The sequence below is a fragment of the Streptosporangium subroseum genome, assembly GCF_900188345.1.
Taxonomy (GTDB): domain Bacteria; phylum Actinomycetota; class Actinomycetes; order Streptosporangiales; family Streptosporangiaceae; genus Streptosporangium; species Streptosporangium subroseum.
Genome location: NZ_FZOD01000079.1, coordinates 1 through 41111, shown reverse-complemented (window position 1 = coordinate 41111; position 41111 = coordinate 1). Strand labels below are relative to the sequence as shown.

34 protein-coding genes and 1 pseudogene are annotated in these 41111 nt (G+C 66.8%); 19 read left to right on the top strand and 16 right to left on the bottom strand.

All coding sequences use genetic code 11. The annotated features are described in order from the left end of the window. From CHC08_RS42125 to CHC08_RS42110, 4 genes are all read right to left on the bottom strand, one after another. The coding region (locus tag CHC08_RS42125) for an ATP-binding cassette domain-containing protein (RefSeq protein ID WP_218825748.1) at nt 1-356 on the bottom strand (356 nt) is incomplete at its 3' end. Then, the gene (locus tag CHC08_RS42120; RefSeq protein ID WP_089212995.1) at nt 353-1534 is read right to left on the bottom strand and encodes an ROK family transcriptional regulator; all 1182 of its coding nucleotides are present in this window, start codon (nt 1532-1534) and stop codon (nt 353-355) included. The genes CHC08_RS42120 and CHC08_RS42125, both read right to left, overlap by 4 nt. A 377-nt stretch (nt 1535-1911) precedes the next feature. Beyond that, nucleotides 1912-5409, bottom strand: coding sequence for a ThuA domain-containing protein (locus CHC08_RS42115; RefSeq protein ID WP_089212994.1), 3498 nt, complete (start codon nt 5407-5409; stop codon nt 1912-1914). A 312-nt stretch (nt 5410-5721) separates the two neighbouring features. Then, nucleotides 5722-6618, bottom strand: coding sequence for an SDR family oxidoreductase (locus tag CHC08_RS42110; protein WP_089212993.1), 897 nt, complete (start codon nt 6616-6618; stop codon nt 5722-5724). Nucleotides 6619-6917: 299 nt separating this feature from the next. Here CHC08_RS42110 and CHC08_RS42105 point away from each other — a divergent pair, with 299 nt between their 5' ends. From CHC08_RS42105 to CHC08_RS42095, 3 genes are all read left to right on the top strand, one after another. After that, entirely contained in the window at nt 6918-7904 is a 987-nt protein-coding gene (locus CHC08_RS42105; RefSeq protein ID WP_245878906.1) for an NAD(P)H-dependent amine dehydrogenase family protein, read from the top strand. Nucleotides 7905-8474: 570 nt separating this feature from the next. Then, complete coding sequence (locus CHC08_RS42100; RefSeq protein WP_218825747.1) at nt 8475-9713, top strand: ice-binding family protein; 1239 nt, start codon at nt 8475-8477, stop codon at nt 9711-9713. A gap of 496 nt (nt 9714-10209) precedes the next feature. After that, a complete protein-coding gene (locus tag CHC08_RS42095; RefSeq protein WP_143653589.1) occupies nt 10210-11343 on the top strand; it encodes an ice-binding family protein in 1134 nt (377 codons plus the stop codon). A gap of 195 nt (nt 11344-11538) precedes the next feature. On the opposite strand, the gene CHC08_RS42090 is transcribed toward CHC08_RS42095, so the two are convergent. The 6 genes from CHC08_RS42090 to CHC08_RS42065 all read right to left on the bottom strand — a co-directional run bounded on the left by CHC08_RS42090 (nt 11539) and on the right by CHC08_RS42065 (nt 16832). Continuing rightward, a complete protein-coding gene (locus tag CHC08_RS42090; protein ID WP_089212989.1) occupies nt 11539-12045 on the bottom strand; it encodes a flavin reductase family protein in 507 nt (168 codons plus the stop codon). Between the two features lie 124 nt (nt 12046-12169). Further along, a complete protein-coding gene (locus tag CHC08_RS42085) occupies nt 12170-12691 on the bottom strand; it encodes an NADPH-dependent FMN reductase (RefSeq protein WP_089212988.1) in 522 nt (173 codons plus the stop codon). Next, a complete protein-coding gene (locus CHC08_RS42080; RefSeq protein ID WP_089212999.1) occupies nt 12688-14025 on the bottom strand; it encodes an LLM class flavin-dependent oxidoreductase in 1338 nt (445 codons plus the stop codon). The genes CHC08_RS42085 and CHC08_RS42080 overlap by 4 nt, the downstream gene beginning before the upstream one ends. Continuing rightward, nucleotides 14025-15068, bottom strand: coding sequence for an ABC transporter permease (locus CHC08_RS42075; RefSeq protein WP_245878905.1), 1044 nt, complete (start codon nt 15066-15068; stop codon nt 14025-14027). Before CHC08_RS42075 ends, CHC08_RS42080 begins: the two co-directional genes overlap by 1 nt. Continuing rightward, a complete protein-coding gene (locus tag CHC08_RS42070) occupies nt 15061-15855 on the bottom strand; it encodes an ABC transporter ATP-binding protein (protein WP_089212987.1) in 795 nt (264 codons plus the stop codon). Before CHC08_RS42070 ends, CHC08_RS42075 begins: the two co-directional genes overlap by 8 nt. Continuing rightward, nucleotides 15852-16832 carry an ABC transporter substrate-binding protein gene (locus CHC08_RS42065; protein WP_089212986.1) on the bottom strand — a complete coding sequence of 327 codons (981 nt, stop codon included), beginning with the start codon at nt 16830-16832 and terminating at the stop codon, nt 15852-15854. Before CHC08_RS42065 ends, CHC08_RS42070 begins: the two co-directional genes overlap by 4 nt. A gap of 280 nt (nt 16833-17112) precedes the next feature. Between CHC08_RS42065 and CHC08_RS42060 the strand changes: the two genes are divergently transcribed. Next, entirely contained in the window at nt 17113-18006 is an 894-nt protein-coding gene (locus CHC08_RS42060; protein ID WP_089212985.1) for a glutathione S-transferase family protein, read from the top strand. Nucleotides 18007-18146: 140 nt separating this feature from the next. Here the strand turns inward: CHC08_RS42060 and CHC08_RS42055 are convergent, their stop codons facing one another. Together CHC08_RS42055 and CHC08_RS42050 are read right to left on the bottom strand one after the other, a co-directional pair. Next, nucleotides 18147-19151, bottom strand: coding sequence for a hypothetical protein (locus CHC08_RS42055; RefSeq protein WP_089212984.1), 1005 nt, complete (start codon nt 19149-19151; stop codon nt 18147-18149). Further along, entirely contained in the window at nt 19148-19696 is a 549-nt protein-coding gene (locus CHC08_RS42050) for an RNA polymerase sigma factor (RefSeq protein WP_089212983.1), read from the bottom strand. The genes CHC08_RS42055 and CHC08_RS42050 overlap by 4 nt, the downstream gene beginning before the upstream one ends. Nucleotides 19697-20129: 433 nt before the next feature. Here CHC08_RS42050 and CHC08_RS42045 point away from each other — a divergent pair, with 433 nt between their 5' ends. Continuing rightward, nucleotides 20130-22667, top strand: coding sequence for a glycoside hydrolase family 9 protein (locus CHC08_RS42045; protein ID WP_275937247.1), 2538 nt, complete (start codon nt 20130-20132; stop codon nt 22665-22667). Between the two features lie 42 nt (nt 22668-22709). Here CHC08_RS42045 and CHC08_RS42040 read toward each other — a convergent pair whose 3' ends face one another. Then, a complete protein-coding gene (locus tag CHC08_RS42040; RefSeq protein ID WP_089212981.1) occupies nt 22710-22955 on the bottom strand; it encodes a hypothetical protein in 246 nt (81 codons plus the stop codon). A 132-nt stretch (nt 22956-23087) separates the two neighbouring features. Here CHC08_RS42040 and CHC08_RS42035 point away from each other — a divergent pair, with 132 nt between their 5' ends. The 10 genes and pseudogenes from CHC08_RS42035 to CHC08_RS53170 form a co-directional block, all read left to right on the top strand. Continuing rightward, on the top strand, nt 23088-23630 hold the full coding sequence (locus CHC08_RS42035) for a hypothetical protein (RefSeq protein ID WP_143653588.1): 543 nt from the start codon (nt 23088-23090) through the stop codon (nt 23628-23630). A 104-nt stretch (nt 23631-23734) separates the two neighbouring features. Then, nucleotides 23735-24100 carry a type II toxin-antitoxin system RelE/ParE family toxin gene (locus CHC08_RS42030; RefSeq protein ID WP_245878904.1) on the top strand — a complete coding sequence of 122 codons (366 nt, stop codon included), beginning with the start codon at nt 23735-23737 and terminating at the stop codon, nt 24098-24100. Then, complete coding sequence (locus tag CHC08_RS52650; RefSeq protein ID WP_338055731.1) at nt 24100-24387, top strand: helix-turn-helix domain-containing protein; 288 nt, start codon at nt 24100-24102, stop codon at nt 24385-24387. Before CHC08_RS42030 ends, CHC08_RS52650 begins: the two co-directional genes overlap by 1 nt. Before the next feature lie 85 nt (nt 24388-24472). After that, nucleotides 24473-25138, top strand: coding sequence for a B3/B4 domain-containing protein (locus CHC08_RS42020; RefSeq protein ID WP_089212978.1), 666 nt, complete (start codon nt 24473-24475; stop codon nt 25136-25138). A 170-nt stretch (nt 25139-25308) separates the two neighbouring features. Beyond that, on the top strand, nt 25309-28974 hold the full coding sequence (locus CHC08_RS42015) for a multifunctional oxoglutarate decarboxylase/oxoglutarate dehydrogenase thiamine pyrophosphate-binding subunit/dihydrolipoyllysine-residue succinyltransferase subunit (RefSeq protein WP_089212977.1): 3666 nt from the start codon (nt 25309-25311) through the stop codon (nt 28972-28974). A gap of 108 nt (nt 28975-29082) precedes the next feature. Continuing rightward, complete coding sequence (locus tag CHC08_RS42010) at nt 29083-29268, top strand: DUF6104 family protein (RefSeq protein WP_089212976.1); 186 nt, start codon at nt 29083-29085, stop codon at nt 29266-29268. A gap of 217 nt (nt 29269-29485) precedes the next feature. Next, the gene (locus CHC08_RS42005) at nt 29486-30271 is read left to right on the top strand and encodes a DUF4097 family beta strand repeat-containing protein (protein WP_089212975.1); all 786 of its coding nucleotides are present in this window, start codon (nt 29486-29488) and stop codon (nt 30269-30271) included. Next, a complete protein-coding gene (locus CHC08_RS42000) occupies nt 30268-31032 on the top strand; it encodes a PadR family transcriptional regulator (protein ID WP_089212974.1) in 765 nt (254 codons plus the stop codon). The genes CHC08_RS42005 and CHC08_RS42000 overlap by 4 nt, the downstream gene beginning before the upstream one ends. A 209-nt stretch (nt 31033-31241) precedes the next feature. After that, nucleotides 31242-31904, top strand: coding sequence for a potassium channel family protein (locus tag CHC08_RS41995; protein ID WP_179282524.1), 663 nt, complete (start codon nt 31242-31244; stop codon nt 31902-31904). 18 nt (nt 31905-31922) lie between these two features. Further along, nucleotides 31923-32186: pseudogene (locus CHC08_RS53170) on the top strand (golvesin C-terminal-like domain-containing protein); the annotation flags it as partial. Nucleotides 32187-32489: 303 nt separating this feature from the next. Here CHC08_RS53170 and CHC08_RS41985 read toward each other — a convergent pair. Both CHC08_RS41985 and CHC08_RS50185 read right to left on the bottom strand, forming a co-directional pair. Next, on the bottom strand, nt 32490-33449 hold the full coding sequence (locus CHC08_RS41985; protein WP_089212973.1) for a zinc-binding dehydrogenase: 960 nt from the start codon (nt 33447-33449) through the stop codon (nt 32490-32492). Between the two features lie 9 nt (nt 33450-33458). Further along, complete coding sequence (locus tag CHC08_RS50185; RefSeq protein WP_089212972.1) at nt 33459-34346, bottom strand: hypothetical protein; 888 nt, start codon at nt 34344-34346, stop codon at nt 33459-33461. 439 nt (nt 34347-34785) lie between these two features. Between CHC08_RS50185 and CHC08_RS41975 the strand changes: the two genes are divergently transcribed. Next, entirely contained in the window at nt 34786-35901 is a 1116-nt protein-coding gene (locus tag CHC08_RS41975; RefSeq protein ID WP_089212971.1) for a trypsin-like serine peptidase, read from the top strand. A gap of 90 nt (nt 35902-35991) precedes the next feature. Here CHC08_RS41975 and CHC08_RS41970 read toward each other — a convergent pair whose 3' ends face one another. Next, on the bottom strand, nt 35992-36456 hold the full coding sequence (locus tag CHC08_RS41970) for an SSI family serine proteinase inhibitor (RefSeq protein ID WP_179282523.1): 465 nt from the start codon (nt 36454-36456) through the stop codon (nt 35992-35994). Between the two features lie 517 nt (nt 36457-36973). Between CHC08_RS41970 and CHC08_RS41965 the strand changes: the two genes are divergently transcribed. From CHC08_RS41965 to CHC08_RS41955, 3 genes are all read left to right on the top strand, one after another. After that, complete coding sequence (locus tag CHC08_RS41965) at nt 36974-38530, top strand: trypsin-like serine peptidase (RefSeq protein WP_245878901.1); 1557 nt, start codon at nt 36974-36976, stop codon at nt 38528-38530. 207 nt (nt 38531-38737) lie between these two features. After that, complete coding sequence (locus tag CHC08_RS41960) at nt 38738-39874, top strand: trypsin-like serine peptidase (protein WP_089212968.1); 1137 nt, start codon at nt 38738-38740, stop codon at nt 39872-39874. A 462-nt stretch (nt 39875-40336) separates the two neighbouring features. Next, nucleotides 40337-41111: trypsin-like serine peptidase (locus tag CHC08_RS41955; RefSeq protein WP_420823611.1), on the top strand; the 775-nt coding region annotated here is incomplete at its 3' end.

Genomic DNA, 41111 nt, shown 5'->3' with positions numbered 1-41111 from the left:
AGCCGGGAGATCTCATGGCCCAAGAAGATGTTCTCGGCCACGCTCAACCCGTCGACCAGGTCCAGCTCCTGGTAGATGGTGGAGATGCCCAGTTTGATCGCCGCGGTGGGTGAGGTCAGCCGGACCTGTTGGCCGCCGAGTTCGATGGTGCCCTCGTCGGGTTGGTGGGCGCCGGCCAGCACCTTGATCAGGGTGGATTTTCCGGCGCCGTTCTGGCCGAGCAGGCAGTGTACCTCTCCGGGTAATACCTCCAGGTCAACGCCGTCGAGTGCGCGAACGCCGGGGAATTGCTTGACGATCCCCCGCATCAACAGCAGGGGGGTGTCATCGGACATGGAGCCTCGCTGATCGTTCATGGGGCCGAGAAAACGTGGTCGCTGCTGAGCCGGGCCGCACCGATCACACCGGCGTCGGCTCCGAGCTCTGAAAGCACGATGGGGAGATTGCCCGTCGCCAGGGGCAGCGACCGGCGGTAGACGACACTTCTGATCTCCGCCAGCAGCACGTGGCCCAGCTTGGCCACGCCTCCCGCGATGATCACAAGTCCCGGGTTGAAGAAGCTGACGAGCCCGGCGAGCACCATGCCGACTCGGCGCCCGCCGTCGCGGATCAGTCGCACCGCCTCGGCGTCACCCATCTCGGCCGCCGCGGCGACGTCTTCTCCGGTGAGCGTGCCCGTCCGCCGGAGCCTTTCGCCGAGATACGGCGAGCGCCCGGCGATGGCCGTGGCCTCCCTGGCCAGGGCGGCCCCTCCGAAGTAGGCCTCAAGACAGCCGACGTTGCCGCAGGCGCAGGTGGGACCCTGGTCGTCGACGCGGATGTGGCCGATGTCGCCGGCACTACCGGAGACACCCCGGTAGATCTTGCCGTCCACCACGATCCCGCAGCCGATCCCGGTGCCGATCTTGACGAACAGGAAGTCGTCCACCTGCTTGGCCAGCCCCGCGTGGAGCTCGCCCAGAGCCATGATGTTGACGTCGTTGTCGACCGCGGCGGGACAGCCGAGCTCCTGGCCGACCGTCTCCCTGACGGGGTAACGATCCCAGCCGGGCATGAGCGGCGGGGCGACCGGCATTCCCTCCCGGAAACTGACCGGCCCGGGGACGCCGATTCCGGCCCCGTGCAGTTGGGTGAAGTACCCCTGGTCGCGCAGCTTGCCGACCATCTCCATGGCCTGGTTGAGCACGATCACCGGCCCGTCGCGCACGTCGCACGGCTCGCTCACATGGCCGAGGATCTTCAACTCTCCGTCGGTGACGGCCACATCGATCGAGGTGGCGCCGATGTCGATGCCGGTGAAGCGCAGGCTTCCGGCCAGCCGTACCATGCCGGACCTACGTCCACCGCGTGAAGCCGCCAGGCCCGCCTGCTCGGCCAGGTTCAGCTCGATCAGCCGGTCGATCTCGAAGTTGAGTTTGGAACGAGACAAATCGACCACATCACCGAGCTCGGCGCGTGACCAGGCTCTATCGCGCAGCAGCCGGAGCAGCGCAGCCTGATGGGCGGTTTCCGGCCGGGCGGTAATCCGCTTCACAACACCTCCGCGTTCGGAGTTGGATGAGCAGAAGTTAACCCACTTCTGCTCATCTTGTGAAGAGACTTTTAGTTGCGATTCGCCGACTTTTGCAGATTTCTGCAAAAGTCGGTTGACTCGGTGCTGCTCACGCTACTCGCACCTGCCGGCCCATTCGATGGTCCTCGGCGCTGTTCGTCGTCCGATCCGCTCGGTGATGCTCGGCGCCACCCGGTACGGCCGATCCGCTCGGTGAGTCTCAGCGATGCTCGATGCCACGGCGTACGGCCGAGCTGCTCGATGATCTCAAGCCGCTCGGCCGTACCCGTCTGTGCCCGTGGCGCTCAGCGCCGCTTGATGCTCAGCGCCACTTGGTGCTCAGCGCCACTTGGTGCCGTTCAGCTCACGCGGGTGAGCTTCCACTGCTGGTTGGTAGAGCTCCCGCAGGTGGCCTGGGTGAGTTGCGTGCCATCGGCGGTCGAGGCGCCAGGCACCTCAAGGCAGAGACCGCTGGCGGCCGAGGCGATCCTCCAGTTGCCGTTGGACCCGGCGGTGAACCTCCACTGCTGGTTGGCGGCGCTGTGACAGGTCCACTGGATGATCAGCGCCCCCGACGAGGTGGAGGCGCCGTTCACGTCCAGGCACTTGCCGCTCTGGACTCCGGTGAGGGTGAAGCCGCCGCTGGACACGGCGGCGAACCTCCACTGCTGGTTCGTGCCGCTGCCGGCCGTCCACTGGACCACCCTGGCCCCGTCCGCCGTGGACTGACCCTCGACGTCGGCCGCCTTGGAGCTGTGCGCGGCGACAAGCGTGTAGACGCCGCCGGCCACCGGCCCGCTCGAACCCCCTGAGGCGTTCAGCGTGAAGGAGTCGAGGTCGAACTGGTTGGCCCCGGAGGGCTTGAACACCAGGAACAGCGGGTGGCTGCCGGACAGCGACGACACGGATGTGGCGGCCGTCTGCTGGTAGGTGTCCCAGCCTCCGGTGCTCGGCACGGTCGTGGTGGACAGCAGCTGCCCGGTGGGCGAGTCGGCACGCAGCTCGATGGAGCCGCCGCCCGACGGCGAGGACAGCCGGTAGGACACCGACGCGACCCCCTGGACGCTCATCGGCGAGAAGGAGATCCAGTCGTTGCTGGAGATGTCGCCGATGCGCTTGCCGTTCTGCGCGCCGGACTGCTCGATGACCCGGATCCCGGACGAGCCGGTGAAGTACTCGGCCTGCTTCTGCCGTGGCTGCAGGATCAGGTTGGCGGTGTTGGACAGGCCGCCCGCGTCGGTGTAGGTCGCGGTGAGGACGTAGAAGGTGTTGGCGTCGGCGTCGTGTCCGGAGTTCGTGGTCACCACGGTCCCCGAGCACCCGGTGAACTGGCCCGTGTCATGGCTGTGGGTGTCGTGGCCGAGTGCCGTGATCACGGTGACCTTGGAGCAGTCGATCGTGCCGTCCTCGGGGTCGGTGACGGTCACCGTGTATTGGACCGAGTCGCCGAAGTTGATGGCCGTACCGTCGGGCGGCGAGCCGAACTTCACGACCGGCGCCGTGTTGCCGACCGTGATGGGCACCGTCGCCGAGCCGCTCTTGCCCGACGGGTCGGTGATCGTGAGCCTGGCGGTGTAGGTGCCGTTGGCGGTGTAGGTGAACGAGGGGTTCGCCGAGGTGGAATCGGTCGAGCCGTTGCTGGTGAAGTCCCACGCGTAGGTGAACGTGTCGCCGTCGGGGTCCGCCGAGCCCGCCGAGGAGAACTGGACGGTGAGCGGTGCCTGGCCGGAGGTCGGCGTCCCGCTCGCCTTGGCGACCGGGGAGCGCGAACCGTTGATGTAGTCGATGCGGTAGACGCCGTCGTCGGGGTTGGTGCCGCCGTAGCCGGCGCCCCACTCGACCAGGTACATCGCGCCGTCGGGGCCGAACTTCATGTCTATCGGCGACCGGAACCCGAGGTTGGACAGGAAGCGGTTGGTCTTCAGGACGTTGCCGCTGCCGTCCAGCCGCATCTCCATCAGGTAGTTGCGGCTCCACTCGTAGAAGAACGGGGTGTCGTCGAAGTACGCGGGGAACTTCGTGTCCGAGGAGCTGGCCGCGTCGTAGTGGTAGAACGGCCCGCCCATCGGAGCCGCGCCGCCGCCGGTGCCCATCTCCGGCCACTCGGGCACGAGGTGGTAGTTGTACCAGACGGTGGCGGACTTGACCGCGGGCAGGTTCGTCAGGCCCGTGTTGTTGGGCGAGTTGTTCACCGGCGCCGAGCAGTTGAACTTCGACCCCGAGGTGGACGTGGCGAAGTTGTAGTCGTTGAACGGGATGTTGTTGCCGACGCAGTACGGCCAGCCGTAGAAGCCGGGCGACTTGATCAGGTTCCACTCGACGGTGCCCTCGGGACCGCGGTTGGAGTTGGCCGATCCCGCGTCGGGACCGTAGTCGGCCATCGAGATCCAGCCGGTCTCGGAGTCCACCGAGAACCTGAACGGGTTGCGGAAGCCCATCGCGTAGATCTCCGGGCGGGTCAGCGCGGTGCCCGACGCGAACATGTTGCCCGAGGGGATCGTGTAGGTGCCGTTGCTCTCCGGGTGGATCCGCAGGATCTTGCCGCGCAGGTCGTTGGTGTTGGCGCTGGTCTTCTGCGCGTCGAAGTTGGCGCGACCCGAACGCTCGTCGATCGGCGCGTACCCGTCGGAGGAGAAGGGGTTGATGTCGTCGCCGACGCCGATGTAGAGGTTCCCGCCGGGCCCGAAGGTGAGATACCCGCCGGTGTGCCCCGGCTCGTCGGTCCTGGTGGCGGGGATGGCGAGAAGCTTCTTCTCACTGGACAGGTCGAGGGTGTCGCCGTTCAGGGTGAACCGGGAGACCTGGTTGATCGCCGTCGAACCGCTCGGCGAGTAGTTGAGGTAGACCCAGCGGTTGGTCGCGAAATTCGGGTCCAGGACGATGCCGATCAGCCCGTCCTCGCCGCCGGTGTAGACGCTCAGCGTGCCGGTGGTCACGATCTGGCCGTTGCTCTTGCGGACCAGCATGAGCTTGCCGGAGCGGGCGATGTAGTAGACGTCCCCGTTGGGGGCGATGTCCAGGCCCATCGGCTGGTCGGGCGCGCTGTCGAGCGTCACCTTCTGGAACCGGTTCCACATGGTGCCGCCGCAGTCGCCCGCGGCGTTGCCGGCCGCCCACTTGACGCCGCCGAGCACGTGCTGGCGGAAGTAGGTCTCGCTGTAGGAGCCGTTCTCGTGGCCCATCGCGGTCGCCCACACGCGGCCGCCCTCGGCGTTGCGGCACCAGGAGATCGGGTGGTCGGCGCCCATCTTGCTGCCGCCGGCGTCGTAGGTGGTCTCGTCGGCGGTGACCAGGACGTGGACGTCGCCGCGCATGTTCTTGTCGAAGTTGTACCACTCCTCCGTACGCGTCCAGCGGTCGGGCAGGCCCACGGTGGAGGGGTGCTTCTTGTCCAGGACCTTGGCGGTGCCCTGCACGATGCTGGAGTGCGCGGTCATGTGCGCGCCGCCCAGGACGAGCTGATCCCACCAGGGGAACTGGCTCTCGATGTTCATGTCGGTGGTGTTGTGGATCGCCACGATCCCACCGCCGTCGTTGACGAACTTCTGGGTGGCCTGACGCTGGGCGTCGTTGTCCCAGACCATGCCGGAGTTCTGCAGCATGATGATCGCGTCGAAGGTGGCCAGGTTCGAGTCGTTGAACACGCTCGAGTTCGAGGACTGGACGACCTCGAAGTTGTTGGCGGCGGCGAGTTGCTGGACCATCGTGACGCCGGACGCGATCGAGCCGTGCACGTAGTCGGCGGTCTCGGTGAACAGCAGCACGCGGAAGTCCGCCGCTGCCCGTACGGCTTGCGCGTTCGCCGTACTGATGGGTAACAGGAGCAGAGCCATAAGGGCGATGAGCAGGCGACGCATGGAATCTCCTGGGGGTGAGACCTGCGGAGCGGGCCGGGCGACTTCTGATCGGAGGCCCGAAGTGCCGGGAAAAATCGGAGGATGTTACTAACATTTGTCGATTTCCGACCGATTTCCTCCTTGTTTCCGGATAATAAAGACCAGTTATGCCGACGGTCAAGCAAAAGTTTGGCTGATTCAATCCGAACCCCACCGGAGGCGGTGAAGCGTCACGGCGCGAGGAATACCTCACGGCCTCGGACAGCGGATGGACAGCAGAAAGGGCGCCCTCACCTGAGAGGGCGCCCTTGAGCTCGGAAAAGTGTCAGATTCTCAGAGCATGGCCTTCATGGAGGCGGCCGCCTGCTGGCCGAGAACGATCGGGGACAGATAGGGCTGCTCAGCCATGATGGCCTCCCAGTTGTCCCGGATGTCCTCCACGGTGTGGTCGTCCTGACTCCAGCCGGGCCCCTCCGCCACGAACACCCGGGCGACCCGCCCGGCGCCGACGCTGAAAGTTTCACCGCTGGCTTCGCAGGACTCGTGCGCCAGAAACGTCACCAGGGAACTGACCGCCTCGGCGGTGAACTTGGCCTCGAACTCCGCGGGGAGGATCGACTCGGTCATCCGGGTCCAGGCGATCGGCGCGATCGCGTTGACCTTGATCCCGGCCCTGGCGCCCTCGATGCCGAGGGTCTTGGTCAGTCCGACCAGACCCATCTTGGCCGTGGAGTAGTTGGCCTGGCCGAAGCTGCCGAACAGGCCCGCGGGCGAGGAGGTGTTGATGATCCTGCCGTAGCCCTGCTCCTTGAGGTAGGGGAAGGCCTCGCGGCTGACCAGGAACGATCCGCGCACGTGAACGGCGAGAACCTGGTCGAACTCCTCGACGCTCATCTTGCCGAAGGATCTGTCGCGCAGGATGCCCGCGTTGTTGACGACGATGTCCAGCCGCCCGAAGGCGTCGATCGCGGCCTGCACGATCGCCTTCGCACCCTCGGGGGTCGCGACGTTGTCGGTGCTGGCGACCGCCTCGCCGCCGTTCTTTTTGATCAGCTCCACCACGTCGGCGGCCGGCCCGGCGGAGGCGCCGGTGCCGTCCAGCATCCCGCCCAGGTCGTTGACGACCACCTTGGCGCCACGCTCGGCCAGCGACAGCGCGTGCGAGCGTCCGAGACCGTGCCCGGAGCCGGTGATGACCGCGACCTTGCCGTCAAACCGCAACTCTGACATCCGCAACCCTCCCACGAGAATATAGTTCTAGTCTTCAGGAGAATAGCTCTCCCGGTGCCCCTTATGCCATCGAATGCAAGCCACATGTTGTCGGATCGTCGCGGATAGTCACCGAGCATATTAATTTCTGCTAAAGTTTTTGCCCCGCACCGGGCGAGGGTCAATGACGACACTCCTCACTTTCTCTCAGTACGCCCCCGCCCAAAAACCCGGGCTGGAGGCCCTGCATGCCCTCATCGCCGCCCCTTCGTGTGGTCCAATGGGCCACGGGCGCCGTCGGTCGATATTCCCTGCGCAATGTGATCACCCGGCCCGAGTTCGACCTGGCCGGAGTGCTCGTCTATGACCCTGACAAAGTCGGCCAGGACGCGGGGACACTCGTCGGCCTTCCCGAGGCCGGCATCGTCTGCACCGACGACGTCGACGAGATTCTCGCCCTGGACGCCGACTGCGTTCTTCACATGCCGCTGCCCGCCTCCTACTTCGGCGGTGACCAGCAGACCGACGTGGAAACGATCTGCGCCCTGCTCGCCGCGGGCAAGAACGTCATCACCACCACCGGATTCGTCTATCCCAAGTGCTACGGCCCGGGTGTGGTGGAGCGGCTGGAGGCCGCCTGCCGTACCGGCGGCTCATCCCTGCACGGCACCGGCATCAACCCCGGGTTCATGAGCGACCTACTCCCACTCGCCCTGACCGGCCTGTCCAGCCGGGTCGACCACATCTACGTCCGGGAGACCTCCGACTTCCGAGGTCACCCGTCCCGGCAGATCGTGGTGGACCTGTTCGGCTTCACCCGCTCGGCCAAGGACTACACCGCCGCGGTCCGCCCGTTCCGCGCCTTCCAGCGCTCGCTGTTCGCCGAGAGTGTCCAGTTCGTGGCCGAGAACCTCAACGTGGTCCTCGACGGGGTCGACGAGAGCGACGAGTTCGAGCTCGCCACCGAGGAGTTCGAGATCTCCGCGGGCCTGGTCAGGGTCGACACCGTGTGCGCGTCCCGCTGGACGTTCACCGGCCTGGTCCGCGGCCGTCCCTTCATGACGGTGGAGTGCGTCTACAAGGCCGACGCCACCAAGGTCCATCGCTGGTCCGAGCCCGGCTTCAGCATCCACATCGAGGGCATCCCCCAGATGACGCTCAGCGTCGGCGAGATCTCCCACGGCCTGGCCGGCGCCGCCGCGCACGCCGTCAACTCCGTGGCGGCGGTCTGCGCCGCGCCACCCGGCATCCACACCGCTCTCGATCTTCCTCTCGCCACCGGCCGGGGAACGGTTCGCATCGCCTGACGGCCGCGTAGCCCGGCGGCCCCGCCTCCGACCCCTCCCGGAGGCGTCCCGGCCTCTTCCGCGCCCATACATAAATTGTAATTGGTTTATCCTGTTTTAAAATGTAATTTCGCCATTCACATTGATTCTCATATCTTGCGCGCCATTTCATCTTAAGCAAGCCATTGGTCAACATAAATGACACGGCTTCACGACCGGCAAGAATATCCCGAGAAAGCCGACATCAACCTAAAATATCCTGATCAAGTCAAATGCACTTGTTGCGCGCACGTTTGTTTCGGCGCATCCTCGCCTGCCTTGGAAAATCCCCCCGCATCGGCGACAACAATCGGCCCTCAGGGGAAGCTAAATCACCTTTTATTGTGATATTTAGGCAGGATCAAAACTCGCGCATGTCGGAAAACGATGGCGGCGGCGGCGATTAGTAGACTCAAATGTCATGGCACATCATCAATAATGCGCCTTGACTGCGGAATACTAAAAGAAAAGGACGGCTTTATGTTAGACCTCATTCGTCCTCGCGCCGCGCGAAACACCCTTCGTTCCCAGCTGACAACGGCTCTCACCTGCATGCTGGCAACGGGAATCGTCGTCGCGGCACCGCAAACCGCGAGCGCGGTGGCAGCACCGGTGCCGCTCGGCGCCGCCGCCAACTTCGCGATCCTGGCCGGGACATCGGTCGCCAACACCGGTTTTACCATCGTCACCGGAGATGTCGGAGTGAGCCCGGGCACGGTGGTGAGCGGCTTTCCTCCCGGCGGCATAGCCGGGGCGGTCCACGCGAACGACGCCACCGCCATACAGGCCAAGACCGACCTGGCCACCGCCTACACCAACGCCGCGGGACAGCTTCCCGACGCCACCATCCCGGCGGCGCTCGGCGGGACCACCCGGACGCCGGGGGTTTACGCCTCCACCACGGGCGCCTTCGGGATCACGGGAACCCTGACCCTGAACGCGCAGGGAGACCCGAACGCGATCTTCATCTTCAAGACCACCGCCGCCGCCACCCCCTTTGTCGCCGCCGCGTCCAGCAGGGTGGTCCTCGCCGGGGGAGCCAGGGCCTGCAACGTCTTCTGGCAGGTCGCCGGTTCGGCCGCGGTGGGAGCCAACACCACCTTCACGGGGAACATCCTCGCGCTGAACTCGGCCACCCTCGGCACCAACTCGACCGTGAACGGCCGCGTCCTCGCGGGCTCCGGCACGGTGGTTCTGAGCACAAACGCCGTCGTACGGGCCGACTGCGGCCTGACCGCGGCTGCGGCTCCGGCAGCGGCTCCGGCAGCGGCTCCGGCAGCGGCTCCGGCTCCGGCTTCGGCTTCGGCTTCGGCTCCGGCTGCGGCTTCGGCTTCGGCTCCGGCAGCGGCCGCTGCTCCGGCCCCGGGGGCCACCAGGGTGACGCTGACCTCGTCGTGCGGCTCGGGAACGCGGGGCGGCCCGGTCGTCCTCACCGCGACGGTGAGAACGGATTCGAACCCGCCCATTCCCGTCGGTCAGGTCGTCTTCAGGAACGGGACGACCGTCATCGGCTCGGCTGCGCTCAACGCCTCCGGGCAGGCCGTCCTCACCCCGAACCTTCCTGCGGGCAGATGGCAGATCACCGCCGCCTTCCAGGGCGGCCCGGGGGTGGGTACCGGCACCTCGCGGGCGCTCAACCTGCGCGTCGGTGCCGGTAGCACATGCTGGGTGCGCGACCGAGGACGGAGGCACCACCACCACGGCGGTACCAACAACGGCAACAACAACAACAATGCGAGTGCCTTCGGAGGCGGAGGTGGGGGGCACCGCGGGGGGCACCGTCACTTCTGACCGCGTACACGCGGATGTGCCCGCGTCTCTCACGCGACCGGGGGTCCGGCCACACAGGTGAATCCGGACCGAAGCGATACGTCCTCGCGGGGGGCGTCCCATGACGGGGCGTCCCCCGCGGGAGTTTTTGGCGTGAGGGGTGAAACGGCCGAGGCGGCCCTGAAGGTAAAACCGCCGGGGCCGAGGTCGGTCTCGGTGACGAGGCCGGCGACCGGGATGTGATCCCCGATGTCAACGGTGGAGTGGGGAGCGCGGATCAGCCGGGCGCGGACGCCGCTCAGCAGGGAAGTGCCCTGGGGCGCCAGGCGATGGGGCGGCGAAGCGGTCGACTTCCGAAATAAAGCGATATCTCATTTTATTGCGAAATTTAAACGGTCCCAAAAATCGCGCATGTCGGAAAACGAGGCAGACGGCATTGGTTAGTAGGATCAAATGTCATGGCACATCATCAATAATGCGCCTTGACTGCGGAATACTAAAAGAAAAGGACGGCTTTATGATAAACGCCATTCGTCCTCGCGCCGGGCGACATCCCCTTCGTTTCCGGCTGGCAACGGCTCTCACCTGCATGCTGGCGACGGGGATCGTCGTCACGACGCCGCACACCGCGAGCGCGGTGGCGGCACCGGTGCCGCTCGGCGCGGCCACCAACTTCGCGGTTCTGGCCGCGTCGACGGTCACCAACACGGGCCCCTCCATCATCACCGGAGACCTGGGAGTGAGCCCGGGCACGGCGGTGACCGGCTTTCCGCCCGGCGTTGTCATCGGCGGAACCGTCCACTCGAACGACGCCGCCGCCATCGCTGCCCAGGCTGCCCTGACCACCGCGTACAACAACGCCGCGGGGCAGCCCGCCGACGCCACCATCCCGACGGAGCTCGGCGGGACCACCCGGACGCCGGGAGTCTACAACTCCGCCGCAGGCACCTTCGGGATCACGGGAAACCTGACCCTGAACGCGCAGGGAAACCCGAACGCGATCTTCATCTTCAAGGCCGCGTCCACCCTCATCACCGCCTCGGGCAGCACGGTGACCCTCATCGGGGGCGCCCAGGCGTGCAACGTCTTCTGGCAGGTCGGCAGCTCGGCCACGCTGGGAACCAACTCCAGCTTCGTCGGAACCATCCTCGCGCAGGCCTCGATCACCGCGACCACCGGCGTGACCGTGAACGGCCGTCTCCTTGCCCGCACCGCCGCGGTGACCCTGGACACGAACACCGTCACGCGGCCCCTCTGCCAGGTCCCGCCGCCGGGGACGACCACGATGACACTGATCTCATCCTGCCCTGTGAGACGAGGGGGGCCGATCGTCTTGGTCGCGACGGTGAGATCTTCGAACGGGACCGTTCCCACGGGTACGGTCTTCTTCAGGGATCGCGGAGTCGTGGTGGGTTCGGCTCCGCTCGTCGCATCCGGGGTCGGAACCGCGAGGGCCACGATAGCCCCCAACCTCCCCAGGGACAGGACCGCTCGCATCACCGCCACCTACACGGGCACACTCCTGGTGGGTCCCAGCACCTCAAACGTGCTCATCCAGAGGGTCGGCGAAGACGGCCGCTGCCCAAGCCCGAGGAAGCACAGGCCCGTGAACAACACCAACAACAACAACAATGCGGGACCTCGCGCATGAGGAGGGATCACCGTCCTCACAAAAGGCGTCATCACGTCTGATCACTCGCACTCGGACCGGTCCACCCTGTCATCCACGCCCACGGGCTCGGTCGCGGCGATGGGACCGGGCCTGTGAGCCGGAGCCGGTGAGTCCGGGCCGGAGCGCTGTGACCTCGCGGGGAACGCCTCAATGACGGGGTGTCCCCGCGGGGACTCAGGCGTGAGGGGTGAAACGGCCGAAGCGGCCCTGATGGTAGAGGAGCGGGCGACCGCCGGGACCGAGGTTGGTCTCGGTGACGAGGCCGACGACCAGGATGTGGTCCCCGATGTCGACGGTGGAGTGGGGGGCGCAGATCAGCTGGGCGGAGACCCCGCTCAGCAGGGGGATGCCCTGGGGGCCGGGGTTCCAGTCCGTGGGGGCGGCGAAGCGGTCGACGCCCTTCCTCGCGAAGCGTGAGGCCAGCTCGGCCTGGTCGCTGGCCAGGACGTTCACCGCGAAGTGGCCCGCCTGGCGGAGCGAGGGCCAGGTGGTCGACGACTGGTCCACGTAGAAGGAGACCAGGGGAGGCGCGAGGCTGACCGAGGAGAACGAGGTGGCCGTCAGACCGACCGGGACCTCCTCGCACTGAGCGGTGACCACGACGACCCCGGCCGCGTGAACGGCCAGTGCCTGCCGAAACCGCTCAGCGTCGATTGCCCGGCCGGACAGGGTCTCCGTCATGATCCCTCGCTCAACAGTTCGTCTGGTGCGACCAAGGCTCTTCGCTCGGTCACCTTTTCCTCCTTGGCGGCATTAACCACACTTAAGGTCGGTAACCCATTCACAACATCTTTTCTTCCCGATATCACGTGGAAACACCTTCCCTGAGTGCAGCGGCTACCTGAGGGGCGACCTTGGCGGCCCAGCGATCGAGGACGGGCTCCAGCTCCTGAAGCTCGGACTCCAGCAGCGCCAGGCCGGGGGTGGGAACCGTCGCGCCCAGCTCGACCAGGAGGGGCCGGAAGTGGACCTCCACCGCCAGGGCATGCCGCGCGTCCCCCATCACCAGCAGCGGGAGCGCGACGGTCGACGCCAGCGCGCCGCCCGGCAGCCGGTCGAGGAAGGCCTTGAGCAGGCCGGTGTAGGTGCCCTTGTAGGTCGGGCTCGCCACCACCAGCACGTCCGCCCCGGCGACCAGCTCCAGCGCGGCCTCCACAGTCCCCGACGCCTCCGGGGCGAACAATCGCGGCGCCAGGGCCGCCAGGTCGACGACCTCGGGGGTCGTACGGTCTCCGATTCGGCGGGCGACGGTCTCGGCGGCCCGGACGGCCACCCCGTACGTGCGCGACCCGGGCCGCGGGTTTCCCACCACGATCACGATGCTCATGAGGCCACCGGTACTTTCTGGTCGAAAATGGAGCCCGGACGCGCCAGGCCATAGTTCTGCCGCAGGGTACGGCCCTCGTAGTCGGTGCGGAACAGTCCGCGGAGTCGTAGTTCGGGGACGACGTGGTCGACGAAGTCCTCCAGACCGCCGGGAAGGACCGGCGGCATGATGTTGAAGCCGTCGGCGGCTCCGTTGACGAACCACTCCTCGATCTGGTCGGCGATCTGCTCGGGAGTGCCGGTGACCACGCGGTGGCCCCTGCCTCCGGCCAGACGGCCGATCAGCTGCCGGAGGGTCAGCTGCTCGCGCTCGGCGAGATCGGTGACGAGCTTGACCCGGCTCTGCTGGCCGTCGGTCGCCGGGGGCACCTCCGGGAGGCGCGCGTCCAGCGGATGGTCCGACAGGTCCACGCCGAGGATGTTGGACAGCTGGTGCACGCCGTACTCAGGGATGATCAGCTCTTCGAGCTCCCTCTCTAACTGAAGCGCCTCCCGTTCGGTGGAGCCGATGATCGGCGAGATGCCGGGGAGGATGAGCAGCTCGTCCTCGCTCCTGCCGTACCGGCCGAGGCGCGACTTGAGGTCGGCGTAGAAGTCCTGGCCGTCGGCGAGGGTCTGCTGGGCGGTGAAGACGGCCTCGGCGAAGCGGGCGGCGAACTCCTTGCCGTCCTCGGACGATCCGGCCTGGACCAGCAGGGGGTGGCCCTGCGGCGGGCGGGAGGTGTTGAGCGGGCCGCGAACCCGGAAGTGGGGGCCGATGTGGTCGAGGGTGTGGATCCTGTCGGTGTCGGCGTAGTTCCCGCTGTGGTGGTCGCCCAGGATCGCGCCGTCCTCCCAGCTGTCCCAGAGCTTGGTGACGACCTCCAGGAACTCGGTGGCGCGGGCGTAGCGGTCACTGTGCGTCGGGCGTTCGATGCCGAAGTTGTGCGCCTCGGCCTCGCTCGCGGAGGTGACGATGTTCCATCCGGCCCTGCCGCCGCTGATGTGGTCCAGCGAGGCGAACTTGCGGGCCACGTGGAAGGGCTCGTTGTAGGTGGTGGAGACGGTCGCGATCAGGCCGATGTGCTCGGTGACCGCGGCCAGCGCGGCCAGCAGGGTCAGGGGCTCCAGCCCGCCGAGCGCGTTGTGCCTGACGTTGCCCCGCAGGGCCAGCCCGTCGGCGAAGAAGACCGAGTCGAGCCTGCCCCGCTCGGCGACCTGGGCGAGACGCTGGTAGTGACGGACGTCGGTGACGTCGGCGGAGGAGGTGCGCGGGTGCCGCCAAGCCGCCTCGTGGTGCCCGACGCCCATCAGGAAGGCGTTCAGGTGCAGTTGCCGTGTTGGTCGCGTGGTCATCAGGTGGTCCTCCACGTCGAGAAACGGCGCTCCAGGCGCACGAGGAACTGGTTGAAGAGCAGCCCGAGAACGGAGATCGTGATGATTCCCGCATACATGTCGGGCACCCGGAAGTTGAACTGGGCGTAGTTGATCAGGTAGCCGAGGCCGGCCTTGGCGCCGACCATCTCGGCGGCGACCAGCACGAGGATCGAGTAGGCCCCGGCCATCCGGATGCCGGTGAAGATCGTGGGCACCGCGGCCGGGAGGATCACCTTCTGGAACAGCCGGATCGGGGGCAGCCCCATCGACCTGGCCGACTTGATCAGCAGCGGATCCACGCCCTTCACCCCGGCGATCGTGTTGAGCAGGATCGGCCACGCGCAGGCGTACAGGATGATCGAGATCTTGGAGGTCTCGCCGAGTCCGAGGATCAGCACGAACACCGGGAGCAGGGCGAGCGCCGCGGTGTTGCGGAACAGTTCGAGCACCGGGTTGAGCAGGTCGGCCACGGGCCTGTACCAGCCGATCAGCAGGCCGAGGGGAATGGCCACGATGATCGCCAGTGCGAGTCCCGACAGGGAGCGGATCAGGCTGGCCTGGGTGTGGTCGAGCAGCTCACCGGAGAGGAGCAGGTCCCACCAGGCCGCCAGGACCCCCGACAGCGGTGTCAGGAAGGTGGGGTCGACCACCTCCAGCCGGGGCAGGATCTCCCAGATCGCGGCGAGCGCGGCCACCGCGACCGTGCGCCGTCCCACCGATCCGGCCACCCGCACCGAGCCTCGCCACAGGCGCCGGCCCACGCTCGGGCCGGTGAGAGAGCTCTCCGAGGCTTCGGCGACCGCTTCCCGCAGGACGGCGGGGATCGGCGCCGAGGGGGCGCCCGCAACCGGGGCTCCGGCCGGGGAGGCGGTTGAGGCGTCGGTGGAGGGACGCGCCGGGAAAGCGGCCGAGGGGCCGGCAGGGGCGTCGGCGGAGAACCGGACCGGGGAAGCGGTCGGGGCGACGGCGGGAGCATCGGCCGGAGCGCTCACGGTGGGAGCACTGGTCGGGGTGCTAGCCAACGGAAACCGCCTCCTCGGCTCTGGCCGCCGCGACCTCGTCGCGGAGCAGCGTCCAGACCTCGTGCCGGTATTCGCCGAAGCGGGCGTCGGCCCGCAGATCGCCCTCGCGGGAGTCGAACTCCACGTCCACGACCCGCTTGATCCGGCCGGGGCGGGACGTCATGACCGCGACCCGCTGGCCGAGGTAGACGGCCTCGTCGATGCCGTGGGTGATGAACACGATTGTCTTGCCGGTCTTCTCCCAGATTCGCAGCAGCTCCTCCTGGAGCGACTCGCGGGTCTGCGCGTCCAGCGCGGCGAACGGCTCGTCCATCAACAGTACGTCCGGGTCGAACGCCAGGCTTCTGGCGATGGCCACACGCTGGCGCATACCCCCGGAGAGTTCGTGCGGATACCGGTTCTCGAACCCGCGCAGGCCCACCAGCTCCAGGTAGGTCCTGGCCCGCTCGGCGCGCTCCTTCTTCGACACGGCTTTCGCCTCGAGCCCGAACTCGATGTTGGACAGCGCCGTGCGCCAGGGGAACAGCGCGTACTGCTGGAAGACGATCCCCCGGTCGAGGCCGGGACCGTTCACGGGGGTCCCGTTCAGGAGGATCCGGCCGGTGGTCGGGGAGTCCAGCCCGGCGAGCAGGTCGAGGAGCGTGGACTTGCCGCAGCCACTGGGCCCGACCAGGGTGAGGAACTCCCCGGCCCGTACGTCGAGGGTGATGTCGTCGAGGGCGGTGAACAGCCGGTCCGCGTCGCGGACGCGGAACTTCTTGCCGACCCCCTGGATCTGGATCTTCACTGGGTGCCTCCGAACGGGTTGTACTCGTTGGTGAAGACGTCCTCTGCCTTGACCTGACCCGGTTTGATCTCGCCTTCGCGCTCCAGCCAGTCGATCCAGGTCTGGAACTCCTTGGCGTCGATCACTCCGCCCTTGTTGGCCACCCCGCTGCTCTTCCAGAACTCGATGGCGGTGGAGTCCTCGTTCCGCTTGCGCTTGGCAATGATCTCCTTCGATTTGGCGATGACCTCCTCACGAGAGTGGGTCTGCGTCCACTCGACGGCCTTGGCGAAGGCCTCCACGAACTTCTTGACGGTGGCCGGGTTCTGCTTGATGAACTTCTCGGTGAGCACGACGCTGCCGGCGGTGAAGGGGCCGAACAGGTCGATGTCCTTGAAGAGAGGGTGAATGCCGCCGCGCTTCAGCGCCTTGTCCCGGAGGATGCCGCTCAGCGCGGCCACGTCGATCTGACCCTGGCGGAGCGACTGCTCGGTGTTGACCGGCGGCACGACGACCAGCTCGACCTGCTTGATCTCCTCGGGGGTCAGGCCGCCGCGCTTGAGATACTCCTTGACCACGGCTTCCAGGTGGGCCCCGAGGGTGTTGACCCCGATCTTCTTTCCGATCAGGTCGCGCGGGCCCTTGATCGGTGAGCCGTCGGCCACGAAGTAGCCGACGTAGCTGTCCTTGTCGCTGCCGTAGTAGCCGATCACAGCCTTGATCGGGGCCTTGGCCGCGGCGAGCTTGACGATGGCGCCGTTGAACGCGCCGCCGAAGTCGGTCTGCCCGGTCGCGGCGGCCTGGATGTCCTGTGGACCGGAGATCGTGTTGCCGATCCACGCGAGTTTGAGGGGGCTCAGGTAGCCAAGCTCCTCGGCGAGCTCGGGAAAGGTGACGGCGCCGACGCTCCCCTGGTAGCGGAGCTCCAGGGTTTCGGGCTCACCGGGTTTCGCGGAGGTCTCCCCACCGCAGGCGGCGAGGGTGACGACGAGTGACATGGAGGTAAGGACATTTCTGATCGTGATCACGAGAGGCGTCCAGGAGAGTGGGAGGGGGGCGGTGGCGTCGGTTCGTGATCACGGACACTGAGCGCTGAACACGCGACAGAAGTCGACATGTGCGCACCTGGTCAGATAGAGGCCCATACCGGAAAAGCTACGCACGGATCCGCGCTAAGTCAATATTCCCTACCTGCTTTACATGAAATACCCCTTCTCCCACTATGATGGTGGCGTTAGACCCGAATCATGTTCTGTGCGGGTCCCGTACGGTTGACGCATGAAGCTGGGACGCGAGATTGCTGAGGGCGGACGCTTCGTCCGGCAGCCCAACCGGTTCACCGCACGGATCGAGGCGGACGGCGAATATCCGCCCGAGGCCGGCCGATATCAGCTCTATGCCTCCTACGCCTGCCCGTGGGCGCACCGATCGCTCATCGTCCGCGAACTCCTGGGTCTTCAGGACGTCGTCGGGGTGACGATCGTCGACCCGATCAGGGATGAGAAGGGCTGGCGCGTCCCCGGCGGCGATCCGGTCACCGGGATGGAATACCTCTCGGAGCTGTATCTGGCGACCGACCCCGACTATCAGGGCCGCTACACCGTGCCCTGCGTCTGGGACGTCACCACCAAGCGCCTGGTCACCAACGACTATCCGCAGATCACCCTCACCCTGGAGACCGCCTTCGCCCCGTGGCACGCCGAGGGTGCGCCCGACCTCTACCCGGCCGGGCTGCGCGAGGAGATCGACGCGTTGAACACGGTCATCTTCGACGGGTTCAACAACGGCGTCTACAAGGCCGGGTTCGCCACCTCCCAGGAGGCCTACGACGACGCGGTCACCACGGTCTTCGCCACGCTCGACCTGCTGGAGGAGAGGCTCGCGGGCCGGCCGTACCTGCACGGCGACGCGCTGACCGAGAGCGACGTACGGCTCTATCCGACGCTGGCCAGGTTCGACGCGGTCTACCACTCCCACTTCAAGTGCGCGATCCGCCGCCTGACCGACTATCCGGTGCTGTGGGCCTACGCCCGCCGGCTGTACGCGATCCCGGCGTTCCGCGACACCACCGACTTCGACCAGATCAAGCGCCACTACTTCATCACCCAGACGAACATCAATCCGAGCCAGATCGTGCCGCAGGGCCCGGAGATCGACTGGACGGCGGCCTGACGGCCTCGCCTCCCCCCACGGGGGAGGCGTCCTGACAGAGCAAAAGTCCCGTACGGCACGCCGTACGGGACCTGCCGGGGTGGACGGCGACCGCGACCCGCCGGGCGAGCAGGCCGCGGAGCCGCACGGAAGGTTCGCGGCTAGTCGGTGACGACGTCGTCGCGCGGGCCGCCGTAGACCGGGTTCCTGTCGTAACGCCTGTCGGTGACGAGCAGGCGGATCACCCCCGTGGGGGTCTCCTTCGCCCCTCGGACGACCTCCTCCGCCTCCCAGACGATCCAGTCGTCGCCGACGGGAGTGTCCTGTATGCGCAGTTCCCCGAAGCCCCCCGGGTTTCCCGGAGCGACGGCCATGATCAGATAAGTGACCTTCAACCCTCGCTTCCTGATCTCCGGCACCACCTCGCCCACGGTCTTCTCGTCCACCCGGAACCCCGCCAGCGAACGACCCTTGGTGGTCGCCAGGCGGGCGTCCGGGCGAACCGCCTTCGGCGCGGGGGTGTCGTCGGGTACGAGCACGCAGGGCGCCACCGGGTCGTTCATGAGGATGGTGCCGGTACTGCTCCCCCCGCCGGAGGTGGTCGTCATGGTCCAGACGAAGGTCTGACCGGGCTTGAAGAGTTTGGTGTTGATCTGCATCTGCCAGCCGGGGCCGTGCTCTTCACCCGGAATGTTCGTAGGCGGGTGGTACAGGCCCGGGGGAATGTCCGTCACGGGTGTCGCACGCGGTTCCCGGCACTTCTGTCCTTGGGGAACGTAGTTGACGACGGCGGGGACGCCGAGGTCCCGCAACCGCTCCGTCAGTCCTGCGGCGTCGCGGAAATCGCGGACCGTGATGTACACGATCCCGTTGGGGTCCTTGGTGACGGCGTAGGAGGACGCCGCGCCGCGGCCGTCCTCCAGCAGGCTCGGGCCGACCACGACACCCGTGGCGAGCACGGCCGCGGCCGCCAGGCCCAGGACCAGCCGCCGGGGACCGTAGCGGCGGGTCCTGCGTGGCTCGGCGACAACCGTGCCGGGCTCATCGGCCGTGATCGAGGCCAGCAGCGTCCGCGCCCCCGCGCCGGACGAGCCGCCTCCCGGCTTTCCGGGCTCGACCCTGGCCAGCGGTCCGACCGTGGCCTTGATCTCGTCGATGTTCTTCACAGCGACCTCCCCGCCGGAACCAGCCGGCTCTCTGACGTGAGCCGGACGCCCGCCTCGGTGAGCGCACGCGAAAAACGTCTGCGAGCGCGATAGAGCCTGATGCGTACGGCGTTGCGCGACAGGCCGAGCGCCGTGGCGATCTCCTCGCGGTCCAGGGCCTCCCAGGCGACCAGCGACAACAGCTCGCGGTCGTCCTCGGACAGGGTCCGGAACACCTGGGCGATCACGCTCAGCTCGACCCCGCTGTCGGGGGAGTCTCCGTAGAGGTCGGCCATCTCGGCGTCGAGCTCGACGCTGCGTGCCTGGCGGCGGACCTCGCCGCGGCGGTGGTTGGCCAGCACCTTGCGCGCCACGCCGTACAACCACGGCGTGGCCTCCTCCCCCGGCGGCAGTTCGTCGATCCGCCGCCAGGCGACGACGAAGGTCTCCGCCACCACGTCCGCCGCGTCCTGCGGCGAGTCACAGCGGCGCGCGGCGTAGGCCGTGATCAGGCCGTAGGCCTCCCGGTAGACGGTCTCGAATCTGGCCGGCCGTTCGTCATCCACGGGCGGTTCCCATGACCGGTCTCCTCTGTCAGCGCGAAATACGGGCATCCTCCCTATGTGCGGATCGGCCCCATCATTTCTCGTCGAACCGGGGAATCTTTGGCGTATCCGGCGTTCCCGAAAGTGCCGGCCCTTCGCGCAGCGGCACTCCTCCGGTCTCGCCCGATGGGGCGGGCGAGAAAGAGATGCCTCCCGATCCAAGCCGGGCACCCGGCTCACCCAGAAGACCAAGCGATCATCGAGGGGGGCACCGGGTTGATCGCTTGAAAGTTTCATCGGGCAAATCGGTCATTCGCCCGGTCAGTGGTCAACCGCCGGGGGCGGCTCATTGACGCTGGGGAAACCCGCTGGAAACATCGGCGCATCTCGGTGTGGGATCTCGGCGTGGGAGCGCTCCCACATGCGGACGCACCCTTCGCTCAAAGGACCCCCCGTGATCAGACCACCTGCCTGGCTCGTCCTCACCCTGGCCGCCGCCCTGGTGACCCTGACCCCACTGACACCACTACCCGCCGCCGCCGACGGCCCGGAACAGATCGTCAACGGCACCTTCGACACCGGTACGGCTCCGTGGTGGAGCACCGGCAACACCGCGCTCGAGGTCGACGGCGGCCGGCTCTGCGCCGACGTCCCCGGCGGCACCGTCAACCCGTGGGACGTCATCGTCGGCCAGGACAACGTCGCACTGGTCAAGGACGAGACGTACGAATACTCCTTCTTCGGCATCGCGACCCCCGGCCGCGTCGCCAAGGCCCTCATCCAGCTCCCGGTCGACCCCTACACCCAGTACCTGTCGGCCAACCCCGAGCTGAGCGTGTCCGGCAACGACTACGCCTACACGTTCACCTCGCCGGTCGACCTGCCGAACGGGCAGGTGGCGTTCCAGCTCGGGGGCAGCGCCACCCCCTGGAGGTTCTGCGTGGACAACGTCTCCCTCAAGGGCGGGGCCGAACCCGACGTCTACCAGCCCGACACCGGGCCGCGCGTCCGGGTGAACATGGTCGGCTACCTGCCCTCGGGGCCGAAGAACGCCACCGTGGTCACCGAGGAGACCGAGCCGGTGGGCTGGACGCTGAGGCGTGGGGGCGCGACCGTCGCCCACGGCGACACCGTCCCGCGGGGAGTGGACCCGAGCTCGCGCCAGAACGTGCACTCGATCGACTTCGGCGCGGTCACGACCCCCGGCACCGGCTACACGCTGGAGGCCGACGGCGAGACCAGCCGCCCGTTCGACATCGGCGCGAACCTCTACGAGGAGCTCAGGGCCGACGCGCTGAAGTTCTACTACACGCAGCGCAGCGGGACCCCGATCCTCGACGCCCTGCGCCCGGGGTACGGCAGGCCCGCCGGGCACGTGGGGACCGCCCCCAACCAGGGGGACGTCGCGGTGCCGTGCCAGCCCGGCGTCTGCGACTACACGCTCAACGTGAAGGGCGGCTGGTACGACGCGGGCGACCACGGCAAGTACGTCGTCAACGGCGGCATCTCCGTCCACCAGCTGATGTCCGCCTTCGAGCGCTCGAAGACCGACGGGACCCACAAGGACGGGGACCTGAACATCCCGGAGAGCGGCAACGGGGTGCCCGACATCCTGGACGAGGCCCGCTGGGAGCAGGAGTTCCTGCTCAGCATGCAGGTCCCCGACGGCAGGCCGCACGCGGGGATGGCCCACCACAAGATCCACGACGCCGCGTGGACCGGACTGCCGCTCCTGCCCCACCTCGACCCGCAGAGGCGCGAGCTGCACCCGGTCTCCACCGCCGCCACCCTCAACCTGGCCGCCACCGCGGCCCAGGCGTCCCGGCTGTTCGCGCCGTACGACGCCGCGTTCGCCGCGCGGAACCTGGCGGCGGCCCGGAAGGCCTGGGCCGCGGCGAAGGCCGACCCGGCCCGGTACGCCGACCCCGCCGACGGGGTGGGCGGCGGCGCGTACAACGACAACGACGTGACCGACGAGTTCTACTGGGCGGCCGCCGAGCTCTACATCTCGACCGGCGAGAAGGAGTTCAGGGACTACGTGCTCGCCTCCCCGCACCACACCGGGGACATCTGGCGCGACCGCGGATTCGACTGGGGCAACACCGCCCAGCTCGGCCGCCTGCAGCTGGCGAGCGTGCCCAACGCCCTTCCGGACCGGGCGCGGGTGCGACGGTCGGTGCTGGAGGGCGCCGACAAGTATCTCGCCGTCCAGAAGGCGCACCCGTACGGCCTGCCGTACAACCCGCCGGACTTCGACTGGGGCTCCAACAACCTGGTGCTGAACAACATGGTCGTGATGGCCGTCGCGCACGACATCGGCGGCGAGGCGAAATACCGCGACGGGGTGTTGGAGGGGATGGACTACCTCTTCGGCCGCAACGCCCTCAACCAGTCCTACGTGACCGGTTACGGCGAGGTCGCCTCCAAGAACCAGCACAGTCGCTGGTACGCCCACCAACTCGACGCCGCCCTGCCCAACCCGCCGCGCGGCACCCTGTCCGGCGGGCCGAACTCGAGCATCCAGGATCCGGTGGCCCAGGCCAAGCTCCGCGGTTGCGCGCCCCAGTTCTGCTACATCGACGACATCGAGTCGTGGTCCACCAACGAGCTGACCATCAACTGGAACTCCCCGCTGGCCTGGATCTCGTCCTTCCTCGCCACACCCGCCCCCGCGGGCGTCTGCACGGTGACCTACACCCTCCACGACCAGTGGCCGGGCGGATTCAACACCCAGGTCACCGTCGTCAACACCGGCAAGAAGGCGATCAACGGCTGGGCCCTGAAGTGGTCCTTCTCCGGCGGGCAGGAGGTCCGGAGTCACTGGAGCGCCGACCTGTCCCAGAGCGGCGCGACCGTGACCGCCAAGAACCTCGGCTGGAACAAGACCATCAAACCCGGTGACTCGATCACCTTCGGCTTCCTCGGCGCCGAGGCCCCCGGCCCCAACCTCAGGCCGGAACGGTTCCTCCTCAACGGAACCCTCTGCCGCTGACCTCTCGGGGCGGCCGCCCTCCTCGGCGGCCGCCCCGGGCGATCAGGCCCCTTCTGCGGGGTCCAGGCGGGGTGTGACGGCTTTGACGAGCCGGGTGGAGGCGGTCGTGGCGTAGCCGACGGCGGCCAGTACCTGTTCGCACTCCTCACGGGTCAGTTCGAGCCCCGTCAGCCGGTCGGCCAGGAGACTCATGTGGGCGGCGTACTCGGTGCAGACGAGGATGACCGCGGCGACCGGGTCGACGTCGTCCGGTCCTGCGTCGGCGGCGGGGTCAACGATGGGCGTCATACCGATCACGCTACGCCGATCGGAGCGGCGGGCATGGCGAATCCCGCTCGGTACGCGGCCGATACATGGCTGAGCGTCTGCGGATACGCAGTCTCGGCAATACGGACATCTGCTCGGCACAGGGTGGCTGACGTGCGCCATTGCGGCGTACCGAGCCCCCGGAGGTGCCTCCATGCGTCGTCCTGCCCGCCCACCGGGCGTGCCCGTCCCGGAGGCGATCACGCCGCCGCCCAGATCAGCCGATGGGCGCCCCTGGGCGACGCGCTGGCGAGACTCGGACGCAACACCCTGCCCGTCTACATCATCCACATGCCCCTGCTCGCACTACTGCACCAGGCGCTCCTGCCGGCCCTGTCCACCGGCATGGACGGCAGGCTACGGCTGCCGCTCACGGTCGCCGAACCGCTCCCGATGACCGCACTCCTGGTGTGGCTGTGCCTGACGCTTCGCCAGGGGCTCCTGAGATCCGGTGCCACCTGGCTGTTCGACCTGCCCGAAAGATGCGGCCCGGGTGTCCGGCACGCCCTCGAGGGCGAAGTCGCCCCCTTCCCGCCCGCACCTATTGCCGGCGGTCACACGGCCGAATTCCCGACGGTCCACGCACAATCAGTCTCTGGCCCGATGGGGCCGACCATCGCAAGGCAGGAGAGCCCGCCGGACACGGAGCGAGTGTGAGATCCGTCATAGCGCCGCGACAAATCCGCCCATCTCTCGCTTCAGTCTCACTGGTTTTGACGTACCACTGATTATATAATCGAATGCATATAGCTTCACGGATCGTGAGGCTATATGTCATCGAGATCGAGCCCGAGATCCAGTCTTGGCTCGAGTCGCTGTCCGAGCGCGACTACGTAAAGGTTGAAGCCCTGGCCGACCTCCTCGCCGAACAGGCAGAGACACTCGACGAGCCGTATTCCAAGCACCTTGGAGGCAGGCTACGAGAGTTACGTCTTGCGCTCACACGGCGCCAGGTAAGGATCACCTACTGGCTCGCTCCTGGCAGGCGGGTGATTCTCCTCACGGTCTTCTTCAAGACACGCCGCAAGGAAATCGGCCAGGTCGAGCGAGCCCGGCGGGCACAGGTGGAGTGTGAGATCCGTCATACCGTCGCCTCGGAGATCTACGACCGCGTTTGGAAGGACTAGTGACCACCGTGACACATGCCAAATGGGAGCGGACAGGCGCTGAGCGTCGTGCCGATGCCTATGAGGAAGCTCGCGAGGCGCTGCTTCTGGGACAGCGGGTATACAACCGCCGTATGGAACTCAGTCTCTCGCAGGCGGAGTTGGCGGAGCGGGCCGGCATGACGCAACCTCAGATATCTCGCCTGGAAACCGGAGGGGTCACTCCCACTCTGACGCTGCTGCGACGCCTGGCCAGAGCGCTGGAAGCCGAGCTGAACGTCACGTTCACACCTCACGCGGCCGCCTGACACGATCGCGAACCGGGCATGTATCCGGAGAGCCGGCTCCGTCGCAGTCGCAGGTAGGGAGACTCGCGCGACCTAAGCTGGGGGCGTGATCGAAGACATATGGGTGGACCCCGCGGTCAGCGCGCTCAGGCCGGACTTCGCGGTGCTGGTGATGGGGGTGTACGGCCTGCGCAACGGGGCGACCGACGACAGGTCGCGGAGTTGGCTGGCGGAGGCGGCGGAGAAGGCCGTGGCGGTCGACGACCCGAAGGTCGAGGCGTGGAGAGACGCCTACCGGGCGTTCGGCGCGAAGCCGCAGCGGACCAGGCCGTCGGTGGACGCGCTGGTCAGGCGTATGCCGCTGCCGGAGATCAACCTGGTGGTGGACGCCTACAACGCGATCAGCGTCAGGCACGGCCTGCCCATCGGCGGGGAGGACCTGGGCCACTACGAGGGCACGGCCAGGCTGATCCGTGCGAGTGGGGACGAGTCGTTCGAGGTCGTCGAGAAGGGCGAGCCGGCGATCGACCATCCGGAGATCGGCGAGGTGGTCTGGCGGGACGACAGCGGGGTCACCTGCCGCCGCTGGAACTGGCGGCAGTGCGTCAGGACCCGCATCACCGAGGAGACCACGGACGCGTTGTTCCTACTGGAACGGCTCGCGCCCATGTCCTTGGAGGAGCTGGACGCGGCGGGAAAAGAACTCGTCAAGATGCTGGAGGAGATCACTCCGGAAGTCCGCGTCGAGTCCCGTCTCGTCGGAGACGGTTGACCAGGACCGGAGTGGCGTAACAGATCTGCAAGGAGTGACCGTTTTAGACTGTGCTGAGAGGATCGACGCGGAAGCTGTGCTTCAGACTGGCGCAGGTTCCGGCCGAGGCGAGTAGCCTTGGACAGGTTCTCTTTCATCAACGCCGATCTGCGGAAGAGGCGATTTCCGCCGTGTCGTCTGAGTCGTCGCGGACAAACCCGCTGGCAGCCTTTGGTCAAAACGAATGGCTTGTCGACGAGCTGTATCAGAAGTACCTCCAGGATCCCGAGTCTGTGGACCGCGCCTGGTGGAACTTCTTTGCTGACTACACCCCTGATTCCGGGTCCGGCAGAGCCGCACCCCAGGGAGCGGCCACAGCCGCGCCCGCTAGCCCACCCGCTGCGACTCCGGCGACCCCGCCTGCCGCACAGCCGACCCCCGCGCCGAGGGCCAAGGCCGCCCCCGCGGCCCAACCCAAGCAGGAGACGAAGTTGCCCGCCGGCGCCGAGGAAGTCCGACTCCGTGGGGCGGCCGCCCGAACGGCGGCCAACATGGAGGCCAGCCTCGAGGTTCCGACGGCGACCAGCGTGCGCGCGGTCCCGGCGAAGCTGCTCGTCGACAACCGCATCGTGATCAATAACCACCTGTCGCGTGGTCGCGGTGGCAAGGTGTCGTTCACGCACCTGATCGGCTATGCGGTGATCAGGGCCCTCCATCTCCTCCCGGAGATGAACCACGCCTACGCCGAGGTCGACGGCAAGCCTGTCCTGGTGAAGCCGGAGCACGTCAACCTGGGCCTGGCCATCGACATCGCGAAGAGCGACGGCACCCGCCAGCTCCTCGTGCCGTCGATCAAGGCGACCGAGGACATGGACTTCCGCCAGTTCTGGGTCGCGTACGAAGACGTCGTGCGCAAGGCCAGGTCGGGCAAGCTCGGGGTCGACGACTTCGCCGGCACCACGATCTCCCTGACCAACCCGGGCACGATCGGCACCGTTCACTCCGTGCCGCGCCTGATGCCGGGACAGGGCACGATCATCGGCGTCGGCGCGATGGAGTATCCCGCCGAGTACCAGGGTGCCTCCCCCGAGACGCTCTCGCGCCTCGCGGTGAGCAAGGTCATGACGATCACCAGCACGTACGACCACCGGATCATCCAGGGCGCCCAGTCCGGCGACTTCCTGCGGCAGGTCCACCGGCTCCTGCTGGGCGAGGACGGCTTCTACGACGAGATCTTCGAAGACCTCCGGATCCCCTACGAGCCGATCCGCTGGGTCCAGGACATCTCCGCCACGCACGACGACGACGTGGCCAAGTCGGCCAGGGTCATCGAGCTGATCCACGCCTTCCGGGTCCGCGGTCACCTGATGGCCGACACCGACCCGCTCGAGTACAAGCAGCGCAAGCACCCCGACCTCGACATCAAATCGCACGGGCTGACGCTGTGGGACCTCGAGCGCGAGTTCGCCACCGGCGGCTTCGGCGGCCGGCCCCTGATGAAGCTGCGCGAGATCCTCGGCGTGCTGCGTGACTCCTACTGCCGCACCATCGGCGTCGAGTACATGCACATGCAGAACCCCGAGGAGCGCGCCTGGATCCAGGCGCGGGTGGAGCGTCCGCACGCCAAGCCCGACCGCGAGGAGCAGCTGCGGGTCCTGGAGCGGCTCAACACCGCCGAGGCGTTCGAGACGTTCCTGCAGACCAAGTTCGTCGGCCAGAAGCGCTTCTCCCTGGAGGGCGGCGAGTCCCTGATCCCGCTGCTCGACTCGGTGCTCAGCGCCGCCGCGGAGGAGGATCTCGACGAGGCCGTGGTCGGCATGGCCCACCGTGGCCGCCTCAACGTGCTGGCCAACATCGTGGGCAAGTCCTACGGCCAGATCTTCGGCGAGTTCGAGGGCAACCTCGACCCGCGCAGCGCCCACGGTTCGGGCGACGTGAAGTACCACCTGGGCTCGTCCGGCGACTTCGTCTCTCCCGACGGCTCCAAGCTCAAGACCTCGGTCGTGGCCAACCCCTCGCACCTGGAGACGGTCGACCCGGTCCTGGAGGGCGTGGTCCGCGCCAAGCAGGACCTGCTGGAGCGCGGCGAGGAGGGCTTCACCGTCCTGCCCGTGCTCGTGCACGGCGACGCGGCCTTCGCGGGCCAGGGCGTCGTGGCCGAGACCCTGAACCTCTCGCAGCTGCGCGGCTACCGCACCGGCGGCACCGTCCACATCGTGGTCAACAACCAGGTCGGCTTCACGACGAGCCCGGCGAGCTCCCGGTCCAGCGTGTACGCCACCGACGTGGCCCGGATGATCCAGGCCCCGATCTTCCACGTCAACGGGGACGACCCCGAGGCCGTGGTCCGGGTCGGGCGCCTCGCGTTCGAATACCGCCAGGCGTTCCGCAAGGACGTTGTGATCGACCTGATCTGCTACCGGCGCCGGGGCCACAACGAGGCCGACAACCCGGGCTTCACCCAGCCGCTGATGTACGACCTGATCGACGCCAAGCGCTCCACCCGCAAGCTCTACACCGAGGCGCTGATCGGCCGGGGCGACATCACGGTGGAGGAGGCCGAGGGCGCGCTCCGCGACTACCAGGCCAAGCTGGAGAACGCCTTCGCCGAGACCCGCGCGGCGGTCAAGGAGCCCACCGGCGAGTTCGCTCGCCCGATCGACCGGGAGAACGTTCCCTGGTCGCACGAGGACCACCCGACGGGCATCTCCGAGGAGACCGTCAAGCGGATCGTGGAGACCCAGCTCAACATGCCGGAGGGCTTCACGGTCCACCCGCGTCTGCTGCCGGTGCTGCAACGCCGTGGCCAGATGGTCTCCGAGGATCACATCGACTGGGGCATGGGCGAGACCCTGGCCTTCGGTTCGCTGCTGATCGACGGTCACCCCGTCCGCGTGGTCGGCCAGGACACCCGGCGAGGCACGTTCACCCAGCGCCACGCGGTGCTGGTGGACCGGGTGACGGGCGAGGAGCACACCCCGCTCAAGGCCTTCAACGAGGGCACCACGAAGTTCTACATCTACGACTCCCTGCTGAGCGAGTACGCCGCGCTCGGCTTCGAGTACGGCTACAGCGTGGAGCGTCCCGACGCGCTGGTCGCCTGGGAGGCGCAGTTCGGCGACTTCGTCAACGGCGCCCAGTCGATCATCGACGAGTACATCACCTCGGGTGAGCAGAAGTGGGGCCAGCGCTCCTCGGTCACGCTTCTGCTGCCGCACGGCCACGAGGGCCAGGGCCCGGACCACTCCTCGGCACGCATCGAGCGTTTCCTGCAGATGTGCGCCCAGGACAACATGACCGTGGCCCAGCCGACGCTCCCGGCGAACTACTTCCACCTGCTGCGCTGGCAGACGAAGTCCCAGCGGCACCGTCCGCTGGTGGTCTTCACGCCCAAGTCGCTGCTGCGGCACAAGGCGGCGGTCTCGGCGGTCAGCGAGTTCACCTCGGGGTCGTTCCGGCCGGTGCTGGGCGACACCACGGTGGATCCGAGCGGCGTCCGCAAGGTCGTGCTCTGCTCCGGCAAGGTCTACTACGACATCGCCGCGGCCCGTGACAAGCAGGGCCGCAACGACGTGGCGGTCGTCCGTCTGGAGCGGCTCTACCCGTTCCCGACGAACCCGCTCCTCGCCGAGCTGGACCGCTACGCCGGTGACATCGAGCTGGTGTGGGCGCAGGACGAGCCGATCAACATGGGCCCGTGGCCGTTCCTGACGCTGAGGCTGGCCGAGAACCCCAATGCGTTCGGAGGGCGTTCGATCAAGCGGGTCTCCCGCAAGGCGAACTCCTCCCCCGCTTCGGGCTCGCACTCCACGCACGATGCGGAGCTGCAGCAGATACTGGGCGAGATCTTCGGCTAGGGGTCGGAGACAGCGAAGCAGGCATCATCCCGAAGTCCCCCGCAGGGATCCCTGCGGGGGACTTCCCCGTTATGACAGGTGACGGCAGACGCCACCACGAGGAGAACGATGTACTTCACCGATCGGGGTATCGAGGAGCTCGTCGAGCGCCGCGGAGAGGAAACGGTCAACATCGTCTGGCTGGCCGAACGGCTACGCGAGTTCGTCGACCTGAACCCCGAGTTCGAGACCCCGGTGGAGCGGCTGGCCACGTGGCTGGCCCGGCTTGACGAAGACGAGGACGAGGACGAGTAACCGGAGCCACGAACCCGGGCCGGCAGCCCGAGCCGGCGGTCCACACCGCCGACCCGGACCGGAAGTCCACGTCGGCGGCTCGGACCGGTAGCGCGCACCGATGGCTCGAACCGGCGGTCGAGGCCGGCAGGACAACCGTCCAGGAAAGCAAAACACGATATATCTTGACCTCTCGCATGACGCGACATATCGTGTCCGATATAAGGAGGTCACGAATATGCGGCAATGGATCATCGAGAAGCCGGAGCAGCTCACCTTCGAGTCCGTGAGCAAGCTCAACGTACGAATCGTGGCGGGCAGGCTGGCGGTGCTGGCCAGCGACGGCCCTCCCACCCTTGAGGTCACCGAGGTCGGCAACCCACCGCTGATCGTCACCCATGAGGATGACGGGACACTCACCGTCACCTACAAGGACCTGACCTGGGACGGAGTGCTGGGCTGGCTGCGTCCCGGGAAGCGGGAGGCGACGCTGACGTTGACCGTGCCGAAGGAGTGCCCGATCAACGTGGGAGTGGTCTCCGCCTCCGCCGTCGTCGCCGGTTTCGAGGGCCGCACCTCGGTCAAGAGCGTCTCCGGTGAGATCGTGCTCGACGGGGTGAGCGGCGAGATCCACGCCGACACCGTCTCCGGCACCATGGAGAGCCGCAATCTGGTCGGCGACCTGTCCTTCAAGAGCATTTCCGGCGAGTTGACCGTGGCGCAGGGCACGCCCCGCCGCTTGCGTGCCACCACCGTCTCCGGCCGGATCACCGCCGACCTGGAGCTCCCGCCGACCGGTCACGTGACGCTGAACAGCGCCTCGGGCGACATCGTGCTCCGGCTTCCGCACGAGGTCGACACCGACGTCACGATCCGCTCCAACTCCGGAAAGATCAGTACCGCCTTCCCCAAGCTCGCCCAGGGCGGGAAGACGCTGACCGGCCGGATCGGTGGCGGCATGGCCTCCGTGACCGTGAGCACCATAAGCGCCGACGTCACCCTGTTGAAGGGAGAGCAGGTATGAGTCCGGTCTTCGGCCACGGACGGTTGCGGCTCTACCTTCTCAAGCTGCTGGAGGAGAGCCCTCGCCACGGCTACGAGGTGATCCGGTTGCTCCAGGACCGGTTCCTCGGCGTCTACTCCCCCTCGCCCGGCACGATCTATCCGCGTCTGGCCCGCCTGGAGGAGGAGGGACTGGTCACCCATGAGCTCGTGGACGGCAAGAAAATCTTCACCATCAGCGACCAGGGCCGCGCCGAGCTGAACGCGCGGCTCGACGAGCTCGCCGATCTGGAGCAGGAGATCTCCGACTCCGTCCGCGACATCGCCCGCGAGGTCAAGGAGGACGTGCGCGACACGGTCAAGTCGCTGCGCGAGGAGCTCACCCAGATGGCGCGCGACGTGCGCCAGGGCGCCAAACAGGACCAGCAGCACAGCGGGCAACAGGACCGGCAGGACCAGAGGCAGACCAAGCAGAACGAGCGCGAGTCCTGGCGTGAGCAGAAGGCCGAGTGGCAGCGTCAGAAGACCGAATGGCAACGCCAGAAGCGTGAGTGGCAGCGTCAGACCAACGAGTGGAAGCACGACTGGAAGCGCATCTGGGCCGGCACCTTCACCGGAGAGGGGTCACGTGCCAATGACGCCCGGCTCGGACAGATGCTGGCCGACTTCGTCGAGGAGGTTCGCGGAGACGCGGCGAACGCGCAGGTGAGCGAGGAGACCCTGGCCACCGCGCAGGACGCGCTCTACGACGCCGCCCGCCGTATCCGCGACACGCTCCGATAATCCTTTCTCGTACGGCCGAAGGCCGGGCCGTCATGGAACCGCCCGGCCTCGAAGCCGGTCCCCCCTGACAGGCCGGCCTTCTCGTATCGTGGCGAGCCCGCATCAAAGTGGCCGGCCGCCGCGGAAGTCAGTACATCCTCGCCTATGAGTGGCATAGCGATCCGTCAACAGGGTTGTTAAGGTGTGCCACGGCATGGAGAGGATCATTGTTGGCTGACAGCAGAAACGATCCCGTGGTGGTGATCGGGCTCGGCCGGTTCGGCAGTTCCCTGGCGCTGGAGCTCACCCGCAGGGGGACCGAAGTACTGGCCATCGACAGCCGGCCCAAGCTCGTACAGAGCCTGTCGGGCCAGCTCACCCATGTCGTCGCCGCCGACTCCACCGATCTCGAAGCGCTGCGCCAGCTCGGGGTGCCGGACTTCTACCGGGCCGTGGTGGCCATCGGCACCGAGCTCGAAGCCAGCATCCTGACCACCTCCCTGCTGGCCGAGCTGGAGATCGACGACATCTGGGCCAGGGCCGTCAACCACGAGCACGCCCGCATCCTGCAGCGCGTGGGCGCCCACCACGTGCTTTTGCCCGAGCACGACATGGGCGAACGGCTGGCGCACCTGCTCAACGGGCGCATGTTCGACTACATGGAAGTCGACGAGAACTACGCGCTGGTCAAGACCCGCCCGCCGCGCGAGTACATCGGCGTCCCGCTGGGAGAGTCCAACCTGCGCCGTAAATACGGGGTGACCGTCGTCTGCGTCAAGGGCAAGGACGAGGAGTTCACCTACGCCGGCGCGGGCACGGTCCTGAGCTACGACGACATCATCGTCATCGCGGGGAAGATCAAACAGGTGGAACGCTTCGCCGAACTTCCCTGACCTCCGGCCTGGTTCCGGGCGACCATTCCCACCGCGGGCAGCTACCGCGTCGACGTCTGGTATCCGGCCGACCCCGGTTACAGCAGCTCCGCGCCCTACATCGTCGCCACTTCCGGCGGTAACCAGACGGTGTACGTCGACCAGCGCTCCGGCGGCGGCGGTTGGCGCAGCCTCGGCACCTTCTCCCTCAACGCCGGTGACTACAACGTCGTCGGTGTGAGCCGGTGGACCTCCGGCGTCGGCTACGTCGTCGCCGACGCCGTCCGGATCACGCGGCCCTGAGACGAGTACGGCTCGCGCCTCGCGCGAAGGCGCGAGCCGTACTCCCCGGGAGATCACGCTGGAGCGAATCTCCGGCCGATCTCCCAAAACCCACAAGCCGCGTCCCACAGAGATCGCCCTGGAGCGAACCTCCCGGGAGACGCGATCGCGTACTCCGTAGGAATCACGCTGGAGCGGATCTCCGATCGGCCTCCGGAAAAGCGCGAGCCGTGCTCCCACAGAGATCGCCCTGGAGCGAATCTCCGGCCGATCCCTCGAAACGCACGAGTCGCGCCCGCGCGGAGATCGCCCTGGAGCGAACCGTCAGGGCAGGGTGAAAACGATCTTTCCGAACAGGTTGCCCTCGTGCATGGCGGCGAACCCCTCGCGGGCCTCGGCCAGCGGGAGTGTCCGGTCGATCAGCGGGCGGGCTCCGGTCTGCTCCAGGAAGCGGGCGAGTCTGCCCAGCTGGTCACGGGTGCCCATGGTCGAACCGACCACCGACAACTGCAGGAAGAAGACCCGGTTGAGGTCGGCCGGGGGAACCGCGCCGCTGGTCGCGCCGCAGATCACGATCCGGCCGCCGGGACGCAGCGCCTTCAGCGAATGGGCCCAGGTGGCCTCGCCGACGGTTTCCATCACCGCGTCCACCCTCTCGGGCAGCCGGGCACCGCTCTCAAAAGCCTGGTCGGCGCCGAGCTCCAGTGCCCGGGCTCGCTTCTCCTCCGAGCGGCTGGTCACCCAGACCCGGTAACCACCCGCCCTGCCCAACGTGATCAGCGCCGTGGCCACGCCGCCGCCGGCACCCTGGACCAGCACGGTCGAGCCCGGCTCCAGCTCGGCCTTCTCGAACAGCATCCGGTAGGCGGTCAGCCATGCGATCGGCAGGCAGGCAGCTTCCTCGAAACTCAGCGCGGCGGGCTTGGGCACCAGGTTGCGCCGGGGAACGGCCACCCGCTCCGCGAAGGTGCCGTCGTACTTCTCCGACAGCAGGGATCGCTTCGGGTCGAGCGTCTCGTCGGCGCCGCTGCCGATCACCGAGTGCACGATGACCTCGTTGCCGTCCTCGTCGAGTCCGGCGGCGTCACCGCCGAGCACCATCGGCAACTGGTCCTGGCGGATGCCCACGCCCTTGAGCGTGAACAGGTCGTGGTGGTTGAGCGAGGCGGCCTTCACCGTGACGGTGGTCCAGCCTTCGGGAACCTTCGGCTCGGGGCGTTCACCGAGCGTGAGTCCGGCAAGGGGATTGTCGGGATCGATCTGGGTGGCGGTTACAGCGAACATGGCCGCACCCTACGCCACCTGCTTGATCACGATGCCGTTGATCGCCCGTTCGACGAACCCACGCTCTCCTGAAATCGCCACGTACACCCCGTCCTGGCAGGCCTCGGCGGAGAAACGGCGTCGCTGCTGGATGACCGAGAGCTCGATCGACTCGACGTCGCAGCCCGGCACCGGTGCGAGCACCAGCAACGCCTCCCTCGCCCCGCCGAACCAGAGTTGCGGTCCCACCCGCTCGCTCTCGAGGCCCTCGCCCGCCCGCGCCAGCAGGATCGGAGGCTTGGCACTGAGCACGAGATAGCCGCCCTTGGTCACCTTGCCGCGCAGGTTCTTGGCCCAGAGCAGCCGCTGCTCGAAGGGCATGCCGTCCCTCTCGTCGTGCAGCGCCATGTACCAGGGGCCGTAGGAGAACAGCAGCACTTCTCCCTCGGCGGGACTCATGGGGTGCCAGAGCGTGGTCTTCCCGGTCAGTTTCCGGATCATCGGCTTTCCCATGGCGACCCCGGCCGGCCCTCCCGGAGGCGCGGTCAGCTGCCGGTACAGATCCTTGTGTCCGTCCAGCCAGGCCCCCTGAGCAGGCCGTACTCCCAACTTGGCCAGGCCCAGCTCGGCGGGATAGCCGACCTCGGCCTTGGAACCGTCGGGGAAGACCACGTCCAGGATCTCCCTGCCGTCCTCGCGCCGCGGCTTCGGATAGAGGGCGTTGGGGACCTCCTCCACGGTGACCCGCGCCGGGATGGATACGGGATCGGGAGACACCGGCAGCTCATCGGACCGCCGATCGGCCAGCAGTACGATCACCGGAACGGCCACGAGCACGGCCAGCACCGCGAACCCGATCCAGCGCCGAGGGCCCTTCGGGGCCTCCATCTCGGCGATGTCGTATCTGCCGTCGGCCATGTCTCAGGCTGCCTTTTTGATCACGTACGGCTCCCCCGCAGCGATCCGGGAGGCTGCCGTCCGGAGGAGCGACTGCGGGGCCGTACCGCCGAGGTAGGGGATGCGGGCATCTCCACTCATGAAAGCATCCAACCAGAACAGAGTTCGAGTTAATAGTCCGGAGTTTCCCGAGTTGCTTGAGAAACCGGCGATAATCGATGGTACCGATGTTGTCCGAGGTGCCCGATAAGGCGTCAAAAACCCGCATTGACCTGCATGAATACCCATTCGTTAAACTATAACTAATTGCTATTTTAATAACGGGATCGCATCGAAGGGAACCATCTCAGACTTTTTCACGTCATTTCATCGCCGAGCGCTTGATCCATTCAGTAACGTTCCGATCGTTTTCCCGGCACGAAGATGTCCCGTCTTCACGCCGAGAACGAAAGGAGCTCCCTTGAATTCCCGAGCACGGCGCCTCACGATCCCCCTCACCGGCCTTCTCATGATCGCCGGAATGATCGGCGCCACCACCAGTGCCAACGCCGGCGCTGCCCCCAAGGACGTCATCAGTTCCCAGGCCTCGGAGACGCCTACGGAGGCGACCTCCTTCTGGTCACCGGAGCGGATGCGTAAGGCCACCGACGCGACGGGCGACATCGACCTGAGCGTCAAGGGTGGTTCGCCCTCCACCGCCGCGGGCCCCGACGGCCCCGTCGGGTCGGTTCCGCCGATCGGCGGGGAGGGCACCAAGACCCTCAAGAGCAAGCAGGTCAACCTGCCCAACACCGTCGGCCGGGTCTTCTTCACCCTGCCCAAGTCCAACCCCGCGGACCCGAAGAGCTGGAAGTACTGCTCCGGCAGCTCCGTCCAGGGCAAGTACCGCAACCTGGTCGCCACCTCGGCGCACTGCGTGTACGACGTGAAGACCAACCAGTTCTACGACAACTGGATCTTCATCCCGTCCTACTGGGACGGCGACCAGGCGTGGGACGGCAAGAACCCCTACGGCATCTACGCGGCCAAGTGGTTCAACGCCCACGACGACTTCGTCGTGAAGGAGGACTACGACTTCGACTACGCCTTCGTCAACGTCAGCTCCGGGTTCAAGGTGAACTGGGAGAAGGGCGCCGACGGCAAGTGGAAGCCGCTCATCAAGAACGTCGGCCGGCTCGGTGACAACGTCGGCGGCCAGGGCTTCGCCTGGAACCAGAAGGTCAAGAGCACGGTCTTCTCCTTCGGTTACCCGGCCGGCCTGCACCCCGACGGGGACAAGCCTTTCACCGGTCGCACCATGAAGTGGTGCTACGGCACGACCGGCGCCATGCCGGCCGCACCGAAGTACAACGTCCAGGAGCACATCGGCTTCAAGTGCTCGTTCACCGCGGGCGCGAGCGGCGGCCCCTGGCTGCTCAAGTACAAGAACTCCACCCGGACCGGCTACCTGGTCGGCGTCAACAGCATCGCCTGGGACACCGACAAGAACGACCGGTACGACAAGATCTCCTCGCCGTACTTCAACGGCGACACCCACAAGGTCTACACGACCGCTGCCAACCGCTGGACCAAGTAACCCGCTCGATCGGCCGGTTGTAAGGCCATTCGGCCGGCCGGAGTGACGAGGGGCCCGGTCTTCGGACCGGGTCCCTTCACCCCTTCGCCTTCATCGATTCGACAGCTTGGCGGCTCCAGCGGTTGCAGTGGCTTCGGCGGCCGTAGTGGTTTTGGCGGTCTGTGCGGTTCCGGCCGCTCCCGTGTCACCCCGGTGCCGGGGACGCCACGGGCGCCACGAGCCCTTGGGGCTCCAGCCCCAGGAGTTCCAGAAGGCGAAGACCGGGCCGGTCTCGGCCCACAGCGAGCAGGCGTTACCGAAGGTCCGCTCGAATCGGATGAACTCGTCGTTCCAGATACCGGTCGCGCTCACGGTGACCGGGTCGTACTGCAACGTACAGATCACCCCCCGCGGCGGGACGAGGTCGGCGGGATGACCTCCCACCTCCTCCAGCACCTCACACGCCCACTCCGGGTCGGAGTGCGTGCCGCCCGGCGGATCGCACCGAAGCAGGGCATGCCCCGTCACGGGCGCGGACCTCTCTCCCTTCGCGATGGTCAGCGTGAGCGTCTTCACGGTGGATGGAGGTTCGACAGCGCTCGAAACCGCCCCGTTCCCGGCGGGACGATCCGGATGGGGCAGAACCGGTTTCTCCGAGGACGGATCAAAGCCGTCAGGCGGCGGTTCCGTGACCGCGCCGGCCGTACCGGAGAGAAGGAAGAGCCCAGCGGTGACCAGACAGAGAAGACGTCGCATGAGATCCCCCGATTACGCGTGACGCTGGATGCCCGTTCAGCCTCCCGTGGCCGCCCCGCCCGGGCAACAACCGCCTCCGGCGTTTTCGCAGGTCACGCTCATGTACGGCGTGCGACTCCGCGTACGGCCGAGCGCAGCTAGATCAGACGCGGATCATGAACCTCCGGTTCCACCCATTTGATAACGAAATCATATCGGTCCGAACCCATGCCCGTTTTGTGGCTTTTTAACCCTTCTTTGCCTAGTACGGTCACGTCTTATCTCTTTACTCATGTGTGGATTGCGTCCCGAGTGATCCATGACCCCTCGAGTGATCCATGAAGTACAAGGAGCTAAATTGAACCCCCGAGTCAAGCGCCTGGTCCTCCCCCTCGGAGGGGCCCTCGTGGTCACCTCCATGATCGGCGCATCCTTCTCCAGCGCGGCTCAGGCCGCGCCCGACCCCGACGCCAAGACGACGGCGCTCACGTCCTCCGGTAACGCGAAGGCCATCGCGGGCTACTGGACGGCCTCGAAGCTGAAGTCCGCGACGACCTATCTCGCCGACTCCACCGTCTCCGCCAAGCTCACCAAGACCGGCGCCGCCAGGGCGGCCGCCGACGGCAAGCCGGGCGTCGTCGCCCCGACCGGCGAGGGCGGCAAGACCGCCGGTGTCTCCAAGAACCTGAACCTGCCCATCACCGTCGGCAAGGTCTTCTTCATCGACGACAAGGGCAAGGAGCGTTGGTGCTCCGGCAGCTCCGTGCAGTCGAAGTACCGCAACCTGGTCGCCACGGCCGGCCACTGCGTCTATGACACCGACACGAACAAGCCCTTCAACAACTTCGTGTTCATCCCCGGCTACTACCAGGGCAAGGCGCCCTGGGGCATCTACGTCGGCGCCAAGGTCAACACCCACGACGACTTCACGGTCTACGAGGACTACGACTACGACTACGCCTTCGTCAACGTCTACAACGGCATCAAGCAGCAGCCCGAAAAGGAAGTCGACTACAAGACCTACAAGGCACATGTCGACAAGGGCGGCGTAGGCCGTGAGACCTCCACCAACGTCGACTTCGAGACCTACGACAAGTGGACCCAGAAGGGCGGCCTCGGCAAGGTCGACAACGTCTCCTCGGAAGACGAGGTGGGCCCGCAGTACAACGGCGCCCTGGCAGTCGCGTCCGAGACCGACAAATGGACCTGGGAGAAGGTCACCGGCGAGGTCTACGGCCTGAAAGACGACAAGGTCACCCTCAAGGGCAACGCGCTTCCCCAGGCCTCGTGGCCCAAGACCGGATCCAAGGTCGAGAGCCGCATCGAGAACGTCACCAAGACCGAGTACGACGCGTACAAGGGCCCGGGCTACAAGAAGGTCGACGCCAAGGGCAACTACACCATCACGTACTACTACGTGGTGAAGTACATCAAGAAGACCGCGACCGTGAAGTACGTGATCTTCCGTCACTACATCTCGACCGTGGCCGACGCCGGCCGCCTGGGCGACAACGTCGGTGGCCAGGGCTTCAGCTGGAACCAGAAGCTGGGCAAGAAGGTCTTCACCTTCGGCTACCCGACCGCTCCCCACCTGGACGGTGACAAGCCGTACTCCGGACAGACGCAGAAGTGGTGCTACGGCACGACCGCCGCCGCGCCCGTCGTCTCGGCGTACAAGGCCCAGGAGCAGCAGGCGATCAAGTGCGCCTTCACCCCGGGCGCCAGCGGTGGCCCCTTCCTGCTCCAGTACAAGAGCAGCAAGCGGACCGGTTACCTCAACGGCGTTGTGAGCCTGACGATCGACAGCGACAAGAACGGTCGCTACGACCGGGTGACCACCCCGTACTTCAACGGTGACACCTACGGCATCTACAAGTACGCCGCCAACCTCTGGACCGGGAAGCTTCCGGCCTAGGTCACTGACGTTCTGAACGTGGAAGGGCCCGGCATCCGCCGGGCCCTTCCACGGGCCTCACGGGCCGCTTATGCACCCGGAGACAGACTGGCCGGGTAACGGACTGAGAGCGGATCGGCAAAGGGAACTGCCCAAAAGTAAGTTGATCTGAAAAAATCACCCATTAACACCTTGCTTCACTCTGGGCTTCGGAAAGGAACGGTCCTCTTGTCTCCCCGCGTACGGCGACTCACGTCCGCACTCGGCGCTCTGCTCGCCGCATGCGTGACCATGACGTCCGCGTTCGCCGGGAGCGCCGCGGCCACCCCCTACAACGGAGTGCCCAACGGCATCACGTCGATCACCCTGACGAAGAACAGCGCCGACATGAAGCGGGTCGCCGAATACTGGAACCCGGCCAAGCTCAAGCAGGTCATGAACAACGTCCCGGCCAATCCCGAGATGAAGTCCAGCGCTACCAGTTCCTCGGCCTCTCCCACGTCCACCGGTGCGAGCGGGGCCGTCACCTCCCCGGCGGTAACCGCCACGACGAGCTCCGGCACCTCCTCCCAGCTCGTCAAGCCCACCCTCCCGAAAAAGAGACCTCCGGCCACCGGAACCTCGCCGGTGACCGTCGGCAAGGTGTTCTTCCGGATCGGTGACAAGGACTTCTGGTGTTCCGCCTCATCGGTGGCATCGGTCAACCACGACCTGGTCGCCACGGCCGCGCACTGTGCCTACGACGCCAAGCAGGGCAAGCCGGCCAGCTACTGGATCTTCATCCCGGGCTACAACAAGGGGGAGACTCCGTACGGGATCTACGTCGGCCACTCTCTGAACCTGCACGAGAGCTTCGTCGGCCGGGGTGACTACGACTACGACTACGCGTTTGTCACCGTGCACGACGGGTTCGTATGGAAGCCGAGCAAGACGGCCGGCACTTACGAGATGCAGACCGTCGGGAGCCTGGAGGACAACGTCGGCGGGCAGGGCCTGGCGGTCAACCGCGGTGTCCGCCTGTACACCCTGGCCTTCGGTTATCCCGCGGCTCCCCATATCGACGGCAGCAGGCCGTACGACGGCCAGCAGCTGAAGTCGTGCGACGGGCTCACCACCAGGCAGCAGGCCCCCACCCGGCTGGTCGAGGAGGGCATCGCGCTGAAATGCGGGTTCACCGCCGGCGCGAGCGGCGGTCCCTGGTTGATCGGCTACGACACCAAGCATGCCGTGGGGTATCTCAACGGTGTCAACAGCTTCACCTGGGACACCAACACCGATCGGATCTACGACCAGATCTCCTCGCCGTACTTCAAGATGTCGACCTTCATCGTCTACCGGTGGGCGGCAAGCCAGCGAGTGAGTTAGTCCCAAAGAACCTCCTCCCCCAGACGAGGATTCTCTTCTGTCTCACCCCTGCGGGGCCCGGCGCGCGCCGGGCCCCGCAGTCGTTTCGGGGGAGTCTGCGGGCTCTGCTCCGGGTCGTCTGCGGGGGCATTAGACGTAGCCACGGACGAATCGGTGCCATCAGGTCCATGTGATCTGCATCACAGTCGAACCATCACTTAACGTACCAAATCGCCTACGCAACATCAGTAACTTTTGCAACAGGCTCGCGCCCATCTGGGCAAACAGGGCATCTGGGCCTCAAACGCGGCAGGACTTCCAGAGTCACTCAAACATCACGAAAAGATCTCGGCGCCTCAGATGGGTTCTTCCCATGCCGAACCGACTTCCGGTTCCCAAGATCGACACTGTATGTTTCTGGCATTCCCTTTACTGACGCATGGGACGCAAGAAGCGTTCCACATCAGACCAAGGAGTTTTCCCTTGAAGCGCATCCTCCTCCCCGCCGGTGGCGCACTGCTCGCCACCGGTCTGCTGGCCGCCGGCCTGGTCGGCACCGCTAGCGCCAACGCCAACCCGGACTGGGCCTCGGACACGATGGCCAAGGACGCCCCCACGGCTGCGGAGACCGCGGCCTACTGGACCGAGGCGCAGGGCACCACGAACAACTTCGCCAAGGCGACCGCTTACACCACCGAGACCGTCGCGGCCTCGAAGCTGAGCTCCTCGGGCGGTTACACCCCCGATGGCAAGCCCGGCGTGGTCGCCCCGATCGGCGAGGAGAAGGCCACCACCTCGGTGGTCAAGAACGTCAACCTTCCCAAGTCCATTGGCAAGGTGTTCTTCCTCGACGCCGCCGGCAAGCAGCGCTGGTGCTCGGCCACCTCGATCCAGTCCAAGTACCGCAACCTGGTCGCCACCGCCGGTCACTGCGTCTACGACGACAAGGCCAACGCCAGCGTCATGGACAAGTGGGTCTTCGTGCCCGGCTACTACCAGGGCAAGACCCCGTGGGGCATCTACGTCGGTAAGACCGCCTACGTGCACTACGACTTCAGCGTGTACAACGACCGCGACCGCGACTACGCGTTCGTGACCGTTTACAACGGTGTGCAGGTTGGTGGCGCCGGCAAGGAAGTTTCCTACGCCGACTACCAGGCCTACAACGGTGAGAAGTCTGAGAAGGCTGAGACCGTCGCCACGTTCGAGGAGTACGACAAGCTGACGCAGAAGGGTTACGTCGGCAAGGTCGAGGACG

Coding starts and splice junctions, on each gene's coding strand:
- CHC08_RS42115 (WP_089212994.1), bottom strand. CDS start 5,409: ATGCGTCGCCTGCTCATCGCCCTTATGGCTCTGCTCCTGTTACCCATC.
- CHC08_RS42110 (WP_089212993.1), bottom strand. CDS start 6,618: ATGTCAGAGTTGCGGTTTGACGGCAAGGTCGCGGTCATCACCGGCTCC.
- CHC08_RS42100 (WP_218825747.1), top strand. CDS start 8,475: ATGCTGGCAACGGGAATCGTCGTCGCGGCACCGCAAACCGCGAGCGCG.
- CHC08_RS42095 (WP_143653589.1), top strand. CDS start 10,210: ATGATAAACGCCATTCGTCCTCGCGCCGGGCGACATCCCCTTCGTTTC.
- CHC08_RS42090 (WP_089212989.1), bottom strand. CDS start 12,045: ATGACGGAGACCCTGTCCGGCCGGGCAATCGACGCTGAGCGGTTTCGG.
- CHC08_RS42085 (WP_089212988.1), bottom strand. CDS start 12,691: ATGAGCATCGTGATCGTGGTGGGAAACCCGCGGCCCGGGTCGCGCACG.
- CHC08_RS42080 (WP_089212999.1), bottom strand. CDS start 14,025: ATGACCACGCGACCAACACGGCAACTGCACCTGAACGCCTTCCTGATG.
- CHC08_RS42065 (WP_089212986.1), bottom strand. CDS start 16,832: ATGTCACTCGTCGTCACCCTCGCCGCCTGCGGTGGGGAGACCTCCGCG.
- CHC08_RS42060 (WP_089212985.1), top strand. CDS start 17,113: ATGAAGCTGGGACGCGAGATTGCTGAGGGCGGACGCTTCGTCCGGCAG.
- CHC08_RS42040 (WP_089212981.1), bottom strand. CDS start 22,955: ATGACGCCCATCGTTGACCCCGCCGCCGACGCAGGACCGGACGACGTC.
- CHC08_RS42010 (WP_089212976.1), top strand. CDS start 29,083: ATGTACTTCACCGATCGGGGTATCGAGGAGCTCGTCGAGCGCCGCGGA.
- CHC08_RS42005 (WP_089212975.1), top strand. CDS start 29,486: ATGCGGCAATGGATCATCGAGAAGCCGGAGCAGCTCACCTTCGAGTCC.
- CHC08_RS42000 (WP_089212974.1), top strand. CDS start 30,268: ATGAGTCCGGTCTTCGGCCACGGACGGTTGCGGCTCTACCTTCTCAAG.
- CHC08_RS41985 (WP_089212973.1), bottom strand. CDS start 33,449: ATGTTCGCTGTAACCGCCACCCAGATCGATCCCGACAATCCCCTTGCC.
- CHC08_RS50185 (WP_089212972.1), bottom strand. CDS start 34,346: ATGGCCGACGGCAGATACGACATCGCCGAGATGGAGGCCCCGAAGGGC.